Raw genomic sequence first — 51,455 nt, forward strand, 5'->3', positions numbered from 1 at the left:
GCCAGCGCCGAGGCGGATTCGGGCATCACCTTCGCCAGGGCGCCCTCCGCTGTCTATCTCGCCTACAACACCCGCTCCGACGCTGAAGTCGACGAGGTGCTGGCGATGGCTGAGAAAGCCGGCGGCCGTATCGTCAAGCCGGCCGGCCGCGCCTTCTGGGGCGGCTGGTACGGTTATTTCGCCGATGCCGACGGGCATGTCTGGGAAGTGGCGCACAATCCGGCCTTTCCGATCGCCGAAGACGGCACGATTTCGCTGCCTGATTGATGGCCTACCGCAAACAGCTGACACGGCTCAAGGCGCCCTATCTCAAGCGTATCCTGCTCGATCCGGAGCGGGTGTCCGACTGGGAAAAATATCCCTGGAACCTGCCGCTCTTTCGCGGCCACGAATTCCAACTCGAATTCACCACCCCCATCACCATCATCGTCGGCGAGAACGGCACCGGCAAATCCACGCTTCTCGAGGCGATCGGCGCTTTGGCCGGCTACGACGAGGCCGGCGGCGGCAAGGGCTATCGCCCGGTCGACCACTCCAGCGCCATCGACAAGAGCGGCGCCGCATTGGCCAACACATTCCGTGGCCACTGGCTGCCAAAGGTTACCGCCGGCTGGTTCTTTCGCGCCGAATCCTTCTATTCCGTGGCACGTTACCTCGACCAGGCGGCACTGGAAGACCCGTTCAAGCCGCCGCCGCCGGATTTCCTCTCCTGGTCGCACGGCGAGGGGTTCATCCGCTTTTTCGAGGAGCGCTGCCGCAGGCAAGGCATCTACATCCTCGACGAACCGGAGAGCGCGCTTTCGCCATCGCGCCAGATCGAACTGCTCAAGATGCTGCGGCGCATGGACCAGTCCGGCACCGCGCAGGTGATCATGGCGACACACTCGCCGCTGTTGATGGCTTGTCCCGGAGCGCAATTGTTCCGCATCAGCCGGTTCGGGCTCGACCCGACAGATTTCACCGACACCGATCACTTTCGCATGATGCGCGACTTCTGCAGCGACCCCGACATGTTTATGGAGGAAGCGCTGCGGGAAGCCGACGCGTGACGGGGGCGCGCATGGCTGACGACGATCTCAATTGGCGGATGGAAGAGGCATGCCGCGCAGCCTGGCCGGCGGCCTCCGAGACGGTCTTCCATGGCTGGGTTCTGAGGCGCTCGGGTGGCAGGACCCGGCGCGCGAACTCAGCCAATCCTTTGCGGGGCAGGCGGGGAGCGCCTGAAACAGTGCTCGACGCTGCCGAGGCCTTTTATATCGGTCATGGCCAGACGCCTCTCTTCCGCGTGCCTGATATCGCCGACGAACTCGTGGCCGCGCTCGACGGTCGCGGCTACCAGTTGGAGGGCGGAACAATCCATCTCCATGCGGGGATCGACGATTTGGCGGAGGTTCGCGACGAACACGTCTCGGTTTCGCCAATGCCAAGCGAGGACTGGTTCGCTGCGCGGTTCCGCATGGGCGCCTATGACGACACCGACAGCCGCGTCTTTCGCGATATGACTGGGCTGATCATCGGTGAGCGGGCATTCGTATCCTGCGAACACGACAGCGTAATTGCCGCCCTGGCCTATGGCGTCATTCGCGATGGGCTGCTTGTGGTGGAATCGGTTGAAACGGATCGCCGCTTCAGGCAGCAAGGCCTGGGGCGCAAGACCGTTGGCGGCCTGATCGACTGGGCGCGACAGGCAGGTGCCTCGGCGGCATGCCTCCAGGTTGTGGCCGACAACGTGCCGGGCCGCGCGCTCTATGCCTCGCTGGGGTTCAATCGCGAACTCTATCGATATCACTACCGCAGGAAGCCGTATGAACCACGATAGCTACGACAACACCTACATTGCCGGCATCCTCAATTCGGTGAAGACCATCGCCATGGTCGGCGCGTCCGCCAACGACGTGAGGCCAAGCTACTTCGTCCTGAAGTACTTGCTGGCCAAGGGCTTTTTGGTGTTCCCGATCAATCCTGGCCAGGCTGGCAAGGAAATCCTCGGCCGCATGACCTATGCCAGCCTCGCCGATGTTCCCGGGCCGATCGACATGGTCGATATCTTTCGCGCCCCGGCGGCTGTGCCCGGCATCGTCGACGAGGCCTTGCGCCTCGATCCCTTGCCGAAGGTCGTCTGGATGCAGCTTGGCGTGCGCCATGACGAGGCGGCCGCCCGCGCCGAAGCCGCCGGCGTCAAGGTGGTGATGAACCGTTGCCCCAAGATCGAGTACGGCAAGCTGTCCGGCGAGATCGGCTGGACCGGTGTCAATTCCGGGGTGCTGTCGTCAAAGAAGCCGCTGATGCGCCAGGGCTTCCAGAGCTTTGGCGTGCGCCAGAAATAGACGCAAAATTATTCCGGGAAGAAAGGTATTTTCTGGCGCGTTCATCACAAATCGTTTGCCGAAAGGTATTTTCTTCTTTGCATTCACGCGCGGCCTTCGCCAAGAATGCGCGGCCAATTCGAGAAGTTCAAAGGGAGGTTTAAGTGACCCGTACGCCCGGTTTCAACACGCTCGCCGTCCATGCCGGCGCCAAGCCCGATCCGGCCACCGGCGCGCGCGCCACGCCGATATACCAGACGACCTCCTTCGTCTTCGATGACGCCGACCACGCCGCCTCGCTGTTCGGCCTGAAGGCGTTCGGCAACATCTATACCCGCATCATGAACCCGACGCAGGCGGTGCTCGAAGAGCGCGTCGCCGCACTCGAGGGCGGCACGGCTGCCCTTGCGGTCGCGTCCGGTCACGCCGCGCAGGTGATCGTGTTCCACAATCTGATGCAGCCGGGCGACAATTTCGTCGCCGCCAACAAGCTCTATGGCGGTTCGATCAACCAGTTTGGCCACGCCTTCAAGAATTATGGCTGGGAAGTGCGCTGGGCCGACACCAACGACCTCTCGACCTTTGAAAGCCAGATCGACAACAAGACCAAGGCGATCTTCATCGAGAGCCTTGCCAATCCGGGCGGCACCTTCGTCGATATCGAAAAGATCGGCGACATCGCCCGTAAGCACGGCCTGCCGCTGATCGTCGACAACACGCTGGCCTCGCCCTATTTGATCCGGCCGATCGAGCATGGCGCCGACATCGTCGTCCACTCGCTGACCAAGTTCATCGGTGGCCATGGCAATTCCATCGGCGGCGTCATTGTCGACGGCGGCACCTTCGACTGGTCGAAGTCGGGCAAGTACCCGATGCTGTCGGAACCGCGCCCCGAATATGGCGGCCTCGTCCTGCATGAGACCTTCGGCAATTTCGCTTTCGCCATAGCCGCGCGCGTGCTCGGCCTGCGCGACCTCGGCCCGGCGATCTCGCCTTTCAACGCCTTTCTCATCCTGACCGGCCTCGAAACCCTGCCGCTGCGCATGCAGCGCCACTGCGACAATGCCGTCACGGTCGCGGGCTGGCTGTCCAACCACCCCAAGGTCGCCTGGGTGAACTATCCCGGCCTGCCCAGCGACAAGAACAATGCGCTGCAGAAGAAATACTCGCCCCTTGGCGCGGGCGCCGTGTTCACCTTCGGCCTCAAGGGCGGTTATGAGGCCGGCGTCAAATTCGTCGAGGCGCTCGAGCTGTTTTCGCATCTGGCCAACGTCGGCGATACCAAGTCGCTCGTCATCCATCCGGCGTCGACCACGCACCGCCAGCTTTCCGACGAGCAGAAGGTCAAGGCCGGCGCCGGCCCGGACACCGTGCGGCTTTCCATCGGCATCGAGGACGTCACCGACATTGTCGCCGACCTCGAACAGGCGCTCGCCAAGGTTTGATCCTTACCCTCCCTTGCGGGGAGGGTCGGCGCGTTAGCGCCGGGGTGGGGGCGAGCCGGCGCGAAGCCGGCTCTTTTAATGGAGGCAAATTCTGTCCGCGCATTACCTGACAATATCAATTGACGGCGTCGAACCAGAATCCGGCGCGCCGGCGCTGGATCGGCTGATCTCGGGCGATCCGAAATTCCGCACCTGGAATGCCGAGGAGCGCGACGACGGCCTCTATGCCGGCATCTGGGAATCGACCCCTGGCAAATGGCGCATCGTCTATGACGAATGGGAGTTCTGCCACATTCTGTCCGGCGTTTCGGTGATCGCGGAAGACGGAGGGCAAGCACGCACCGTCAAGTCCGGCGACAGTTTCGTGCTGAGGCCGGGCTTCAAGGGCTGCTGGGAAGTGCTTGAAACGACCCGCAAGGAGTATGTGATCAAGCTGTGATCACTTCGCCGGAAACTGGCTGAGGCAGGCTTCCGACGCCTTGTCGTGCGCCGTCGGCAGATCGGCGTTCTGCGCTTCGAGATCGGAATCCGGCTGTTGCTGGGTGCTTGCAGCTCAGTGCAGGCGCATAGAGACGCCAATGCGAACGCCGTCGCCGGTCTCCAACAGTCTGATGACGCAGCCCCAGGCCCGCGATCGTCAGAAGCCGACGGCGAGCGTTTCCAGCCCGTGGAAGTGGTAAGTGTCGCGAAAGCGGGGCTGTTCGGCAAGATGCAGTCGCGGATGCCGGTCGAACAAAGTCTTCAGCGACACCTGCAGTTCGAGCCGGGCCAGCGGCGCGCCGATGCAGAAATGAATGCCGGCGCCGAAGGATACGTTCTTCTGGTCCGCACGATCCGGCCGGAAGGCCCGCGGTTCGGCGAAGGCGCGCGGATCATGATTGGCCATGCCGAGCAAAAGCCCGATCGTCTGGCCCGGCTGCACGACGATGCCAGGCGCGATCTCGATCTCCTGATAGGCGTAGCGCGTGAACATGTGCAGCGGCGCGTCGAAGCGCAGGCATTCCTCGACGGTGGCGGCGGTCGCTTCGGGTGAGGTGAAGAAGCGGCCGGGGTCACCGCCTTGCGCCAGGATCGAGCGCACCGCATTGCCGGTCTGGTGCACGGTCGCCTCGTGGCCGGCATTGAGCAGCAGGATCGCCGAGGACACCATCTCGTCCTCCGACAGCCTCTGGCCGTCTTCCTGCGCCGAGATAAGCAGCGACAGCAGATCGTCACCAGGGTTCTTGCGTCGTTCGGTGACGCAGCCGCGCAGGAAATCGGCGAATTCACCCGCCGCGCGATTGGCTGTCTCCTCGGTCTCGCGGCTGCGGCCATGGATGTACATGGCGACCATCTGATGGGACCAGTCGAGCAGTTGCGGTCCCATCTCGACCGGCACGCCAAGCATTTCGGCGATGATGGTGATCGGCAGGGGCGAAGCGAAGGCGGGCAAAAGGTCGACTGGACCAGCCGGATCAAAACGGTCGATCAGCTCGTTGGCGAGTGCCTCGACCCGCGGTCGCAGCCGTTCGACCTGGCGCGAGACAAAGGCCCGGTTGACCAGCGTCCTCAGCCGCGTGTGCACCGGCGGTTCCAGCTCCAGCATCGAATTGGCTTCGACGCCGTCGAATGCCGTGAGATGGCTTCGGTCCTGGCCGACGCCGCGGCTGTCGGGAATGCCGGCCGGGTTCTGGCGGCCGAAACGGCGATCGCGCAGCAGCCGGTTGACATCGTCGAAGCCGCCGAAGCACCAGAAGCCGAACTCTTCCCAGTAGAACGCATTCGATGCGCCGTGCAGGAAGGCATAGGCCTCGTACGGATTCAGGAAGAAAGCCGGCTCGTGCGGGTCGAGCCTCAGCAGGCGTGTGGCTGGATCAAAGGCGGTGTAGGGGAGCGTCAATTTGGTCATGCCAGACCCATAGCGCGGCTTGCCAGCCTCATTCCAGACCGTATGTTGGCGCGCGACAACCCATGAATTGAGCCAGCCGAGGCGGCTGCGGAGGTCTGAGCGGATGAATGTGATTGTCGTCGGTGCGGGTATTGCCGGTCTCTCCACGGCGTGGTCGCTGGTCAAGGCGGGCCACGGCGTGTCGATCGTCGAGCAGGGACCGATCCCCAATCCGCTGGCCGCGTCGGGCGATCATCACCGCATCATCCGTCGCGCCTATCGGGCCGGAACCGGTTACGGCCGGCTGATCACAGAGGCCTATGAAGCCTGGGACGAGATGTGGGCCGATCTCGGCGAAAGTCATCTTGATGCGCGCGGTTTCGTGTGCATTTCCCGCGAGGCCGGTGACGAGGCCGAGGAATACCGCGAGGGCCTCGAGGAAGGGAATTTTCCCTTCGAGCTGTTCGAGCCAGACGCCGCGGTCAGGCGTTGGCCTTTCCTTGAGCCGGGCACATTCCGCTATGCATACTATTCACCGGAAGGCGGCGCGCTCCACTGCCGCAAGATCGCTTCCGGCCTTGCCGCCTGGCTCCGCGCCAACGGCGCCAATGTCTATGAACACAGCAAGGTGACGGAGGTCGATTCCGAGGCCGGCCGCATCGTGCTCGAAAGCGGCGAAACCATGCAGGCCGATCGCATCGTCGCCGCCGCCGGCGCCTGGGTGCTGAGATTGTTTCCCGAACTGGGCGGCGCACTGAAGACGTATCGAACCGCGCTCGCTTATGTCGAACCGCCTGCAGACCTCAAGGCGGCCTGGAAGGCGGCACCCGTCGTCCTCGACGTCGGTGGCGCTGTCGATGGCTACGTGATCCCGCCCTCCGGCGGCGCCGGCATGAAATTCGGCTCAGGTCTGCACCGGGTGCCGACCAGCGATGCGGACTGGAACCGCGATCCGGTGCCGGGCGAGGGCGAGGCGATCCGCAACCTGTTTTCGCCGCCGATCGCCCGCATCGAGGAGTATGAGGTGACCGAGGTCGTCACCTGCGCCTACACTTTCACCGAGGACGAGAGATTTCTCGCCCATGAGAAGGGCAGGTGCCTTGTCGTCTCGGCCTGCTCAGGTCACGGCTACAAGTTCGGGGCGGCGGTCGGTCGGCGCGTTGCGGCTGCGGTCGGCAATGGCGATGTCGCGGGGCTGAAGCAATGGCTGCGGGCGGAGGTGGCTTGAGTGCAAGCCAGGCCGAGACATGCGACGGCTCAGTGATTGAGCTCGTCAGCGGCGGCTATGACTTCGGAAACAATCTCCTGTACGTCATCTGGCGTCGTTCGGTGATTGACGAAACACGCCCGCAACGCGAACTGGCCGTTGATCGAGGCATTTGACAGGTATACCCGGCCGCGCGCAATCACGCGGCGCAGGATCGCTTCATTGTCCTTCAAGCGGTGGCGAAAACAGACCGCGCTCAGCGATACCGGCGCAAGCTGTTCCAGTTCAGGCCTCGTTGCGATTGTCCGAGCCAGCATTTGCGCATGGTGGAGATCGCGCGCAATAGCCTCGCGATAGGCACTGCGTCCGTGATACTGCAGCGACATCCAGAGCTTCAGCGCGCGGAAGCGTCGCGAGAGCTCGATCGACTCCTCAAAGAAGGCAAATGCTTCCGTGGGGTCTTCGCTCAGTATCCTGACGTAATCGTCGCTGTGCGAGAACGTCGTGCGCGCAATGTCTGGATGGCGATTGAGCAGGCAGCCGCAATCGAGTGGTTGATAGAGCCATTTGTGTGCGTCGAGCGACAATGAATCCGCCAAAGACAATCCCTGGAATTTTTCCGGAACCGCCAGGGCCGCCAGTCCCCCATAGGCACCATCGACGTGCATCCACAGGGCCTCTCTTCGGGCGATGTCGGCAATTTCGGGGAGAGGATCGATCGCGCCGGAGACGATGGTACCGACCGTGGCCACGATGGCGATTGGCGTGTTGCCGGCCTCGCCGTCGGCTGCTATTGCCGCCCGGAGGGCGTCCGGGCGCATCCTGAACTTATCGTCGACAGGGATCAGGCGAAGATTTTTTCTGCCTATGCCCAACAGCGCGACGGCCTTTGGGATAGACATGTGCACTTGTTCTGAAGCGTAGATTACGCAGGGTCGTGCGCCTGTTTCGTTGGCTGGCAGCTTCGCTTCTCGCGCCATCGCCAACGCCATGAGGTTGGCCATCGAGCCGCCACCGCACAGGCTGCCGGTAAATCCCGCGCAGCCGACGGCTTCCGCCAACCATCCGACAACGGTGCGTTCGATCGACGTCGCCGCCGGTGCCGACCGCCACGACGTCACATTCTGATTGAGCACCGCGGCCAGCAATTCGCCCAGGGCGCCGATTGGTTCGCCTGAGCCGAGGACGTAACCAAAGAACCTGCCGGTTGCAGGCCGCGCATGCTCAGCAATCGACTTGAAATCCTGGAGGACGTCCCGGCCACGCGCATTCTCCGCCCAAGGCCGCAAGAAGAGTTCAGTCGTATTCTTGCCGCTGGTCGAGGGATACGCCTGACGTTCCTCGAGGGACGCCCAATAGCTTTTGGCCAGATCCACGGCTTCTTCCGCGAGATCCGATAGTTCTTGATTGGAAATTTCCAGGTCGCGCATGTCCTTAGCCCAACGGAGATCCGCTGTGGCGCAGGCTATGCTATCCCCGCTAATCCTGGCAATGCCTGGGAATATGCACGCGCCGCCAGCCCGACGATCCTTCGCGGACCAGCACGCGCCGCGCCACGGTCTGGTAAGACGCGGGAACGTCGATGACGCGCCTTTGCTCCGGCCGCACCAGCACTTCCTCGGCGATCTGGTCGTATTGCGCCGGAATGACGATGCGCCGCGTGCGTTCGGGCTGGATGACCACCGTCTCGGCGACGCGTTCGTAGCGCGCCTTGTGCCAGACCTTGCACAGCACCTTGCGGCCATGGATGACACGCCATTCCCAGGAATAGCCGCCGCCATTGACCTTCACCGTGTGATAGACGGTGCGGGTGACGGCCGGCACGACCTCGTAGGTCACCTGTGCCGGAACGGTCATCACCACACGTTCACGCGTGCCGTAGATGGGTGGGGTGTAGTCGACCTGCTGGCCGGGTGGGCTGACCATCACGTCTTCATAGACAGTGTCGTAGACATCAGGCGTGCGGACCGGTTCGTAGCATTCCACGGCGCGGCCGGCTGCCGCCGTCTGCCAAGTGGTGCCGAGCATGGCCAGCCCGGCAACGGCGAAGGATACGCTTCTCCTGAACATGACACTCCCCCTGTTTGAACCGCAGCCAAAAGTTCAACGTTGAATTGTAGGGTAGGCGGTCCGGGAGAAAAGCGGTTTCGCCGCACTTCGTTAAGTGACGCGGTTAAGAAATTGCTACGCGCCGGCGGCTTGGTTGTGCGGCCATGGTGCGTTTGGGGCCGTCACCGTGACGAATCCTGGGCCGTAAAGCTTGATTCGACTTACCCAGATGGCTAGGACGGGTCGGCCTTGCACAAGGATGAGCCGGCATCCTATCTACGGAACAACGATCCAGAACCGATTCTGCCCGATCTGCCGGCATTCCCGGCGCCGGAATCCCACCGCGAGATAAGAGACATCAGATGAAGAACCCCGTCGAAACCTACATGAACCTCGTTCCGATGGTGGTCGAACAGACCAATCGCGGCGAGCGGGCCTACGACATCTTCTCGCGCCTCCTCAAGGAGCGCATCATTTTCATCACCGGTCCGGTCGAGGACGGCATGGCGACGCTGGTCTGCGCGCAGCTTCTGTTCCTTGAAGCCGAGAATCCGAAGAAGGAAATCAACCTCTACATCAATTCGCCGGGTGGCGTCGTCACCTCGGGCATGGCGATCTACGACACCATGCAGTTCATCAAGCCGGCCGTTTCGACGCTCTGCATCGGCCAGGCGGCCTCGATGGGCTCGCTATTGCTGACCGCCGGCCACAAGGACATGCGCTTCGCCACGCCGAATGCCCGCATCATGGTTCACCAGCCGTCCGGCGGCTTCCAAGGGCAGGCCTCCGACATCGAGCGCCATGCCATGGATATCGTCAAGCTGAAGCGCCGTCTCAACGAGGTCTACGTCAAGCACACCGGCAAGAGCTACGAAGAGATTGAACGCACGCTCGACCGCGACCATTTCATGACCGCCGACGAAGCCAAGGACTTCGGCCTCATCGACAAGGTCATTTCGTCGCGCGAACCGGCCGAAGGTGCTGTGGCATAAGGGCTTGGTGGCAGTTGGATGGCACCATCACGCGCTTTTGGTGCCTCTTGCGGCATTTCGGCCACAATTGGCTGTTCCCTCGACGGTTGGGATTGCCTACGTTAAGGCTATGTTGATTTTCGACGGCTTAGCTTTGTGTGGGGTTGCTGCGAATCATTGCCACGTTTTCTGATTTGTGTTTCGTACGGAATACGTTGCGGGAGCCGGGATACTGGCGGCGGCGGATTCCCGCGATAAATAGAGTGTGCGCCCTTTCAGCCAGACCATCGGCGGGCGGCCATGAAAGGACAGGAAAATGAGCAAGGTCGGCAACAACAGCGGTGACTCGAAGAACACGCTTTATTGCTCGTTTTGCGGCAAAAGCCAGCATGAGGTGCGCAAGCTGATCGCCGGTCCGACGGTCTTCATCTGCGACGAATGCGTCGAGCTCTGCATGGACATCATCCGTGAGGAGAACAAGACCTCGATGGTGAAGTCGCGCGAGGGCGTGCCGACACCGCAGGAGATCCTCAAGGTTCTCGACGACTATGTCATCGGCCAGCCCTACGCCAAGCGCGTGCTGTCGGTGGCGGTCCACAACCACTACAAGCGCCTCGCCCATGCCGGCAAGAACAACGACGTCGAGCTGGCCAAGTCCAACATCCTGCTGATCGGTCCGACCGGTTGCGGCAAGACGCTGCTTGCGCAGACGCTGGCCCGCATCATCGACGTGCCTTTCACCATGGCGGATGCCACGACGCTGACCGAAGCCGGTTATGTCGGCGAGGATGTCGAGAACATCATCCTGAAGCTGCTGCAGTCGGCCGACTACAATGTCGAGCGCGCCCAGCGCGGTATCGTCTACATCGACGAGATCGACAAGATTTCGCGCAAGTCCGACAATCCCTCGATCACCCGCGACGTGTCGGGCGAGGGCGTGCAGCAGGCACTGTTGAAGATCATGGAAGGCACGGTCGCCTCCGTGCCGCCGCAGGGCGGCAGGAAGCATCCGCAGCAGGAATTCCTGCAGGTCGACACCGCCAACATCCTGTTCATCTGCGGCGGTGCCTTCGCCGGGCTGGACAAGATCATCTCGGATCGCGGCCGCAAGACCTCGATCGGCTTCGGCGCCATCGTTGCCTCGCCCGAGGATCGCCGCACCGGCGATGTCTTCCGCCTGGTCGAGCCCGAGGATCTGTTGAAGTTCGGGCTCATTCCGGAGTTCGTCGGCCGCCTGCCGGTTCTGGCGACGCTGGAGGACCTCGACGAGCCTGCGCTGATCCAGATCCTGACCGAGCCGAAGAACGCTCTGGTCAAGCAGTATCAGCGGCTGTTCGAGATGGAGAATGTCGACCTGACCTTCCACGAGAACGCCCTGTCGGCGATCGCCAAGCGCGCCATCGAGCGCAAGACCGGCGCGCGCGGCCTGCGTTCGATCATGGAAGCGATCCTGCTCGATACCATGTTCGAACTGCCCGCGCTGGAAGGCGTGCGCGAAGTGGTGATTTCGGAGGAAGTGGTGACCGGCAGCGCCCGGCCGCTCTATATCTATTCCGAACAGAAGGAAAAGAAGGGCAACGTCAGTGCCTGACATGGCACTTCACCCTATATTTTTATGGAACGGCGCCGTTGCGGCGCCGTTTTGCTGTGAAGGGCACGCGACCTCGGCGATGGAGTGGATTGCGGACGATGTTACATCTTGATCTTTGCCCCGCTTGCATCCACCTAACACCAGAAGGCCGAGGTGCCCGGTTTCTGTGCTGTAAAACTCCCGTCACAAACGGTGGTAGGCGGAACGATCCCCGGTCGTTAATATAAGATTCGCGGTTGGCCTGATGGCGACCGCGACATGAAAGGTTGGACAATGGCCAAAATATCCAAGGCTCCCAGCGACGGCGTCTTCGCAGTCCTCCCACTGCGCGACATCGTGGTGTTCCCGCACATGATCGTTCCGCTCTTTGTCGGGCGCGAAAAGTCGATCAAGGCGCTGGAAGAGGTGATGGGGCAGGAGAAGCAGATCCTGCTTGCCACCCAGATGAATGCCGCCGATGACGATCCCGAGCCCGATGCGATCTTCGACATCGGCACGCTCGCCAATGTGCTGCAATTGCTGAAGCTGCCCGACGGCACCGTCAAGGTTCTGGTCGAGGGCGCCTCGCGTGCGAAAATCGTCTCCTTCACCGACCGTCCCGACTTCCACGAAGCCCGCGCCTCGGCGCTGGTCGAGCCGGAGGAGGAAGAGGTCGAGGTCGAGGCGCTGGCCCGCTCGGTCGTCACCGACTTCGAGAACTACGTCAAGCTGAACAAGAAAATCTCGCCTGAAGTGGTGGGTGCCGCCAGCCAGATCGACGACTATTCCAAGCTCGCCGATACGGTTGCCTCGCATCTCGCCATCAAGATCCCTGAAAAGCAGGAAATGCTGGCCACGCTCTCGGTCAAGGAGCGACTGGAAAAGGCGATGGGCTTCATGGAAGCCGAGATCTCCGTCTTGCAGGTGGAGAAGCGCATCCGCTCGCGCGTCAAGCGCCAGATGGAGAAGACGCAGCGCGAATACTACCTCAACGAGCAGATGAAGGCGATCCAGAAGGAGCTCGGCGAAGGCGAGGACGGCCGCGACGAGGCCGCCGAGATCGAGGCGCGTATCAAGAAGACCAAGCTCTCCAAGGAGGCCCGCGAAAAGGCGGAAGCCGAGTTGAAGAAGCTGAGGACGATGTCGCCGATGTCGGCGGAATCGACCGTCGTGCGCAACTACCTCGATTGGCTGCTGTCGATCCCGTGGGGCAAGAACTCCAAGGTCAAGCAGGATTTGGCCTATGCCCAGAACGTGCTCGATACCGATCACTTCGGCCTGGACAAGGTCAAGGACCGCATCGTCGAGTATCTTGCCGTGCAGAGCCGTCAGAAGAAGCTGAAGGGGCCGATCCTGTGCCTCGTCGGCCCTCCCGGCGTCGGCAAGACCTCGCTCGGCAAGTCGATCGCCAAGGCGACCGGTCGCGAATTCATCCGCATGGCGCTGGGCGGCGTGCGTGACGAAGCCGAGATCCGTGGCCATCGGCGTACCTATATCGGCTCGATGCCCGGCAAGGTCATCCAGTCGATGAAGAAGGCGAAGAAGTCCAACCCCCTCTTCCTGCTCGATGAGATCGACAAGATGGGCCAGGACTTCCGTGGCGATCCGTCGTCGGCGCTGCTCGAGGTGCTCGACCCCGAACAGAACTCGACGTTCATGGACCATTACCTCGAGGTCGAATACGACTTGTCGAGCGTGATGTTCGTGACGACGGCGAACACGCTGAACATCCCCGCGCCCTTGATGGACCGCATGGAGATCATCCGTATCGCCGGCTATACCGAGGACGAGAAGATCGAGATCGCCAAGCGGCATCTGATGCCGAAGGTGATCCGCGATCACGCGCTGCAGCCGAAGGAATTCTCCGTCGGAGAGGATGCGATCCGCGCCATCATCCAGACCTACACCCGCGAAGCGGGCGTCCGGAGCCTGGAGCGCGAGCTGATGAAGCTTGGGCGCAAGGCGGTGACCGAGATCCTGAAGACGAAGAAGAAGACGGTGAACATCACGGCGGCGAACCTCGCCGACTACCTTGGTGTCCAGCGCTACCGCTTCGGTCAGGTCGAGGCTGATGATCAGGTCGGCGTCGTTACCGGGCTTGCCTGGACGGAAGTCGGCGGCGAGCTGCTGACGATCGAAGGCGTCATGATGCCCGGCAAGGGCCGCATGACGGTGACGGGCAACCTGCGCGACGTGATGAAGGAATCGATTTCGGCGGCGGCCTCCTATGTCCGCTCGCGGGCCATCGATTTCGGCATCGAGCCGCCGCTGTTCGACAAGCGCGACATCCACGTGCACTTGCCGGAAGGCGCCACGCCCAAGGACGGTCCGTCCGCCGGTGCTGCCATGGCGACAGCCATTGTGTCGGTACTGACGGGCATTCCGGTCCGGGCCGATGTGGCGATGACTGGCGAGATAACGCTTCGCGGCCGCATCTTGCCGATCGGCGGCCTCAAGGAGAAGTTGCTCGCCGCGCTGCGCGGCGGCATCAAGAAGGTGCTGATCCCGGAAGACAACGCCAAGGATCTGGCGGAGATTCCGGACAACGTGAAGAACGGTATGGAGATCATTCCGGTCTCACGCGTTGGTGAGGTGTTGCGCCACGCGCTGGTGCGTATGCCGGAGCCGATCGAATGGGTCGAACCGGTCAGTCCGCCGGCCTCGACGGACAGTACCGATGATGCTGGAAAGTCGCTCGCACATTAGAAATTTCTAAGGTTGCAGCGCACAAACAGAAAGCCGGGCCTCGCGCCCGGCTTTTTCATGTGAAAAACCCCGGATTTCCGGGCTTTTTCCCACTTTTTCCTGCCTTTTCGACTTGGTTGCGCGAACGCTTCTTTCTAAAGTCCGTTTCCTGCCGGATGAGTCGTTAGTTCCGGTGTTCTCATGGAAGGGAATTTTTATGAACAAGAACGAACTGGTGTCCGCTGTCGCCGACGCCGCGAGCATTTCGAAGGGTGACGCGCAGTCGGCGGTCGATGCGGTGTTTTCCGTCATCACCGGCGAACTGAAGAAGGGCGGCGATGTCCGGCTTGTCGGCTTTGGCAACTTCACCGTGTCAAAGCGTGCGGCCTCGACTGGCCGCAACCCCCAGACCGGCGCTGAAGTGAAGATCCCGGCACGCACCGTGCCGAAGTTTTCGGCCGGCAAAGGCCTCAAGGACGCCGTCAACTAAACGCGTTTTTCTTTTTCAGAGACCAGAAAAGCCGGGCTTGCCTCGGCTTTTCTTTTTTGTGCCTGACGCCGGCGCGAATGGTCCCTGGTTACGCGGTCGGCGCATCGGCTCTCATCAGGCCTTCCTTCTTGAGGTCGGCCCAAAGGGCTGCTGGCAGTTTCGCGTCGAGCAGCGCCCGGTTGCTTTCGACTTCGCTCGGCCGCTGGCCGCCGGGGATCACCGAGACGACCGAGGGATGCAGCAGCGGAAATTGCAGCGCCGCCTCGATCAGCCTGACGCCATGGCGTTTGCAGACCGCCTCGATGCCGGCGACCCGCTCGAGAACGTCCCTCGGCGCTTCGGAGTAGTTGTAGTAGGCGCCGGGTTTCGGTCCCGTCGCCAGGATGCCGGAATTGTAGGGGCCACCGAGAACGATGCCGATGCCGCGTTTCTGGCAGAGCGGCAGGAAGGATGTCAGCGCTTCCTGTTCGAGCAGCGTGTAACGCCCGGCAAGCAGGAACAGGTCGAAATCGCCGCGCTCGGCCAGCGTCTGGGCAACCTGCCATTCGTTGATGCCGCCGCCGAATGCCTTGATGACGCCCTGGTCGCGCAGCGATAGCAGTCCATAATAGCCCGAGCGCATGAATTCCTCGATGCGCTGGTCGGACGCCTCCTTGCTGCCATGGGTGAAGATGTCGACATCATGCACGAACAGTATGTCTATCCGGTCCACGCCAAGCCGCTCAAGCGAGGCCTCGAATGAGCGCATCACGCCGTCATAGCTGTAATCGTACACCTCGCGGCGCGACGGCGTGTCGAAGAACTTGCCGATGCCCGTACGCTGCTCGGGCGGGCAGGCGCGCATCAGGCGGCCGACCTTGCTCGACAGCACATAGTCGTCGCGCTTCTTGCCGCGCAGGAAGGGATTGAGGCGCGTTTCAGACAGGCCGAGCCCATAGAGCGGCGCGGTGTCGTAGTAGCGGCAGCCGGTCGCCCAGGCGGCATCCAGCGTGGCATTGGCATCCTCGTCCGAAACGGTGCGGTAGAGATTGCCGAGCGGCGCCGTGCCGAAGCCGAGTTCGGTGAAGGTGATGCCGCCATTGCCGATGCGGTCGAAATGCCGTGTCTTCATGTCCTGCAGTTTCCCAGGTTGATTTGTCTGACATGACACTATCACGCCTGCGATCAGGCAAAAGCGTCGCACAGCGTTGGACACGCATTTTCGCGGTTGCTAGCATGAACCAAATCAAGCTGTTCGTGAAAAATTTCCGGACGATTTGGAGGGGGGATTTGCCGTGAGCGGGCCGAGCGAGAACCTGTTCAAGACCGCGCTCGATGAGCTCGGCGGCGTGCTGGCACGTATGGATGAAGGCAGCATCGACGCCGCCTGCAAGCTGCTGGCCGATGCAGGGCAAATCGTCGTCTATGGCTGCGGTCGCGAGGCTTTGCAGGTCAAGGGTTTCGCCATGCGGCTCTACCATCTCGGCCTGCCTGTCTCGGTGGTCGGCGACATGACCACGCCGCCGCTGGGTCCAGGCGATGTTTTCCTGTCCAGTTCCGGGCCGGGAGAAACCTCGACAGTGCTGACCTTGATGCAGGTTGCGCGCAACGTCGGCGCGACCAATCTGCTGCTGACCGCCCAGGCCGGCGGCAGTGCCGCGGGACTGGCCGACACCACGCTGCTCATCCCGGCCCAGACCATGGCCGATGACCAGGGCCTACAGAAGACTTCGGTCCTGCCGATGGGCTCGGTGTTCGAAGGAGCCCTGTTCCTGCTGTTCGAGGTGATGGTGCTGAAACTCAAATCCCTGACGGGTGCGTCGCCCGAAGCCATGCGCGCCCGCCACACCAACATGGAATAGACCATGCGTTATGAACTGATGCTGCCGCACCAGATCCGCAAGGCGATCGCGCAGAATTGGCCGGTCGCGCTGCCGCTTGGCGTGCTCGAATACCATGGCGAGCACATGGCCGTCGGCATGGACACGCTGGCCGTCATCAAGACGCTGGAGCTGTTCGAGCAGGAGAGGGACATCGTCATCCTGCCGCCCTTCTACTACGGCGCGGCGAGTTACGCGGTGGCACCGCCGGAAGGCACTGGTTCGGTGCAGGTCGGCGGCAATCAACTGGCCCCATTCGGCGAGGAGCTGTTCTACAGCCTGCTGCGCATCGGCTTCCGCAACATCCACGCCATCGTCCATCACCAGACCGAGAACTTTGCCGCCGGCATGCCGACCGATCTGGCCTTCAAGACCGCCGGCCGTCAGGCGATCTTCCGTTTTCTGGAGAAGCAGCGCGGCGAGGGCTGGTGGGGTTCCGAGACGATGGCCGACTATTATGCCGGACATGCCGAGGGGGAAAACTTCTTCAACTGGGTGCAGGTGCATCCGTTGATGCCGGCCGCCATGAACGGCAAGTACCCGTTCGACCATGCCGGCATTGGCGAGACATCGCTGATGCTGGCGCTATGCCCCGACGCTGTCGATGCCGCCCGCTTCGCCGACAATACCGGCTGGTATACGGCTGGTGCCAAGGACGCATCGGCGGAACTTGGGCAAACAGGCGTTGCCATGATCATGGATCACCTGCGGTCCATTCTGAAGACTTGACCGCGGTGTTTCAGCCCGCCCGCCCGTAAGTCCGACCCTGCCGGGCGATCGGCATGACATCCTTGCCGTAGCGGTCGTGGCCTTGTGGCCAACGCGAATGTTGCGCGCGAACCAGTGAGGCCTATTTCACCGCTCCCGCGGTCATGCCCATGATCAGATAGCGCTCCAGCGCGATGCCGATGACGGCGAGGGGCGCTATGGCCGCGGTGGCAAGAGCTGCCATCGACCACCAGTTGATGCCTTGCGAGCCGGTCTGGCTTGCCACCATGACCGGAATGGTCTTGGCATCGGTCGAAGTCAAAAGGGCGGCGAAGAAATACTCGTTCCAGCATAGCACCATCGCCAGGATGAAGGCGGCGACCATGCCAGGCAGCGCGATCGGCATGACGATGCGGAAAAACGCGCCCCAGATCGACAGGCCATCGACGAGGGCCGCTTCCTCCAGTTCGACCGGGATGGAGTTGAACTGGTCGCGCATGATCCAGATGACGATCGGCAGCACCATCAGCGTGTAGAGCAGGATCAGCCCGACGCGCGTGTCGAGCAGGCCGACTTCCCGGTAGAGCACCAGGAAGGGCAGGGCGAGCACCACGGGCGGCAGGATCAGCTGCGACAGGAAGAAGAAGGAGATGTCCTCGTTCCTGAACCAGGCGAACTTGTAGCGATAGCGCGTAAGGCCGTAGGCGGCCAGGCTGCCGATGACGATGGCGAGGCTCGATGCGCCGACCGAGGTGATGACCGAGTTCATGAAGCGCTTGAAGAACTCATCGCGCACCGTGGAGGTCTGGAAGATCGAATCCGGCGATAGGCCGAGCGATCGCCAGCCTTTCCAGTCCGGCCAGAAGTCGACGAAGGGGATGAGATGGCCTTGCGTGACGTCGACCGCCGATTTGAACGAGGTCGTTATCGTCCAGTAGATCGGGAACAGGCAAATGAAGGCCCAGAAGACAAGCGCCCCGTAGATGAAGACGCGGCTGGTGATGAAGCTCGCCGGAGAGCGGATTTCGGAGACGGTATAGTCGGTGGTCTGAACGCTCATGATCTGGCCACTCAGTTGACGTTGCGCACGAAGCGGTTGGCGAGCTTCAGCAGCCAGGTCACGAACACGACGATGATGACGAGATAGGCCATTGCCAGCATGGTGCCGTAACCGACATTCGAACGGTCGCGGTATTCGCGGTAGATGAAGCTCGATACGGAATCGGTCGCGCCGCCCGGGCCGCCTGATGTTACCGTGATGATGATGTCCGCAAGCTTCAGCTTGAAGATGATGCGCAGGATCACCGCCGTCACCGAAACCGGCAGCATGAGCGGGAAGGTGACCTGCCAGAAGGTCTGCCATGCGGTCGCGCCGTCGACGCGCGCCGCCTCCAGCACCTCGCGCGACATGGCCTGCAGGCCGGCCAGCAGCATGATCATCATGAAGGGAATGAAGGTCCAAGCGTCGAGCAGCATGATTGAGATGCGCGCTGTGATCGGATCGGAGAAGAAGGCGGGATTATCCCAGCCGAGATGGCGCGCCAGCGTCGCCGCCGGCCCGAACCGGTATTCCATCAGCGATTTGCCAATCATCCACGATACCGCGACCGGCGACAGCATCAGCGGCATCAGGAACACGACGCGGAAGAATTTTCGCGCCCTGATCTGTGCGTTGAGCAACAGCGCCAGGCCGAAGGCGATAACATATTCAACCAGCACCGCCAGGACATAGAGCACCATGTTGAACAGTGCATTGCGGTAGTAGGGATCGCCAAGCATCTGCCAGAAATTGGCGAGCCCGTTGAACCTGCGGCCACTGAAGGAGGAAAGGTTCCAGTCGGTGAGCGCGATGTAGAAGCCGAACAGCGTCGGAAAGATCACCATGGCGATGGTGAACAGTAGCGCCGGCAACAGGAACAGCGCGCGCTGCCCGTCCTCGCCGCGCGTCAGCACCTGGCCGATGCCGAGCGCCACGCCCCACAGCACATAGGCATACACGACCGGTCGCCAGGTCTCGAAACCGATCGTGTCGACTTCGCTCTTGTAGAGGATCTGTGCCAGGATCGTTGCCAGGAGGCCGAACGTGGCCAACGCCATCAGCGCCCAGCCAAGGCGTTTGCGGCCTGGCGGGATCAGGTCGGATGGGACGGCGTTTGCCGGCCAATCATTGGTGGGCAAAATCTGGTCAGCCACGCGTCTCGTCCGGTTGCAGAAGGCACTTCGCGACCGGCGTGCCGGTCAAGACAGGGTCCGGCGGCTCTCGTCGCCGGACCCAGGTTCAGGCTCTGATCAGGCCATGCCGAGCGAGGCCTTGTAGAGCTTGATCTGCTTTTCGCGGCCGATCTGGTCGGTCAGCTTTTCCCAGGCCGCGGCAATAGCGTCGGCGCCTTCCTGCGCCTTCATCTTGCCGGCGAAGGTGTTGGCCAGAATGTCCTCGGCGGCGGAATAATACTGGAAGATGCCGGGGATGCGTGGCTCGATCGCCGCGTTCGGATGGTTGTAGCTGTCGCCTTCCGACTTGAGGTACGAGGTGATGAAGGCCTCGTCGTAGCCGGCCGCCACCCATTCCGGAATGTCGAAATGGGAATTGCGGTAGGGCTGGAAGCCGGACGGATACATCGCCGTCCAGATAGACAGGTCCTTGCCGCCGAGATGGGCGGCGGCGGACCATGCCGCTTTCTTCTTTTTCTCGTCGCTGTCGACTCGGGCCATCACGTAGACGCCCCAGCCGAGATAGGCGCAGTTCGGCGAGTAGTTCGGGCCGCTGGCGAGCTTTTCCCATTTGCCGGTCTTGGAGTTGTAGACGTCATCCGAACCCGGCAGGATCGAGAAGCCTGTGACGTCGCCGATCACAGAGGAATCATTGGTCTTGACGTTCGAGCCGACGTCGCCCCACCAGGGGATCATCGAGCCGGTGCCGGCCAGGAACTGCTGGAAGGCGGTGGTGTTCGGATCGGCGTTGATCTGGTCGGCCGGTTCGGAGGGCAGCGCGTCGATCACGTCCTGGATGGCGCGCACCCAGGCCGGATTGTTGACGCGCGGCTTCATCGTGTCGGCGTCGAACAGCCAGGCCTTGTCGTCGGGATGCTTGGCATAGGCGGTGGCGCGGCTGCCGAGGAAGTAAAAGCCGAAACCGCCCCAGGGCTTGGGCGCATCGAGATAGCCGTACACGTCCTGGCCCTTGAATTTCTTGCCCTTGAGGAACTTGGTCACGGCCTGCACTTGCTGCCAGGTCTTCGGCACGCCCCATTCGCCTTCACCGCCGCCGTCCTTCCACTGCTTGGCGAGGTCGGCATCGGCGAACACGTCGGTGCGGTAGTTGAAATTGTGCGTGTCGCCGTCGATGGTCACGCGATACTGCTTGCCATCCCAGGTGCCGACCGGCGGCTTCAGATAATTGACCAGATCGTCGAAATCGATCTGCTTCTTGACCCAGTCGGGCATTTCCGAGGTCAGGCCCTTGCCGCAGACGTCGCCTTCGAAGGGGGCGCCCATCTCAATAATGTCGAAGTCGACGGTGCCGGTGGCGATCGACTGTTGCAGGCGGGCGTTGTAGTCGGCCTGCGCCAGGTCGATCCAGCTGATCTTGGCGCCGGTATAGGCCTCCCATGGTTTCAGAAAGCCGCGGAACAGCACATTGTGCAGGTTCTGGTTGTTGAGGCCCATGAAGGTCAGTTCAACGCCGGCGAATTCGCCTTCCTTGACATTGGCCTTGGTCGCGTCGAGGCAGAGCTCCCCGACCTTCTGGAAATCGGCATCGGTCGGCTGGCCTTTGCCAACGCCGGGAATCTGCAGGATCTTCGAGCGAAGCTCGCTTGCAGCGGAAGCCGGGCGCGTCAGCGCGCCGAGCCCGGCACCGGATGCCGCCGCGATCGCGGCCATGCTGGCCGCGCCCTTCAATACGTCGCGCCTTGTGGCGCCGGCTCGGACCAATTTATCGTAAAGACCTGTTCTCATCGACTATTCCTCCCAGAATATCAGTATGAATGGATGTGGCCACCTGTCGGATGCTGGAGCACGATTGTGCTCCCGGCTGGACAACGAATTAGGCAGGACCCCACCCTGCGTCGATTGAAGTTCCGATTTCGGATCGTTACCGACATTTGGACCAGCACCCGCCACTATTCTCACAACCAAACGCCGTGTCAACGAGAACAGGTTTTTATCTATAAGAGACCGACTTGCCCTGGCAGGTCGTGTTGGTTAGCTTCTGCGCCTACGGCCAGTGGAGCCGATGGGGGAGACATGGCTCAAGTCACGATCAGCAAGGTGGCCAAGGCGTTTGGAACCGTCAAGGTTCTGCACGAAGTTAGCGTCGACATCGCTGACGGACAGTTCGTCGTGCTGGTCGGTCCTTCAGGTTGCGGCAAGTCCACGCTGCTCAGAATGGTGGCCGGGCTGGAGACCGTTTCCGGTGGCACGATCGCCATCGGCGACCGTGTCGTCAATCATTTGCCGCCGGCAAAACGCGACATCGCCATGGTGTTCCAGAACTATGCGCTCTATCCGCACAAAACGGTCGAGCAGAACATGGCCTTTGCCCTCAAGCTGCGGAAAACCGATCCGGCGGTGGTCGCCGAGCGAGTCAAGCGCGCCGCCGACATCCTTGATCTCAATCCCTACCTCAAACGCTATCCCCGGCAGCTCTCGGGCGGCCAGCGCCAACGCGTGGCGATGGGGCGTGCCATCGTGCGCAATCCGCAGGTGTTCCTCTTCGACGAGCCGCTCTCGAACCTCGATGCCAAGCTGCGCGTGCAGATGCGCACCGAGATCAAGGAACTCCACCAGCGGCTGAAAACAACCACCATCTACGTCACCCACGACCAGATCGAGGCGATGACGATGGCCGACAAGATCGTCGTCATGCGCGACGGCCGCATCGAGCAGGTCGGCGCGCCACTGGAGCTGTTCGACCGGCCGGCCAATTTGTTCGTCGCCGGTTTCATCGGCTCACCTTCGATGAACTTGCTCAAGGGTGTTTTGCGCAAGGGCGACAAGCCGGGCGTCGACATATCAGGCACATTGTTCCTGATTGGCGACAATGCCGCGCAGGACGGACAGGCTGTCGTCTATGGCGTGCGCCCCGAGCATATCGAGATCCATCCCGATGGCGTGCCGGCGAAGATTTCGGTGGTCGAGCCGACCGGGTCCGAAACGCTGGTCTTCCTGCGCTTTGGCGACGGCGAGATGGTGGCATTGTTTCGCGAACGCCACGACTTCAAGCCCGGCGATACGCTCAAACTCCGGCCAAGGCTCGACCATATCCACCTGTTCGACGCCGAGACCGGCCAGCGTCTCTGATCTCAGCGTCTCTGATCTCAAACGGACTTCACGAGGACCATCATGCTCAAAGGGATCCATCCGTTGCTCAATGCCGACGTGCTGCAGGCATTGCGGGCGATGGGACATGGCGACGACCTGATAATCGCCGACACCAATTTCCCGTCCGATTCGGTGGCGCGCCAGACGGCGCTCGGACGGCTGTTGCGCATCGATGCCCCGGCGGCGGAAGTGGTGAAGGCGGTGCTGTCGCTCTACCCGCTGGATACGTTCGTCGACGACTCCGCGGCGCGCATGGAGATCGTCGGCAAGCCGGACGAGATTCCGCCCGTGCAGAAGGAAGTGCAAAAGGAAGTCGACGCGGCCGAGGGCAAGTCCTGGCCGATGCTCCCGGTCGAGCGTTACGCATTCTATGAGCGCGCCAAGCGGGCCTATTGTGTCATCCAGACCGGCGAGCGCCGCTTCTACGGCTGCTTCGCCTTCCGCAAGGGCGTCGTGCCGCCGGACGCGGCGTAGCAGCATGGCTTTGGGCAAGCCTGTCGTCATGAAACCTGTCGTCATCCTGGGCGTCTTCGTCGCCGATACCGCCTATCGCGCCGACCGCCAGCCGCGCATGGGCGAAACGATCCTCGGCAGTTCGTTCAAGCTCGGGCCGGGCGGCAAGGGTTCGAACCAGGCGGTGGCCGCCGGCAAGCTCGGTGCCGACACCACCTTCCTGACCCGGCTTGGCGTCGATGCCTTCGCCGACATGGCCAGGCGGACCTGGAGGGATGCCGGCGTGAAAAGCGCCGTCATCGATACGCCGGATAGCTACACCGGCGCCGCCTACATCTTCGTCGAGGAGGGAAGCGGCAACAACGCCATCATCGTCAGCCCTGGTGCGGCCATGCTGATCTCGTCGGCCGATATCGAGGCCAATGCCGACCTGATCGGCGGGGCCGGCGTCTTTGTCACGCAGCTCGAACAGCCGATCGACGCGGCGCTGAGGGCCCTGGAGATCGCGCGCGGGGCAGGGGTGACGACCATCCTCAACCCCGCTCCCGCTGCCAAGCTTCCCGACCGCATCTACACGCTCTGCGACTATCTCACGCCGAACGAGACCGAGACGGAGGAATTGACGGGGCTGAAAGTCTCCTCGGTCGATGACGCCCGGGTCGCCGCCGGCAAGCTGCTCGAAAAGGGCGTCGGCGCCGTCATCGTCACACTCGGTGACAAGGGCGCTCTACTGCACACCAGGGACCGCTCCGAGCATGTCCCCGCCATCAGCGCCGGGCCGGTGGTCGAAACCACGGGAGCCGGAGATGCTTTCAACGGCGGCTTCGCCGCCGCGCTTTCGCGAGGCGTGGAGCCGCTGCAAGCGGTGCGCTTTGCCTGCGCGGTCGCCGGCATTTCGGTGACGCGACCGGGCACGGCGCCGTCGATGCCGACACTGCGCGAGGTCGAGGCGCTGCTGGACCAAAACTAGAATCGGTTTCGCCGATCGGCTGTTGTTGTTGATGCCGGCGGCCGTGCGCGAGAGAAGCGCCGGTCAACACCATCTGCTCGCGCTGCTCATGATGCCAGCCACAACCGCCGCAAGTTCATGATTAAGAAATTGCGTAATTACTAATTTAGTGGCAACTTAAATAAAAGATGCGGGGCACATGGATATCTCGAACCGAAAGGTTGGGGGTGGACGGGGCAATCAAGATGTACTTTCCGCAATTTCTGGTCGGAATGCTTGCAACGACAATCGGCATTTCGATCTGGGTTTACTTCGAGTCCGGGTCGATCTGGGCGTCCCTTGGTTGGGCGGTGCTGACGCTGGTTGTCTTGCAGGTTGGCTACGTCTGCCTGGTCATTCGCTTGGTTTCCAGGCGACCAGAGAAAACCTCGGACGCACGGTCGGCTGTTGACCCCGCAAGCCCCCTCTCATTCTGGCCTTTCCGAAAAGGTTGAGGCAGAATGCCCCATTGGGGTACCGTCCGGACCAGATTCGCTCCCCCGGGGCGCCAATCAGCGGTGACGGGAGCATGGCTGAGCAAGAGAGATGGAAGGAACTGTCGAAAGCAGCCGGCAGTGCGAGCGTTCCCCGGCCAGTAACCTTGACCGGAGATCATATAAGTCTGGTTCCGCTCTGTCGCGAAGATGCCGACGATATCTTCCGGCTAACCCACGCCGGCGAACGCGACGAGATCTGGGCCGATATGAAAGTGGGGCCGTTCGACGGGGTCGAGTCTTTCCGCGCGCATGTCGGCGACCTGCTTGGCGACCAATCGCGCGTATTTCTGACACTAAGAACCGCCGCAGGGCCTGTTGGCTGGCTTTGCCTGATGGAGGCAAGGCCGGCACACAGGGTGATCGAACTCGGCTATATCCTCTTCGCACCGGTTCTACAAAGGACTGTCGCGGCCAGCGAGTCGCTGTTCCTCATCATGCGGCACGTCTTCGACGATCTGGGTTATCGCCGCTTGGAATGGACCTGCACGACGGCCAATGCGAAATCCAGGCGAGCAGCCGATCGGCTGGGTTTCGTCTTCGAGGGCATATTGCGCGAAGGCCTCACCTTGAAAGGGCGCCCATGCGACATCTGCATGTATTCCCTGCTGGCCCGGGATTGGGTGGCTGCCAACGCCGCCTTCTTGATTTGGCTACATCCTGACAATTTTGTCGATGGACGCCAGGTGCAATCCTTGGAGCAGGTCAGGGTGCGGGTATGAAGATCGTGGCGGTCCGATAATGTCCGCGCGGCCTCGAGGCCCGAAGCAAATGAAAGCCATTGTAATCTACGCGCATCCGCCGAGTTCAGAGTAGGCCAATCGGCCACGCTTCGGCAGGTCTTTTTCGCGCTGTGATGAGGTGCCGCCAGCCTCCTGGCGGCGGCCACCCCTTGAAAGGAAGCTTTGGGCTCCCGACTACCGCGGCGGTCGCGTTCGCGGAAATGGAACGATCGTCAGGGGCGCCTTCTGAAATTCCGCGGCTGCGATCTCTTCAATCAGGACATCGAGCTTCGCGCGGACACTCCGGCTCGTTTCGTCGTTTCCTGATAGGCGGTTTTGCGCGCATTCGAGCAGCTCGCGCGCCGCTGCAAAGTCACTTTGCATCGCAACACCCAACTGTCGACCCAACATGGAGTATGGTCGCCCCACTTAGTTGAGAGATTGCTAATGTAAATGTCTGCAATTTAGGGGATGACGCTGGGCATCCTGGAAGGATGGTATGGAGTCCACGCCATCAGCCCAATACTTGTCCGGCACGACGGGAGTTTTTCGAACTGGGGGATAGCCTCTGGACAAGGCTTCAACCCGCCGCCTTCGAACCTTCAGCCCCGGCTCTAACGCAGGACGCCCGGCGGTGGAAAAGCTGAAACTTCTTATGCGCGACAAAGGCCAAGTCCTTGAAAAGACTTGGCGCGAGTGACGGGGCTCGAACCCGCGACCTCCGGCGTGACAGGCCGGCACTCTAACCAACTGAGCTACACCCGCGCATTGACGAGCACGTGTCAGCCGTGTTCGTCGTTGGGGCGGTGGATAAGGGGTTCGCCCCCGGGTGTCAAGCGCACCAAACCATCATAAACACAAACTGGAGAAGGTTTTTTGACAGCCGCCATTCTGTGGACAAATCCGGCGTGCGAACAGGACGTCGGCTGTTCATTTGGCCTTGCGAACCCGGTCCCGACCGCTTAAAGGTCCCGCCGGAGCGGGCGATTAGCTCAGTTGGTAGAGCGCTTCGTTTACACCGAAGATGTCGGCGGTTCGAGTCCGTCATCGCCCACCATCCAACTCGTTGATACTACTATATTTCTTTTCATTTTCCAACCGAATTGCGAAGTTCTCCGCAAGTTCGCCGAACCTCAGACCTCCAGCGACGACGCGAGTCTGCGCAAATATGTGGGGCTGTACCGGGCATAAACACGGTAGGTCATTGCCGTATTCGAGTGCCCAAGGAACTGCGCCACCTCTTCCATCGAATGTCCGTCCTCGACCAGCCACACCGCAGCCGAATGGCGCAGCATGTGGGGCGAGGCATCCGGCCGGCCGATTTTCCCCCCAGCGGTCTTGATGCCCTTCTTGATCGAGAGGACGGACCCGCCAGCCCATTCGATGACGAAGGGTGTCAGGGCACCATCGTTGGCCTCCTTCAGCGCGGCAAGCAGGCTGTCATTGATCGGGACCGTGGCGCGGCGCTTCCGGTGTGTCTTATCGAAGGGATTGGTCAACTGGATCATGCGGCGGGTGAAGTCCACGCGATCCCAGGTCAATTGCAGCGCCGCGCCGACGCGGGCGCCCGTCGCGATCATAAGCTGGATGGCCAGCTTCACATGAGGCGAGTTGGCGGCCTCCATGAGCTTCGCGACCTCGGGCCGGGTCAAATAGCCTTCCTTCGGGTCAGGCTTCACAGGGCGCTCTATGTGCGGCGCATGCGCGATCAACCGCTGCTTCTGAGCCCATACAAGCACCGAGCGGAGATGGCCCAATTCGGTGTGGATCGAACCTTCCTTCTTCCCTGCCTTGCGCCTGGCTTCGGTGTAGGCGCGGCATTCGGCGACCGACACGGCTTCGCCCTCAATCTCCCCGAAGAAAGGTTCCAGAGCCTTCCATGTGTACCCCATGGTGGTGACAACCGATCTACCAGCCTTGTCGAGGCAATAGCTCGCCCACAGGTCTTTAACGGTCGACCCCTTGGGGCGCGTCAGCTCCGCGTATCGAGCCGGGGCGCGGCGGGCCGCCTCCTTCGGGTCATCTGTCCCAAGTCGATAACGGCGGCGGATGTCTCCCTCGTCCCATGTGAGGCAGTATTCGCCGTTGAGCCTTGTGATGCGCCAGTCTGACATTCATAGTCCTCCACGTCGCCCGCCCGGATGCGAAGCAGCTTGCCGCCAAGCCGGAATGACCGCAACTGGCCGGACGATATCAGATTGCGCACATGGCTTTCCGAGCATTCCCAGCGGTCTGCGAGAGTTTTCGGTGTATAAGTCTGGCTCATCTACTCGCCCCCATGCTCTGGCACTGGTTGGGAGGCGGCGCGCCCCAAGAATTCATCACCGGTCTGATCGCCCTTTTCGTGGTTGCATGTCCGGCAGGCGCAGACTACATTTTCCCAGTGGTGCTCACCGCCGCGCGACCGAGGTATTACATGGTCGAGTGTCGCTGCTCTCCTAGAATTTGCTGGCTCCAAGACCATTGGAGCGCTGCAATAGGCGCACAGACCCTCCTGCTTCTTGAAGCGCTTTCGCCGCCAGTCCTGAGACTTCGCTGTCTCTAAGCGCCCGCGAACGGCTGCTGAAGGCTTCCGCATACGCCGGCTCATGCTGTACCTGCCTTGGAGGCGAGAGCGCGGGCGGCTACATCGCGAGCGTACTTGCTCAAGTGGTCGGGGCCGTATCCATCGCGGATCGCCTCCAGCGCCTTCCGCAGACGGGCTATCTCCTCTTGGGAGGAGGCGCGTTCTGACATAAGTGCATCGGCAACCGCGCGATATAGGTTTGAGCACGAGATCGGAGCATCGAGGTATTGGCCGGCGATCCGCGTTGCGATCTGGTCAATGTCGGCGGGAGCGTCAACGAGTTCTGGCGCGCTCATTCTGGCTTGCTCCCGGAGGTTAGGGCGAGACGGCCGTCGATGACCGCGCGGCCAGAACCGCAGCCGCAGCGGCCATTGTGGAGGCGCGTCGAGTTCTCGCAGTCGGTGCAATAGCCGTCAAAGCCGGCAGCTATCGCGCGCCGCGCCTTTTCCCGAAGGTATTCTGCGTCCGCGAAGGCACGGAGCGTGGGTCTATCCACAAAGCCGACACGGTTCCCGCAGATGGTACATTCTCCCCAGCATCCCGTATCGTCAGACTGTGCCGTAAAGGTCTGGCACAAGGACAGCCAGCACAGAGGTTTCCGGAGCGCTTCTGTCAGCCTCATGTCCGCTTTCCTTGCGGGGCGGCGGCGAGAGGCGGAGCAGGCAACTCGCGCCAATGGGTTGCGCCCTGAATTACATTGCGCCAGCCACCGCCGAATATCTGCCAGCCGTCTTCGCTCCAGCTGACGCAGTAGATGCACCTGTTCTCAGGGCACCACACCAACCGCGCATGGCTATCCTTCGGCGCGCTGTCTATCGGTTGCCAGCCCTCTGTAGGGGGAAGGGTGGTGCGGTCGAGGTCGGAGAGCGCGGCGCGGATGCCAGCTAGGACCACCGGCTTTAGCTCGATGCGCTCTTCGGCGTCCAACCTGTCGTTCGGATGGCAGTCGTACGGGTCTGGCAATCGCGTGTACTCGATAAAGTCCAGCGCTAGCCGAAGCACATCCTTTTCGTTGGTCATGCTGCGTCTCCCTCTATGGCTGGGCGCAGCGCACGAATAGCCTTTGCCAGCTTCCGCATCTTGTTTGCATCGCGGCCAAGCGCACCATGCGGGTCACCCGGATAGATGCCGCGCATCTCCTCGACAAGATCGGCATGCCCTTCGGCAACCTTCGCGCAAATCTCGAACGGGTCTTCCACCGTCCCCGTTGGTGCTGGAGTGGCGGAAAGGGCGGCGCGTATGGTGGCGTCAAAATGACTTTGCGCGGCTGCAAAACCATCGGCCTTGCTCTTGGCCATATCGGCGCCAACAGGGTTGCCGCCAAAAGTTACATGGAACGAGCCAAGCCAAGCCTGCGAGGCTGAAACCCGATACTCGCCGATTACTGTGCTGGCTCGCCATCTATCGGCAGCAAGCTCGACCCACTCCAGCGGCCTGATCGCCGCCACCGGCTCTGCGTTCCTGGTAAGGGCGAGACGGCCGGCTGGTGTGATCTCGTATCGGCCATGGACGTGCTTGAAATAGCCACGCTCAACGAGGTTATTCATCAGGCGAACCCAGTTGACCATCCTCGAGCCCGGCGCGCCCAGGTATTCGATGCTGCCGGTCGGGTCCGATGCCGCGATCCGCATTGGGTGTTTGTGTGCTTCTGTCAGCCTCATGTCCGCTTTCCTTGCGGGGCGGCGAGGGCTTCAAAGCGACCGTCATTGAATTCGTAGTCCGCGCGCACCCAATGTTGGCCGTCCGCGCCACGATAGATAACGACAACCTCATTGTCTCGGAGCGTACGCGCACACTGGAGCCGCGCATCTGTAGCGATGACCTGATAGGCAGAGCCGCGCTTCACATGCTTGTGCGTCGGCCGCCAGCCCTCTGTAGGGGGAAGAGTGGTGCGGTCGAGGGCGGAGAGCGCGATAAGCGCGCGGCGAAGTTCGTCTTCAAAAACGCGCGCTCCTTCGTTGACGGCCTCAATACCGCCATTGCCCGTTTGCGCTACGGGTGGAGTGGCGGAAGCGATGGCGGCGATCGCTGTGTCTGTGATTTTCAGGGCCAGCGCATGGTCATGCGTATGAAGCTTGGCGGCTCCCATAATGCACGATCGGATGACAGCCGCCACCGGCTCTGCGTTCCTGGTAAGGGCGGCGAAGAGGGGCGTGAGGCTTTCGGTGTATTCAGACAGCCGCCACATCTCGGCGACTTCCGGGTCCAATGATACTTCTCGCCTCGGAGAAACCTTGTCAGCGATTGGCTTTTCCACGCGCAGCCAAGCTATCGGCGCGCCCTCTGTCGCCTCACCATCTCGAAGGGCGCGGCGGTTCCATGCTTCAACATCCTCGGGTACGTCTAAATTGACGACCGGCATTTTCGAGCCGTAGCAGCCATCCGTTTTGCAGTAAGCGGCGGGGTTTAAGGCGCCCTTCTTGCGGTACAGTTCCCGCCCGCAAAATGGGCATGGGGCGAGCGTCTTCGCATCCTGGGTCATGAACGGGGTCCTTCTGCCTTGGCGATGGCAGCGATGCGGAGCGCCTTAGCCTTGTCCTCAAGCGCCTGCCATTCGGTGTAGTTGAGCCGCACCTCATTGGCCTCGTCAGCGGCTTCCTGTGCTATGAGCGCCGCCAGCATTTCAGGCGCGGCGGCGATCAGGCGGGCGTTGGCCTCGGTCTCGTCAGATCGTGGCGGCCCAAGACTGGTGCTTGTCCCAACATGGCAAATGCGGTCTCGCAAGTTTTTGCCGCCCATGACGAGGAAGGTGCGAGCTTCCCACGGACCTTCGGTATGCTTCGGAGCTTCGTTCACAGCGTGCTCCTGTCTGCTGAGCGGAGGGCGAGGCGAATGCACTCGACGGGGTCGTTGCTCTCAGCCTCTGCAATGGGGTCCTCCTCGCCGGGCTCGAACACTCGGAAGCCATACAGAGGCTCATCTGCTTGAACCCGGCCCTTGCCAAAGACCCAAAATTTGCCGGGGAACAGACCCTCGGCGAGGTTCAATGCATCCGAGGGTAAGCCTGTGCCACCGCCGCCAAACCGCTCAATTGCTGCGTGAGCGATCCGCTCGATTCGCTCAATGAGCGCGCCTTCAATCATCTTTGGAGTTGGCCCAGGCTTACGAGCGAACAAGATTTCCCGGAGGGCTCGTTCCATTTCTGCTTCGGCTACGCTGGTCATGTCGGGCATCCTCTGTTTGGAGGGCGTATGCGGCTGCGGCTTCATATCCTTGTCCTCGATGCGTAGATAAGCTTGGGAGGCAAGCTCTGCCTTGATGGGCGGGGTGGTTTGTCAGGTTTGGCGAAGGGCGCCGATCGGATCTTGCCGGCGGGACGGATGGTGCCGCTGGCCTTGTCGCGGGCGCGGTCAGCCTTGCGGGTGCGCCGGAGATCGTCGGCCGATTTGACGGCATGACAGACCCGGCAAAGCACCTGTGCGTTGGCCAGTACCGGTTCGCCGCCGAGGATATCGGGCAGGATGTGGTCAACCTCGGCTTCGCCACGCTTGAGCGCGGCACTGCATTTCTCGCACTTGCCGGCTGCGCGGGTGATTGCGGCCTGGCGCACCTTGCGGCTGAATTCGCGGCGAGCCATCAACGCTCTCCCGGCTTAGCCGCGGCGACGTGCCGGCCGACTGCCTTGACGCGGCGACGGTTCGCCTTGACGACTTCCCGGCGAAGGATGGCGGTCATCTTCTCGAACTCGCGGCGGGCGTTGATGTCGGAGAGGTGGGCGGTGCGCTTGTTCATGCCGCCTCTCCGAATCTTGGCTCGGTCCAGGCAACGCCATGCCTCGAGCCGTACTCGTCAATGACGGTGATCAGGTCGGCCATCTGGCGCACGGTGAGGCGCGATGAGCGAAAGCCGAGCGGGAATGGCCCGGAGTTGTCCAGCCCCTCGCAGAACTGCACCTGATGGCCGAGCGTGTGCATGAAAGCCGCCTTCCATGTCTCGGGCGTCCATAGGCGGCCTTCCGGCTTGGCGCGGCTGATGTCGGACAGCATGGCCCACATCTTTGCATTCTGGTCGGCATTGCGCGTTGCTTCCCTGACCGTGACCACGGCGCCGGACGGCGCGCGGTCGATCAACTGCTTTGCGAATGACCGCTGAGAATTGCCGTGCAGGATGATGGTTTGGCTCATGCTGGCACCTGTGCTTTGACGATGGCGGCCGCGACGGCGCGGATGGCGTGCTTCTCGGCGCGCTTGCGGTATTCGGCCACGGTTTCTGGCGCCGTCTCGGTATCGTTCTGAACGTGATCTTGAAGCGCGGCGCGATAGACCCGCCACAAATGTTCAAGTGCCTGCTCTTCGATCATCGGGACGCTCCTTCGAAGGTCAGGCCGCGATGGGCAGGCCGAGCATCGCGTTGAGGTCTCCAGTCGGGAGCGCCGGCAGATTGACCGGAACGTTTTCGAACTGGCGGGCGAATGGCTCGATCTCTGGCCACATTTCGACAAGGCGCTTGACAGTCGAGGCGCTGGCTAGCGCCGCCTCGGTTTGCTTCTTGGCAATCCGGTACTGCGCCTCTAGATCGCTTTTGCGGGCGGATAGGTCGTGGTAGCGCTTGGACAGGGAATGCTCGGTCTCGTAGACCTTGACGCAACCGCGCGCGTGACGATGCTGGACGCGGCGTTTGATTGTTTCGGGCCGGTCACTCTTCTTGCGAGCGCCGCTCGCTTCGCCATAGAATAGGCCGTTGAAATTCAGGCTTTCGTAGCCGCGCCCGGCTTCGCCAAACTGCACACCGATGTCGGGTTCCTCTGGAAGCCAGCCGGCGGGCAGTGCGCCCATCTTCTCGCGATCAGCCTTCCGGTAAATGTCGTTGTAAACCGCCTCCGCGAGCGCGGCGCGGTCGGCGGTCAGCGCCTCAACCGTATCCGAAAAACGATGCGTAAGGACGGCGGCAACGATGCGCTCGCGGTTCGATGTGGTCAGTCTGCTCATTTGGGTTCATCCCTTTTGGGTTCGAAGAAATGGCCGGTGGTACTGGAACACTGCCGCCGGCGGGCGCTGGAGGTCAGCCAGCTAAAACGCTCTGGACAAGTTGGTTTTTGAGGATTTCGGAGCGACGATCGTAGTTGCGGATGCTGTCGACCAGGGTGGCGAGCTCGGCGTTGAACGCGTCGATCTCAGCCGACATGTTGGCGATGTAGATATCGTCACGGAACACGCGGACGGTCAGCATCGGAAGCTTCGGCCAATAGCTGACGAAATCCCACCACTCGCGGCCGGAAATCCAGATATTGCCCTGCACTTGTGCCTTGTGCTCTGGCGGCAGCTTGCCACTGATCAGGCGTTCGATCTGGATATCGGGCAGGGCGGTCTTGATCTCCAGCCCGCCCTTGTCCCCGACGAGGCTATCAGGGCTGGCGCCTTTGTTGCCGTCGCGGATGAAGCCGACACGCTTGATCTCGGCATCGTTGATGAAGGCGTATGTCTCGCGCGCCTCGTCTTCCATGGTCTTGCCACGGTCCATGTGACCGTTGGTGAAAGATTCCATCGGCTCGCCGGTGATGATCTCGCCGGCCAACTGTCGCATGTACTTGGAGCGGGTCTTGCCCTCGCCCTTGGCCATGACGGTGGCGAATTTCGAAGCCGTCGGAATGCCAGCGCGGCACGCGAACCAATCGGCCGAGCCCTGTTCGTGGTCGAAAATCTGGGCGCTCACGGCTTGGCCTTCCTCTGCTGGAGGACGCCGACGGCCTTGTCGTAGTGGGCGGCCAGCATATCTGCGACAGCATCGACCTTCGCCCACTCGCAGAATTTCACGATATCCGTGTCGGTCTCATCGATGAGCTTCAACAAGTGATCGCGCTGCTCGGGCGTCACCCGGTCCTCGACCTTTTCGTCGGCTTTCAGACCGTCGTCGTCGTGACTAACCGACAGGCCGAGCGCGATTTTCAGCGTGTAGCGCTGGAGGTATGTTGTGGTCGACGCGATAGCCTGGAGGCTGTTCTTGCCGGCGCCGTTGTCTGCTGGGCCTGAAAGCGGCGTACGCGTGAAATGCCCGTCTACATGCTCCAGAATGCAAGTGATGGTGATGGGGCGATCCGGGCCGTTGTCGCTTTCGTAGCGATAGCTCAGGCCATACTTGGTCAAGACAGGCGTCACCTGCCGTTCGATGCCGGCAAGGTCTTCATGCCGGTAGAAGACGCGTTCCTTGCCCGCCGGGGTGTAGTCGACGGCGCGGCTGCGCATGATCGGGCCAAGTTCAGCCTTCGCCGCTGACACCGCCTTGGTGAATGCCATCTTGGCGTTGCGGGCCTCTTCGCGGTCTCGGAGGTCCATCATCTGCTTGAGAATGTCGGCGGATACGCCCATTTCGAGCGCGCGGCCAACCATCTCCATGGGCGTCATTTCGCGACGTTCAGCGGGGACCGTGACGGCCGAGCCAGTGATCGGCAAGGCGTCATGCTCGACAAGGGCCTGTGAGGCTGGGGCGTTCATGCTGCAATTCCTTCTGGCTGATGCTGCGCTGCTCGGTCTGCTGCTGTGTGCCTGACGATCCGCTCGGCTTCGTCGGCGTCGATGCCAGCAGTGAGCAGGAGTTCATAGTGATGCCAGCGGCGCTCCCAGTCGGACTGGAAGCGGAGGAGGCGGGCGGCTTCGAGGATATCCATCACGCAGCCCGCCGACGTGTGCGCAGATCGACCATCGCGGATTCCACCGCGTCGGAGACGGTCGCGCCGTCGCCCATCGCACAGGTTTCCATATCGGGGTGCACGAAGACCGAGAAAGGATGGTCGCGGTTCGGCCAAACGCTGACCGATATCGAATAGAGACCATGCTTGGCGCAGAGCGCCTTCAACTTCTTTTCCATCAGACTTCATCCTCACAATTGTCGAGAAGGTCTTGCTTGGCTTCGGCCTCGGTCCTGCCCCAGCCGTAGGGGCTGCAATCGGCTCCGAGGTCATCGAAGTAGGCGCACCAGTCAGAGGTGCGGATCGGGATTGGCGGATAGACGAACGAGGTGACGATCAGGCGTTCCATCACGCGGCCCTCTCGAAGGTGCCGGCGACCACCGCGTCGAGATCGGCGAGGAATGCGATGCGCCGTGCGTGCTGCTCGGCGCTGATCCATGTCTTGCGATTGGCGACCCACTGACGCATGGCCCACGCCGCGCCGCCGACGGTGGCATAGACGCCCGAACCGAATTCGGCGCAGACGCGCTTGAAGCCGTCGAGATCGGTATCGCCGCGTTCGCGTTTCATCGCGATCACGTCGCGGAGGAATTCGGGCTTGGTCTTGGCGAGAAGGCCGATGGCGGCGGGGGCGATTTGGCTGTGAGCGTTCATGTCCGTTCCCTCAGTGGGTATGACATGAACTTACCATGTTGGTACTATTGTGCAAGCGAAATAATTACCAAGATGGAATTATTTTTGACAGATGCCGAGGACCGTGCGAATCATAGGCATGAAAAAGCCCGCACAAGGCGGGCCGGGAGATCATGTCATGTTTGTGAAAGGTGGAACGCCAATGGAGGGCGAAACGTGGTCCCTTAATTCCGAGCGCTCGATACCCGAAGATTGCCCTACTGAGGGCGTGACGACGCGAGCCGGTTATCGGTTGGCCGATCGACAACCACAAATCCGGCTGCTTGTTCCGGCGGGGTTGTTCCGTCCAAAATCCCTATGGGCACTATCGTCTGTAGAAGATAGTCGGTGTCCAGGCCGGGCCGAAAATCCAATCCCGTCAGGCGTATTGCTCTGGCTGGCTCTTGCCCTGGTGGGTCAAGCACTTCGACCCATAGCGGCACGAGCCAAAGCGCTCCTTCGTGCTCGATAGTGTCAACGGTATAGATCGAGCCATCATCTGATCCAACGGTTGTGGTTTTCGGTTCCATCGCCCCCAGCCGCACTTCGGTCATAGGCGTTCCTAGCGGCACGGCCACGCATCCATCATGGCGCTGTATGCGATGGTTGCTGGGTCTTCGGTCCAGATTTTTGGGTTTTGCGCCATGTACGCTTTGATGACGGCCACACCGGTATCCATGGAAGTCGATGCCGGAGCGCAAATAATTCGGCGACCTCCCAGCCCGACCAGGTATTGCTGCGAGCCCAAGACCCCATCCACAAGGCCGATCAAATAGACATTGCAGACTGTTGTATCGGCCATGCAGATCTGTCGGATTTCTTGGCCGTCATTTGCGGCATGCACTGGCAATGCCGACGCCCCAAAAATTACGGCAGAAAGCACGGCGCGCGCCAATCTCCTACCCATTGGTGCCGGTCTTCAAGACATAGGCCGCGAAATCGATGATCTGCTGGCGCTTCTCCGGCGGAGCATCGCGAAGCATGTCATCCAGCGTCTGAGATGCACCAGGCGGTCGCGTAATCGGGTCTGATGGGTTCGGACAGCCGATGACGTGGGCGAAGGCTTCCAGATACCCTTTGCCCCAATCGCGCTCGCCGCTCTCGACGCGAGAAACCGTCGCCGGAGTCGTCTCCATGCGATCCGCGAGCTCTTGCTGCGTCCAGCCTTTCCATTCCCGCCACTCGGCGAAATAGGTCCTGACTGGCTTTGCGCCTTTAAGACCAATTCTAGCAACCATACTGCCATGTTACCAACATGGTGCATATGAGTAATTGGCCGTGTTGGTAAATTGCGCTTGCGTGGTTATTACCATGATGGTACAAGTGCCAAATGGAACAGCTTCGAAACTGGCGGAAGTCGGCGGGCCTTACAGCCGAGGATGCGGGCAAGCTCATTGGGGTGAGCAACGTTCAATGGGGCCGGATCGAGAACGGCGCGCGCAACGTCGCGGCCAACAAGGTTCTTGAGGTCGAGCGCATCACCGGCATTTCGCGTGAAATCCTTCGCCCTGACATCTTCGGGGAGCGCGCAGCATGAGCGCCGATGCCGAGTTCAAGCAATTCATCGACCGCATTCTGCGTTGCCGTGAAGCTGAAGACGCCGCGAAGGAAGACACCAAGGAAGTCTATGCCGAGTTGAAATCCGTCGGCTATGACAAGACCGTCGCCGGCGCGCTCGTCAACGAATTGCGCAAGCGGGAGAAAAAACCCGACCAGTTCGCCGAACGGGAAGCGGTCCTCGACCTCTACCGCAATGCCTACCAGCGCGCATCTGGCACGAGAGTTGCTACGCATGCGCATGAAGAACCTCATTCGTCGGGTCTGGACACTCCTCCCCCGGAAACGACGGATAGCCCGGCGCAGCCCCTCTCTGCGCCGGGCCCCCTTTCACCTGACCACGCTGTCCTAGGGGCTGACGACGGCCAGCCCAGCATACCAAGCTCTCAAGATGCCCGCGCAAAAAACGATGAGGTTTCAGCCTCGGTCGTTGGTCAGGACGTGTCATGCAGGGGCGATTCCGAGCAAGCCGTCACCAATCCCAACGAAGACGTGCCCGCCTTTCTGTTGAGGGAACGGCCTCCGCTTCGCCCACTCTGCCAAAACCCGAGCGAATGCGCTGGGTATGGCTCGCACACTTGTCACCGCTGTCTCACCGCGGCGGGCCGGTCTTCGGAGGCCGCGTGACCAGCGTCCCCATGAATTTCTGCCGGCATCTGGCCGGCTCGTCGTTTCGACCGCGCGTCAAGTTCTGCCAGGAGTCGTCGCGCGGCATCTTCGATCGATTCCAGTTCTCGCCAATCCCTTTCGTTGCTGCTGCTCATGAAAGCAACGTAGCAAGGGTTTCATGTCATGAGCGACAAAGTGCGTGTAAAGGGTAACAAGATGTCTGTGATCGATATCAACGATCGGCTGAAGGGAGGCCGCACATGCCCGCGTCTTTGACGATTGAACACAAGAAGGGTCCGCGCGAACATCTGATGTTCAGCGATCACATGACTGAAGCTAAATTTGACACGCCCATCCGGGAGACATTTCTCGGGCAGGCCCATATCGCCGGCACAGGACCAGACGGAACGACTTGCCGCGAGTGCGCACACTGGCACCAGTGGAAGTTCAGTAAAGCCAAGGACGACTATGTGCCTTGCCAGCCAGGTTACAACGGCAAGCGCCATAAGGCGACTCCGCTTGAGCCGAAGAAAGCATACTGCAACCGGCCGATCCTGAACAAGGCGAAGCGCCTCATCCCGCACCACGCGAAGTCCTGTCCAATGGCCGTCAAGAGGCCAGGATGAAGAGGTTCGTCACACTTCCAGCTACAGGTAAACGAATACCGCTCGGCTCCTACGTGCGCGGTGTCAAGGCTGCTATCGCCAATCCGACAATGGAATTTAAGCACGGATTGACAACTTGGTGGCCCGTGACTGGTGAGGATATCCGCCGCCAATTTTACGATGGGCTGACGGAGCGGATTAACGCCGGAATATCCTATAGCCAGCGAGGCGTGAAATGACGCGCCGCTCTCATGCCGACATGGCCCACGAACTCGCCAAGCTTGTCTACGGCAAGATCGACTGGCTGCACCGATTCTCAGCCGGCAAGAGCAAGCGCTCAGATCCAGAGATCGAACTGAAGCGCCGCGAACTTGAAGTGCTTCAGCAGGCCAAGGACGACTATCAGCGCGCGACGGAGAAGGCCGCGTGACGCGCATCGAGCTACCCTTTCCTGTTCCGCTCTCGGCGTGCTTCACCAACGCGCCAGGCAAGGGCCGCGTGCCGACGCCGCGCTACAAGGCATGGCAGACCGAGGCGTTGTGGATGATGAAGGCCCAGCGCGCCCAGCCGGTTGACGGGCGCGTATCAATCTTCATCCGCCTCGTTGCCCCTGACAAGCGCCACAGGGACGCAGGGAACTGCGACAAGGCCGTTGGCGACATTCTCGTCAAGGCCGGCATCATCAAGGACGACAGCAACCGCTATGTGCGCCGCCTGACCTATGAGTGGGCAGAAGAAGGCCCCGGCTGCGTCGTTCTCATCCAGCAGGCCGAGGAGGCGCTCGCAGCATGAGTGTGACCGCAGCCATTCGCAAGATGCTGGCGGCCGGCCTGACGGTCGAGCAAGCGCTTATTGCCTCAGAGGCTTTCGAGAGCGAGACGCCGAAGGACAGCCAAGCCGAGCGCCGCCGCGCGAAGGACCGCGAGCGCAAGCGTCTGCGGAATTCCGCAGATTCTGCGGAAAGTGTGGAATCTGCGGAATCTGCGGAAAACCCTTCCCCTAAAGAAAAGTCTCCCGCACCCTCTAAAGAAATAACCCCTTCCACGGTTTCGGAAGCTACCGCTTCCTCAACCGAGGTGCGCGCGGGCTTCGCCGAATTCTGGATCCTGTTCCCGAACAAGGTCGGCAAACGAGACGCCGAGCGCGAATTCGGTCTGGCGCTCAAGCGGTCTTCCCTGGCCGACATCATGGCCGGGCTGCATCGGTACGTCGCCAAGACCGACGATCGGCCCTGGTGCAACCCGTCGACCTTCCTCCACCAAAACCGCTGGGACGACCAGCCGGCCGCCGCTGTGCCTCGAGGGCAGGGGCCGCCTCGACCGCAGTCCATCGGCGAAATGTTCCGCGAAGACGCAAGACAGCAAGGCATCACCCCTCATGAGCAACCTACCAGCACCCCGGATAGACGTTTGGTCGACAGCGACGGAAGCCGACAAGATGGCGGCTCTGGCATCGCTCGCCGCTTTGCCATCACGGGCAACGAGTTCGGCCGGCTTGGATAAGGCCGCCTATTACCTCGCCCTGGACGGCGTGACGCGCTACGGGCTCGCCGAGGCGGTCAAGAGCATCATGAAGAACGGGCTTGGCCATGCGTTCTTCCCGAGCCCGCCAGAGCTTCGCGGCCAGTGCGACAAGGCCATGGAATACCCGGAGCGCGAGCGCGAGCGCATCCGGCGCCGCGAACTCGAGGCCGAGGCTATGAAGAGCCAGGCCGGCGACTGGCGCGAACCGACGGCCAGCGAAAAGGCCCGCGTCTCGGCCACCTACGCAGAATTCTGCAAGGGATACGAAAAGGCCGCGGCAGAAGAGACGTTCACGCTCGACCCCGAACTGGTCGCGCAGATACCGGACAATCCGAAGGCCGCAATTCATCAGCGTAAGGGAGTTTAAAAATGTCACTTATAGGGTACGCAGGGAAGGACACCGAGGCGTCGAAAGACCCAAGGCACGAATACGCCTACACGCGGTTCATGAACGGCGCGGACACGCTCCAGATCGCCAAGCACTACCATGTGCGGGAAAGCACGGTTCTCCGCTGGATCACCAATTGGCGCTGCTATCTCCGCGGACTGCCGTGCCCCTATGAGGTCCGGTCATGAGTCACAAACTCACAGCCGAGCAGGCCATCATCGTCAAGAAGGCGAAGCAGGAACGAGCGCGCGACCGAGACCGCAAGCTGAATCGGGAAGCGTCGGCACGGCTCAAGGCCGCCGGCCTGACATACCACGCAACCGGCCGGGTCGATCAGGATGACGTAGCCGCGCGCCTCGCCGAAATCCCGCCAGACACCCGCACGCTCACCCAGCGCATATGCGGCGATCCGTTGCCTGGCAGGGACGCGCTTTCACGGAGGGCGGTGCAGTGAGCGATTTTACCAGGCAATACCAAGGACACGCCCATCGCCCCGGCGACGGCATCATGGGCGACTGCTACCCAACAGCAATCGCATGTGTCCTCCAGCGGCACCGAGATACGATTCCCCACTGGCACGAAGATCTAACAGCCCACGAGGTGAACGCTCGATATGCAGAGTGGTTCAAAGAGCAGGGGCTGCGACAGATATATTTCCCAGTTCTCCCGCCGGAGGGCGGGATGTCCACAAACGATAGTGCGAACGAGATGTGGAGCAGGGGCAGCGGCCTGCCAATGATCATGACCGGGCAAGGCCCGCGCGGCGTCAACCACGTCATCGTCGTGTATGGCGAGAACGATTATTGGTGCCCAACACTCGGCGCTTTGGACGAGACGCTTTTTGAGGGGCCGGCATTGCCAAGCGGGTATTATTGGGCGGAATGGATTGTTCGCGAGCCGACAACGGTGCCCGAATGATGCCAGCCCGCCACCGCCCCTCAATGCCCTTCCACACCTTCTCCAGTTTCAACAAGAAGGGCGGCAGGACGCATCCCAAGGTTGCCCGCACCCGCAATCGCGTCCTCGACATGTGGGCGGAAATGGCCAGCTATTCGACAATCGCGGAAGAACTCGACATCGCCATCAGCACGGTTGTCGAGTATATTGCGCGAGCAAAGCGCCTGAAAGACCCGCGCGCCAATCGGCCCTATCGCCATCGCAAAATCCAGATCGCGGAAAAGCGCCGCCGCGACATCAAGCGGCTTCTGGCCGAGAACTATTCACCGCGCGAAATCGCCAAGCAGCTCGGGTGCACCAAGCGCCTGGTGCTGATCAGGATGAAGGAAAGCGCATAGTGGCCGCCGCCCTTAAACAAAGGCAAAAAAAGGCGATGCCGGTCAGCCCCGGCCGCCCCAAGGGCGTGCCCAACAAGACGACGACCGAAATCAAGACGGCGATCATCGAGGCATTCGAGAAGGCTGGCGGCGTGTCCTATCTGGTCAAGCTGGCGCACGATGACCCGCGCACGTTCTGCGCTCTCGTCGGCAAGGTGATACCGCTTCAGGTGACTGGCAATCTCGCAATCGAGCATATCACGAAGGAACAGAGGGACGCCGCAATTGCTGCCGCTGCTCGCGCCGACCGCTGAAGACTGGGCGTTTTCCCGGCTGTTGCCCTATGCTGCGATGCAATGGCCAGGATACCGGGACGCGGCGCACCACCGGCTGATATCGCGGAAGCTGGAGGCGGTTGAGCGCGGAGAGATCACTCGGCTCATGATTTCGATGCCGCCGCGCCACGGCAAGTCGATGCTGGCGAGCGAGTTCTTCCCGGCGTGGTATCTCGGCCGCAACCCGAACCACTACGTCATCGCTGCCACCTATGCGCAGGAACTCGCCGACGATTTCGGCCGCAAGGTGCGCAACCAACTCGCGGATCCGCTGTTCGCATCGATATTCCCTGGCGTCGGCCTGAAATCAGACAGCACATCATCGCGCCGGTTTCACGTGACGCAGCCGCTCGATAGCTTCACGACAGGGCAGGACGGCGCATACTTTGCTGTTGGCGTCGGCGGCCCGCTCACTGGGCGCGGGGCTCATCTGCTTCTGATCGATGACCCTGTGAAGAACCGTGAGGAGGCCGATTCCGAGCTGATCCGCAAGAAAACCAAGGATTGGTACACGTCTACCGCCTACACGCGCCTGATGCCCGGTGGCCGCGTCGTCGTCATTCAGACCCGGTGGCATGAGGATGACCTGTCTGGCTGGCAGTTGGCCGAACACAGCGATGAAGGCTGGGACGTGCTGTCGCTGCCGGCGATCAGCGATGACGGCAAGCCGCTGTGGCCCGAGCAATACGATCTGCCGGCGCTTGAGAATATCAGGCGCAACCTTGGCGCCCGCGACTGGTCCGCGCTCTACCAGCAGCGCCCGGTGCCCGATGAAGGTGACTATTTCCGCAAGGAATGGTTGCATGAGTATGAAAAACACCCGCCGCTCGAAACCATGCGCATCTATGGCGCGTCGGATTATGCAGTTACGGCGGACGGTGGCGACTACACGGTCCATATCGTCATCGGCATCGACCCGAAGGGCAATATCTGGCTGCTCGACCTCTGGCGCAAGCAGGCGGCATCCGATGAGTGGGTCGAGGCTTGGTGCGATCTAGTGAAATACTGGAAGCCAAGCCATTGGGGTGAGGAAGGCGGGCAGATCAATGCTGGCGTCGGCCCGTTCCTTGTCAAGCGCGCTCGGGAGCGGGAGGCGTTCACATGGCGTCGGCAGTTCACATCGCGGCACGACAAGGCGGTGCGCGCGCGCTCGATCCAAGGCCGTATGGCGATGAACGGGCTCATGGTGCCGAAGGGCGCACCATGGTTGGCGGATTTCATCCATGAGCTTCTGACGTTCCCGGCCGGCAAGCATGACGACCAGGTTGACGCGCTCGGGCTGTTCGGCCAGCTGCTCGACTTTGCCGGCAGTGGTCAGGAGGAAAAGAAGAAAGTCACAGTCAACAAGGATGTGTACGAGGCCCGCCCCGACGGCTCTATCCGCAGCGGGCAGACCGTGAAAGAGGCGGTCGAGGCGATGATCAAGCGGCGCCGCGCTGGCCGGTAGGGACTCAGGGCTATTATGCATATTTATCAATGGCATAGGCGCAAAATTGTGCTAATATGTAGCTGAAAGGAACTCGGTCATGCAAAAAGTGAAATGCGGCGGTGGGTATTACGATAGCGAACGCTGTGAATTCGTCAGGTATCCAGATGTCGAGGTTGTGGTTGAGGACGGTTGGCAGCAGCGGGCCATGGAGGCCATGCGCGCGGCCCCGCAGCCGTCTACTCTGCTCATGTCACCAGAGGTGTTCAAGATGTTTAACGAAGAGCTTGCGGAGGCTATGCAGTCATAACGGAACCGAAACGACTTTGACTGAAAATCAAGGCTCTACAAATTTCACCCTCGCCACGGCCACCATGCCCGCATGGCCAAGAAAGATGCGCGGACTGCCGATCAGCAAAAGCAGGGTGAGGCACTTCGCAAGGAGGGCGCCAAATGGCTGGCCCGCGTCGAGGCCGCCGGCAAGCTCGAAAAAGAGTGGATGGATGACGCCGAAAAGGCCGTCAAGGCTTTCACCGGCGAGGTGTCCAGTCAGTCTAGCAGCCGGTCTCTGGGCAACACCTACGATTTCAATATCCTGTTCGCCAATGTCGAGACGATCGTTCCCGCCGTCATCAACAGCCCGCCAGCGCCCGACGTGCGCCGCCGCTTCGGCGATGATGACCCGGCCGCGAAAGATGTGTCCGAGATCATCGAACGGATCATCAAGGTCCAGGTGGACGATGGCCGGCTTCAGGTTGAGCTTGAGGGCCAGGCGCAGGATGCATTCCTTGCCGGGCGTGGTGTTATCAGGCTACGGTTCAAGAGCGATTTCGTAAAGGATGGGGCCGATGATCTCGAAGACGCCGCAGAAGGCGAGACGCCAAGCGCCGCCGAAGACGCTGCCGACGCCAAGCAAGCTTATGGTGGCGGTGATGGCGATGCAGGATTGGCTGTGTCAGGCGACGCCCGAGGAGCTACAGAGGGCATTCTACCCGGAACTGGGCAAGCCCCCGTCGAACGCCTCGCGAACGAACGTATCGAATTCGAAGCCGTAAGCTGGCGCGACTATCGCCACGGCACGGCCAAGCGCTGGTGCGAACGCCCATGGGATGCCTTTCGCTTCTGCGTCCCCCGCGAGGATGAAGACACCGCTTTCGATACCGCCACCATTGGCATGCAGACCTCCGACCAAGAGAAGAAAGCCCGCGGCGAATCCGATAGCGATCTGACCGGCTGGGAAATCTGGTGCAAGGCCGAACGCAAGGTCTATTTCGTTGACGATACGGGCGTCATCCTCAAGACGGTGGATGACCCGCTTGGCCTGACCGATTTCTTCTGCATCGCAACGCCTGTGCAGCCGATCGAACTGACCGGGCGCCTGATGCCGGTGACGCCATTCTCGGTCTACAAGAAGCTCGCCGACGAGCTCGACCTCACCACCAAGCGCATCAACATCATCACCAACAAGATGCGCGTCAAGGGCTGGTATCCCGGTGATGCCGGCGACCTGGCTTCAATGGTCGCGGCCGAAGATGATGACTTCGTGCCGATCGCCAATGCCGAGGTCTGGGCCGCCAATGGTGGGCTTCAGGGTGCCGTCGCCTTCTGGCCGATCGACAAGTACGTGATCGTGCTGAAGGAGCTATACGCCGCCCGCGAGCAGACCAAGCAGGCCATTTACGAAATCACCGGGATTTCCGACATCGTGCGCGGTGCGTCGAAGTCCGATGAAACCCTTGGTGCCCAGCAGATCAAGACGCAATGGGGCTCGCTTCGTATCCAGAAGATGCAGCGCGCCATGGCTCGAGGTGCCCGCGACTTGTTCGTGATGATGTCCGAGATCATCCCCTCGAAATTCTCCGTCGAGACATTGGAGCAGATGACAGGCGTGCAGATCAAGCCGACGCAGCAGGATCTGACGCCCGTGCAGCCACCCCCGATGCCGCAATTGCCGCCCGGCCAGCCGCCGCCGCCCGAACTGGTGCAGGCGCAGAAGGCAGCACAGCAGGCCGAGGCCGAGCGCCAGAAGAAGCTGGCCAAGCTCGCCGGCATCCAGAAGCTTCTGAGCCAGCGTCTTTCGGCCATGTACCGCATCGATGTCGAGAGCGATTCCACCATCAAGGCCGATCTGTCCAGGCAGAAGGCCGAGGCCGGCGAATTCCTCCAGGCGGCAGGCGCATATTGGGCCGCTGTTGGTCCGCTGGTGCAGCAGGGCGAGCTTTCGGGTGAGGTTGCCGTGGAAATCTTCGCGGCCAACTCGCGGCTGTTCAACCTCGGCAAGTCTGTCGAGGACGTGCTTGAAAAGATGGTGGCTGATGCCAAGGACAAGGCCGAAAACCCTCCGCCTCCTCAACCAAGCCCCGAACAACAAAAAGCTGAAGCGGAAGCGAAGGCGCGAGAGGCGGACGCGGCGGCAAAAGTCAATGACGCCAAGCTCAAGCAGGCCCAAGGCGAGCAGGACATGCAGCACAAGCGCGAAATGCACGCGATGGACATGCAGAAGGCCGATCTTGCCCTGAAGACGCAGCGGCAGGCCGCGCATGCCCAGCACAGCCAGACGTTGGCAGAGCTTGGCGTGATTGCCCCGCCGCCCGCCGACACGGTGGACAGCGAGGCCGTGCTGAAGGAAATGGCGCTCCAGCGCGAGCAGTTCGGCCAGTTCATGGCCATGCTCACCAAGGCGCTGACCGCTCCGAAGAAGGTCATCAAGGACCAGCAGGGCCGCCCGATCGGCGTTGAAACGGTGCCGATGCAATGACGATTTCGCTGAAGCACAAATTCACGTCGGCCATTCCCGACGCGGGCGACCCGAGCATTGTCCAGCCATCCAACTGGAACGATGAGCATGCGCTGACCCAGGCCACATCGACCATCCTTGGCCGCGTGACCGCCGGGACGGGCGTGACCGAGGAATTGACCCCGGCACAGACCCGCACGCTGCTGAACGTCGCCGATGGCGCCACGGCGAACAGTTCGGACGCCTTCCTGCTTGCTCGAGCGAACCACACCGGCACGCAGTCCGCGGATACGCTCACCGACGGCACCACGAACAAGGCGTTTCTCGCCACGGAACGCACGAAACTGGCTGGCATCGCGACGGGGGCTGATGTCACCGCCACCGCGCTCAACGCCACGGCCAAGGGCACGCCAGTGGATGCTGATCGCGTCCATGGCAGCGATAGCGCGGCATCGTTTGGTATGGTCTATGCGACATGGACGCAGGTCAAAGCGTTCCTGAAGACCTATTTCGACACGCTTTACCAGCCCTTGCTGGCTTCGCTCACCTCATGGGGCGCCGTGGTGCGGGCGGCTGGCTTCGACACGTTCGCGGCCACGCCGACATCGGCAAACTTGCGCGCACTGCTCTCCGATGAGGTGGGGACAGGCGCGGCGTATTTCGTGGGTGGTGCGCTCGGCACGCCTGCGTCCGGTACGGCAACGAACCTGACCGGCCTTCCTGTCTCTACGGGCATCTCAGGCTTGGGATCTGGCGTTGCTGCATTCCTCGCAACGCCGTCGAGCGCGAATTTCGCGACCGCATTGACGGATGAGACGGGGACTGCCGGTTCGGTCGTGATGTCGGTTTCGCCCGCTCTGACAGGCACACCCACAGCCCCCACAGCCGCCGTGGACACGAACACCACCCAGCTTGCAACCACTGCCATGGTGCTGGCGCAGGCCGCCGCCGCTACACCGCTCGGGAACGCAGCAACCGCAGTTGTCGGAACCTCGACGCGCTTTGCCCGCGCGGATCACGTTCACCCTGGCCGCGAAGTCCTGACCGCCAATCGAACCTATTTCGTGCTGACGACGGGTAGCGACAGCAACACAGGGTTGGTCAACTCGGCTGGCGGTGCATTCCTGACGCCTCAGAAGGCAGCTGACGTGATTTGCGGTTCTCTCGACTTGGCCGGGTTCATCGTCACGATTTCAATTGGTGCAGGAACGTTTACCGGCCCTGTTTTCTCCAAGACATTCATCGGCGGCGATGTGGTCATTACGGGTGCCGGCGCAGCATCAACGACCCTTACGTCGACCGGATCGGCGACGTTGAATACATCGGCGGTCCAGGTGGGCACGATTACGGTCAACTCATTCAAGATCACCGGAACCGGAGGCGCTACCACCGGGATACGGTTGGACGCGATTTCGAAGGTTTCCATTGGCACCGGGATTGAATTCGGATCTTGCACCGGTCGGCATATGCTCCTCGCCGCGCCGGGCGCTTTCATCCAGGCAGGCAGCGCGACTTATACCATCTCCGGCGGCGCGACTGCGCATTATGAGGCCGGTTCGAATTCGTTCATTCGCGCAGATGGCTGTTCGATTACGCTGACCGGCACCCCTGCCTTTTCCAGCGCCTTTGCGGTCGCCAACTATGGCGGTGTGATGCAAGTCGGGTCCACCACCTACACAGGGAGCGCCACAGGGGCTCGCTACACAGCAACGCTTGCCGGCGGCATCAACACGTCGGGCGGCGGCGCGAGTTATTTCCCCGGCAATTCCGCTGGGTCTGCAACATCTCCAGGGTGGTACCTATGAGCGAGCCAGCCGCCTACAACCCGCAGGACTGGTTCTGGATTGTCGCCGACGACGAAAGCCGCTTCTGGTCGAGCGCTGCCGGCGCCTATGTCGAAGCATTGCCGCAGGGCGCTGGCGTGACACGGATCCTCAATGAAGGCGAGTTGACCGACGTGCTGGCGGTCTACGGATTGCCAGGTCCGACTGTGCGAGTGCCTGTAATGGTTTCTGCCCGCCAGTTCAAACTGCAACTTCTGGTATCAGGGCTGCTCAGTCAGGTCGAGACGTTCATTGCCTCGCAGGGGAAGGCTGTGCAGATCGCCTATGACAACAGCGGCTCCTTTGTCCGCACCGAACCGATGATGCAGTCAGGGTTCACGGCGCTCGGCTTCACCGGCCCCCAGATCGACGCTTTCTTCATGGCTGCTGCGAAACTGTAGGGGCGGTCATGGCCTTCACAGCGTTCCAAACGAATGCCTTCCTCAATGCAGGCTTCCAAACCATCTTCCAACAGGTGCCGCAGCCTGGCGACGGGTTCGCCGGCCGAGGCTATTACCGCAAGCCGACCATTTACCTCGACCGCGACGGCAAGCCCGTCGACATTCATGCGCGCAAGCCCGAGCCGGTTGTTGAACCGGAGATCCTGCCCGAACTGACGCCGGCCATGCTTGAAGCGCTGATGGCGCGCATGCAGGTTGCACCGGTGCCGAGGGTCGATCCCATGGCCAGCATCGAGGCCAAGATGGGCAGGATGCTCATCCAGCGCGAGCTTGACGCCATGGCCGACGACGACGCCGCGCTTGTGCTGCTGCTGACGTAAAATCAAGGCTCTACAAATTTCACCCCGGCCGCCGGCATCCTTGTGAAGAACAAAGGATTTCGCCCATGGGCTTGTACGTCGAATCTGGCTCCCCGACCGACGCGGCGGCAATCACGCCCAGCGACACGACCGCCGTCAATTTCGATGCGATCTATGTTGGCGGCGCCGGAAACGTGGCCGTGACCACCTTCAATGGAACCGTCGTCACCTTCACCGCGCCGCCGGTCGGCACCTTCCTGTGGGTCAAGTGCAAGAAGGTCATGGCGACGAACACCACGGCAACGCTCCTAGTGGGGCTGAATTTCTGATGGCTCGCTACCTGTTCAGGGACGGCATTTTCGTGGATCGCCAGACCGGCGCGCCGATGGAGAAGCCGTTCGCGGGCAAGATCACCATGCCGGCCGTGATGTCCGATATTCCAGAATACGCCAGCCCGATCGACGGGAAGATGATCACCTCGCGTTCGCAGCGCCGCGATGACCTCGCGCGCAACAATTGCGTCGATGCCCGTGACCTTCCCGGCCCGACTGGTGGCAAGGCCAAGTTCCGCAATCCGCATTTCTGCGCCAAACGCAAACTCGACGTCAGCGAGGATTTCAAATGAGCATGCTCGAAGCCGCCACCGATCCCGGCCCGTCCGCCGCCGTCGTCAATGACGCCGCGCTGTCCAACGACAATGCCGCGCCATCCAATCCCGACGCGGCTTTGGAAGCAATTTGGAACAAGAATGAGCGCGACAACGGCGCGGAACGTGAGGCCGGGAAGTTCGTCAGCCCCGATCCCGACAAGCGCGCGGAGCCCGTCCGTAGCGGGGACCCGGCGAAAGCCGGTAGGGGAGAGGCGCCCGCCGTCGGTGGTCTGACGCCTGACGCCGGTGCGGTGCCTCTCCCCGACAATTGGAAGGGCATCCAGGGCGCCGATGCCGTCAAGGATGCGTGGGGCAAGACGCCTGCCGAGTTGCGCGCCTTCGTGGCCGCGCGCGAGCAGGAATTGCAGGGCCGCCTGTCCGATCATGGCCGCGAGCTTTCCACCTTCAAGCCGCTTAAGGAAGTGCTGGACAAGAACGGCAAGTATTTCGACCCCAACACCGGCGCCAAGATCGACGGCAAGGTCGTCACCCCGGCGCAGGCCGTGGAATACCTGTTCAACGTGCAGCGGGACATGGAAGCGAATCCGGTCCCGACCATCATGTCGATTATCGACCGCTACGGCATCCGCGACAAGATCGCGGCCACCTTCGGCGCGACCGTCCAGCAGGGCGAGGCAGAATTGCGGCAGGAGATCGCCGGGCTGAAGCAGATGCTTGCATCTGTCGTAAACCCCGCGAGCATCGATGACCGCATAAACCAGAAGCTTCAGGAGCGGACCGACCAGCAGTCGGCCGCCGAAGAGTTGACCCGCTTGTCAGCCGACAAGCCGCTCTACTCGGAAATCCCTGAGGCCGACATGGTAGAGTCCATCCACAAGGCGCGAAGGAAGCTTGGTGAAGCCGCCTCGAAAGAGGCCGTGTTCAATCTGGCTTACGACATGGCCGTCAATGCTGATCCCGACCTCCGGGTCAAGGCCGCCGCTCCGAAAGCAGCCGCGCCAGTCGACGCCGGGAAGAAGGTCCAGGACGCCAAGCGCGCCGCGAGCGTCAACATCCCCTCAACGCAATCCGGCAAAGGCCGCGTCCTCACCGAAGATGAGGAACTTGGCGCGGTCTTCGATCGCAATCAGAAAGGTTAAATCAGATGGCTGGTCCGTCGACCACCTTCACTGAAATGGTGTCCACCACTCTGCGCAACAGCGCAACCGAAGTGGCCGACAACGTTTCGAAGAACAACGCTCTTCTTAACCGGCTGAAGAAGAAGAACAAGATCCGCGACCTTGACGGCGGCACCGAAATTCAGGTGCAGCTCGAATACGCGGAAAACGGCACCTATCAGCGCTATGCCGGCCTCGACACGCTGAATACCAACGGTTCGGACGTTGTGACTTCCGCCAAATACGACTGGTGCCAGGTGGCGCTGCATGTCGTCTCGAGCGGCAAGGAGCTTCGCCAGAACTCCGGCAAGTATGCGATGATCAACCTCGTCAAGACCAAGAAGGCGAACGCGCTGAAGACCGCCGCGAACAACTTCTCCGTCGATCTCTACTCGGATGGCTCGCTGTCCAACCAGATCGGCGGCATGGCGAACATCATCCAGACCAACGGTCAGGGCATCGTCGGCGGCATCGACGCCGGCACCTGGACGTTCTGGCGCAACAAGTTCCGCGAGGCCACCGGCACCAACACGGCGCTGACCCCGAACGCGGCCAATGCTGCAGCCTTCACGGCTGACATGGGCGCTCTCTGGCTCCCGCTCAACCGTGGCGCCGACAAGCCGGACCTGATCATCTTCTCGCAGGACTTCTACGTCCTCTACGAGACCGGCCAGCAGCAGTTGCAGCGCTACATGGACGCCGATCTTGCCCAGTCGGGCTTTATCGGCCTGAAATACAAGACCGCCGACGTGATCTTCGATGACAACACGAATTTCACGACGACGGCCGAGAAGGGCTATTTCATCAACTCCGACTACCTCTATGTCGATCAGCACAAAGAGGCCCAGTGGACGCAGGACGACGACAAGCGCCCTGTGAACCAGGACGCGGTGGTCATCCCCTTCTACTGGATGGGAAACCTTGTTTGCTCGAACCGGTCGCTGCAGGGCGTCCTGTTTGACGCGGCATAAGGAGCGAAGAAGATGACCTCTATCGTTGGAATGGACGTAACCCGCACCTACACCGCAGCCCAGCTGACCGGTGCGGATTCGGGCAAGGCTCCGAAGGTCGGCGACATCTACGAGTCGTTCGACAACAAGACGTTTCGCTTCGTCAAGTACAACCAGGGCGCCGGCGCGATCGCCGCCGTCGCTGGCAACGTCGTCGGCTTCTACGCCCCCGGCGGCACTTCGACCGGCGTCACGAACGAAGTGACCTCGGACGTGTCCGACACGGCGGCCAATGGTGCCGGCGTGCTGGCTGGCGCTCCGGGCAACGGCGAATATGGCTGGATCCAGGTGAAGGGTGTCGCAACCCTGAACACGGCTTTGGTCTCGGGTGCCTCGGGACAGGCTCTTGCCCTGTCCGTGACCACCGACGGCACGCTGAAGGTGGCCGCCGCCGTGACGGAAACGATCTGCGCAAACTGCATCCTGGCTTCGTCCAAGATCGTGATGTGCAACTTCCCGTACTGACCTGACTTGGGCGGGGCTTCGGCCTCGCCCATTCCCTCATCAAAAGGAGCGCCCGAGATGGCCGACGAAACCGACGTGCAGACCGATATCCCTGTCGAGGCCGTTGCGGCGCCGAACGATGCAGCCGGGAATCCCGTGGCCGAAGTGGCCGCACCCGACATCGCCGATGAGCCCGCT

Annotated in this window: 72 protein-coding genes, 2 tRNA genes and 1 pseudogene (2 of these 75 cut by a window edge); 44 read left to right on the forward strand and 31 right to left on the reverse strand. The window is 61.6% G+C overall.

All coding sequences use genetic code 11. The features are described 5' to 3' along the window. The 6 genes from AC07SZ_RS03705 to AC07SZ_RS03730 all read left to right on the forward strand — a co-directional run. Nucleotides 1-267, forward strand: partial view of a VOC family protein gene (locus tag AC07SZ_RS03705; protein ID WP_056562394.1) — the 3' portion only. It extends 156 nt beyond the left edge of the window; the window shows 267 of its 423 coding nt (coding positions 157-423); its start codon lies beyond the left edge, outside the window; the stop codon is at nt 265-267. After that, entirely contained in the window at nt 267-1,049 is a 783-nt protein-coding gene (locus AC07SZ_RS03710; protein WP_056562391.1) for an AAA family ATPase, read from the forward strand. Before AC07SZ_RS03705 ends, AC07SZ_RS03710 begins: the two co-directional genes overlap by 1 nt. Nucleotides 1,050-1,060: 11 nt before the next feature. Continuing rightward, complete coding sequence (locus AC07SZ_RS03715; RefSeq protein ID WP_056562388.1) at nt 1,061-1,819, forward strand: GNAT family N-acetyltransferase; 759 nt, start codon at nt 1,061-1,063, stop codon at nt 1,817-1,819. Next, the gene (locus AC07SZ_RS03720; protein ID WP_056562384.1) at nt 1,806-2,327 is read left to right on the forward strand and encodes a CoA-binding protein; all 522 of its coding nucleotides are present in this window, start codon (nt 1,806-1,808) and stop codon (nt 2,325-2,327) included. Before AC07SZ_RS03715 ends, AC07SZ_RS03720 begins: the two co-directional genes overlap by 14 nt. A gap of 143 nt (nt 2,328-2,470) precedes the next feature. Next, the gene (locus tag AC07SZ_RS03725) at nt 2,471-3,751 is read left to right on the forward strand and encodes an O-acetylhomoserine aminocarboxypropyltransferase (protein ID WP_056562381.1); all 1,281 of its coding nucleotides are present in this window, start codon (nt 2,471-2,473) and stop codon (nt 3,749-3,751) included. 91 nt (nt 3,752-3,842) lie between these two features. After that, nucleotides 3,843-4,190, forward strand: coding sequence for a cupin domain-containing protein (locus tag AC07SZ_RS03730; RefSeq protein ID WP_494913633.1), 348 nt, complete (start codon nt 3,843-3,845; stop codon nt 4,188-4,190). 198 nt (nt 4,191-4,388) lie between these two features. Here the strand turns inward: AC07SZ_RS03730 and AC07SZ_RS03735 are convergent, their stop codons facing one another. Continuing rightward, nucleotides 4,389-5,639: a cytochrome P450 gene (locus AC07SZ_RS03735; protein WP_494913261.1), complete on the reverse strand. Its 1,251-nt coding sequence runs from the start codon at nt 5,637-5,639 to the stop codon at nt 4,389-4,391. A 103-nt stretch (nt 5,640-5,742) separates the two neighbouring features. Here AC07SZ_RS03735 and AC07SZ_RS03740 point away from each other — a divergent pair, with 103 nt between their 5' ends. Then, the gene (locus AC07SZ_RS03740; protein ID WP_494913262.1) at nt 5,743-6,846 is read left to right on the forward strand and encodes an NAD(P)/FAD-dependent oxidoreductase; all 1,104 of its coding nucleotides are present in this window, start codon (nt 5,743-5,745) and stop codon (nt 6,844-6,846) included. Nucleotides 6,847-6,875: 29 nt separating this feature from the next. Here the strand turns inward: AC07SZ_RS03740 and AC07SZ_RS03745 are convergent, their stop codons facing one another. Both AC07SZ_RS03745 and AC07SZ_RS03750 read right to left on the reverse strand, forming a co-directional pair. After that, nucleotides 6,876-8,255 carry a pyridoxal phosphate-dependent decarboxylase family protein gene (locus tag AC07SZ_RS03745; RefSeq protein ID WP_494913264.1) on the reverse strand — a complete coding sequence of 460 codons (1,380 nt, stop codon included), beginning with the start codon at nt 8,253-8,255 and terminating at the stop codon, nt 6,876-6,878. A gap of 49 nt (nt 8,256-8,304) precedes the next feature. Next, nucleotides 8,305-8,895 carry a hypothetical protein gene (locus AC07SZ_RS03750; RefSeq protein ID WP_494913266.1) on the reverse strand — a complete coding sequence of 197 codons (591 nt, stop codon included), beginning with the start codon at nt 8,893-8,895 and terminating at the stop codon, nt 8,305-8,307. A 341-nt stretch (nt 8,896-9,236) separates the two neighbouring features. Between AC07SZ_RS03750 and clpP the strand changes: the two genes are divergently transcribed. The 4 genes from clpP (at nt 9,237) to AC07SZ_RS03770 (ending at nt 14,590) form a co-directional block, all read left to right on the forward strand. Next, nucleotides 9,237-9,866, forward strand: a complete 630-nt coding sequence (gene clpP, locus AC07SZ_RS03755) for an ATP-dependent Clp endopeptidase proteolytic subunit ClpP (RefSeq protein WP_056562366.1) — start codon at nt 9,237-9,239, stop codon at nt 9,864-9,866. Nucleotides 9,867-10,161: 295 nt separating this feature from the next. Next, the gene (clpX, locus tag AC07SZ_RS03760) at nt 10,162-11,436 is read left to right on the forward strand and encodes an ATP-dependent Clp protease ATP-binding subunit ClpX (protein WP_023759839.1); all 1,275 of its coding nucleotides are present in this window, start codon (nt 10,162-10,164) and stop codon (nt 11,434-11,436) included. A gap of 273 nt (nt 11,437-11,709) precedes the next feature. After that, the gene (gene lon, locus AC07SZ_RS03765) at nt 11,710-14,121 is read left to right on the forward strand and encodes an endopeptidase La (RefSeq protein ID WP_494913268.1); all 2,412 of its coding nucleotides are present in this window, start codon (nt 11,710-11,712) and stop codon (nt 14,119-14,121) included. A gap of 196 nt (nt 14,122-14,317) precedes the next feature. Next, entirely contained in the window at nt 14,318-14,590 is a 273-nt protein-coding gene (locus AC07SZ_RS03770; RefSeq protein ID WP_006201846.1) for an HU family DNA-binding protein, read from the forward strand. An 88-nt stretch (nt 14,591-14,678) separates the two neighbouring features. Here AC07SZ_RS03770 and AC07SZ_RS03775 read toward each other — a convergent pair whose 3' ends face one another. Then, nucleotides 14,679-15,701 carry an aldo/keto reductase gene (locus AC07SZ_RS03775; protein WP_056562359.1) on the reverse strand — a complete coding sequence of 341 codons (1,023 nt, stop codon included), beginning with the start codon at nt 15,699-15,701 and terminating at the stop codon, nt 14,679-14,681. A 163-nt stretch (nt 15,702-15,864) separates the two neighbouring features. On the opposite strand from AC07SZ_RS03775, the gene AC07SZ_RS03780 reads away from it, so the two are divergent. Next, the gene (locus tag AC07SZ_RS03780; RefSeq protein WP_056562356.1) at nt 15,865-16,431 is read left to right on the forward strand and encodes an SIS domain-containing protein; all 567 of its coding nucleotides are present in this window, start codon (nt 15,865-15,867) and stop codon (nt 16,429-16,431) included. A gap of 3 nt (nt 16,432-16,434) precedes the next feature. Next, a complete protein-coding gene (locus AC07SZ_RS03785) occupies nt 16,435-17,178 on the forward strand; it encodes a creatininase family protein (RefSeq protein WP_056562353.1) in 744 nt (247 codons plus the stop codon). A gap of 121 nt (nt 17,179-17,299) precedes the next feature. Here the strand turns inward: AC07SZ_RS03785 and AC07SZ_RS03790 are convergent, their stop codons facing one another. The 3 genes from AC07SZ_RS03790 to AC07SZ_RS03800 form a co-directional block, all read right to left on the reverse strand. Beyond that, complete coding sequence (locus AC07SZ_RS03790) at nt 17,300-18,217, reverse strand: carbohydrate ABC transporter permease (protein ID WP_056562348.1); 918 nt, start codon at nt 18,215-18,217, stop codon at nt 17,300-17,302. Between the two features lie 11 nt (nt 18,218-18,228). Beyond that, nucleotides 18,229-19,350 carry a carbohydrate ABC transporter permease gene (locus tag AC07SZ_RS03795; protein ID WP_172373995.1) on the reverse strand — a complete coding sequence of 374 codons (1,122 nt, stop codon included), beginning with the start codon at nt 19,348-19,350 and terminating at the stop codon, nt 18,229-18,231. 96 nt (nt 19,351-19,446) lie between these two features. Next, the gene (locus AC07SZ_RS03800) at nt 19,447-21,114 is read right to left on the reverse strand and encodes an ABC transporter substrate-binding protein (RefSeq protein WP_494913270.1); all 1,668 of its coding nucleotides are present in this window, start codon (nt 21,112-21,114) and stop codon (nt 19,447-19,449) included. A 288-nt stretch (nt 21,115-21,402) separates the two neighbouring features. Here AC07SZ_RS03800 and AC07SZ_RS03805 point away from each other — a divergent pair, with 288 nt between their 5' ends. From AC07SZ_RS03805 to AC07SZ_RS03825, 5 genes are all read left to right on the forward strand, one after another. After that, entirely contained in the window at nt 21,403-22,458 is a 1,056-nt protein-coding gene (locus tag AC07SZ_RS03805; RefSeq protein ID WP_494913271.1) for an ABC transporter ATP-binding protein, read from the forward strand. Between the two features lie 42 nt (nt 22,459-22,500). Then, entirely contained in the window at nt 22,501-22,953 is a 453-nt protein-coding gene (locus AC07SZ_RS03810; RefSeq protein ID WP_172373993.1) for an RbsD/FucU family protein, read from the forward strand. A 4-nt stretch (nt 22,954-22,957) separates the two neighbouring features. Continuing rightward, entirely contained in the window at nt 22,958-23,902 is a 945-nt protein-coding gene (gene rbsK, locus AC07SZ_RS03815) for a ribokinase (protein WP_494913273.1), read from the forward strand. A gap of 251 nt (nt 23,903-24,153) precedes the next feature. Further along, nucleotides 24,154-24,375 carry an exopolysaccharide production repressor protein gene (locus tag AC07SZ_RS03820; RefSeq protein WP_494913634.1) on the forward strand — a complete coding sequence of 74 codons (222 nt, stop codon included), beginning with the start codon at nt 24,154-24,156 and terminating at the stop codon, nt 24,373-24,375. A gap of 14 nt (nt 24,376-24,389) precedes the next feature. Beyond that, on the forward strand, nt 24,390-25,136 hold the full coding sequence (locus tag AC07SZ_RS03825) for a GNAT family N-acetyltransferase (RefSeq protein ID WP_494913275.1): 747 nt from the start codon (nt 24,390-24,392) through the stop codon (nt 25,134-25,136). Between the two features lie 688 nt (nt 25,137-25,824). On the opposite strand, the gene AC07SZ_RS03830 is transcribed toward AC07SZ_RS03825, so the two are convergent. Beyond that, nucleotides 25,825-25,901: transfer RNA gene (locus AC07SZ_RS03830), tRNA-Asp, on the reverse strand. 216 nt (nt 25,902-26,117) lie between these two features. Between AC07SZ_RS03830 and AC07SZ_RS03835 the strand changes: the two genes are divergently transcribed. Continuing rightward, a tRNA-Val gene (locus AC07SZ_RS03835) sits at nt 26,118-26,193 on the forward strand. Nucleotides 26,194-26,269: 76 nt separating this feature from the next. On the opposite strand, the gene AC07SZ_RS03840 is transcribed toward AC07SZ_RS03835, so the two are convergent. The 23 genes and pseudogenes from AC07SZ_RS03840 to AC07SZ_RS03950 all read right to left on the reverse strand — a co-directional run bounded on the left by AC07SZ_RS03840 (nt 26,270) and on the right by AC07SZ_RS03950 (nt 36,237). Next, entirely contained in the window at nt 26,270-27,250 is a 981-nt protein-coding gene (locus AC07SZ_RS03840; protein WP_494913277.1) for a tyrosine-type recombinase/integrase, read from the reverse strand. 14 nt (nt 27,251-27,264) lie between these two features. Next, nucleotides 27,265-27,402 (reverse strand): annotated as a pseudogene (locus AC07SZ_RS03845) (hypothetical protein); the annotation flags it as partial. Further along, nucleotides 27,403-27,726, reverse strand: coding sequence for an HNH endonuclease (locus AC07SZ_RS03850; RefSeq protein WP_494913279.1), 324 nt, complete (start codon nt 27,724-27,726; stop codon nt 27,403-27,405). Then, a complete protein-coding gene (locus AC07SZ_RS03855) occupies nt 27,723-27,998 on the reverse strand; it encodes a hypothetical protein (RefSeq protein WP_494913280.1) in 276 nt (91 codons plus the stop codon). The genes AC07SZ_RS03850 and AC07SZ_RS03855 overlap by 4 nt, the downstream gene beginning before the upstream one ends. A gap of 322 nt (nt 27,999-28,320) precedes the next feature. Then, nucleotides 28,321-28,722 carry a hypothetical protein gene (locus AC07SZ_RS03860; RefSeq protein WP_494913282.1) on the reverse strand — a complete coding sequence of 134 codons (402 nt, stop codon included), beginning with the start codon at nt 28,720-28,722 and terminating at the stop codon, nt 28,321-28,323. Next, nucleotides 28,719-29,363 (reverse strand): hypothetical protein, encoded by a 645-nt coding sequence (locus tag AC07SZ_RS03865; RefSeq protein WP_494913283.1) that lies wholly within the window; start codon nt 29,361-29,363, stop codon nt 28,719-28,721. The genes AC07SZ_RS03860 and AC07SZ_RS03865 overlap by 4 nt, the downstream gene beginning before the upstream one ends. Further along, complete coding sequence (locus AC07SZ_RS03870) at nt 29,360-30,184, reverse strand: hypothetical protein (RefSeq protein ID WP_494913285.1); 825 nt, start codon at nt 30,182-30,184, stop codon at nt 29,360-29,362. The genes AC07SZ_RS03865 and AC07SZ_RS03870 overlap by 4 nt, the downstream gene beginning before the upstream one ends. Then, entirely contained in the window at nt 30,181-30,498 is a 318-nt protein-coding gene (locus tag AC07SZ_RS03875; RefSeq protein WP_494913287.1) for an XkdD/Y8K6 family phage-associated protein, read from the reverse strand. Before AC07SZ_RS03875 ends, AC07SZ_RS03870 begins: the two co-directional genes overlap by 4 nt. After that, on the reverse strand, nt 30,495-30,866 hold the full coding sequence (locus tag AC07SZ_RS03880; RefSeq protein ID WP_494913289.1) for a hypothetical protein: 372 nt from the start codon (nt 30,864-30,866) through the stop codon (nt 30,495-30,497). Before AC07SZ_RS03880 ends, AC07SZ_RS03875 begins: the two co-directional genes overlap by 4 nt. 41 nt (nt 30,867-30,907) lie before the next feature. Next, nucleotides 30,908-31,279, reverse strand: coding sequence for an HNH endonuclease (locus tag AC07SZ_RS03885; protein ID WP_494913291.1), 372 nt, complete (start codon nt 31,277-31,279; stop codon nt 30,908-30,910). Beyond that, nucleotides 31,279-31,434, reverse strand: coding sequence for a hypothetical protein (locus AC07SZ_RS03890; RefSeq protein WP_494913293.1), 156 nt, complete (start codon nt 31,432-31,434; stop codon nt 31,279-31,281). Before AC07SZ_RS03890 ends, AC07SZ_RS03885 begins: the two co-directional genes overlap by 1 nt. Then, complete coding sequence (locus tag AC07SZ_RS03895) at nt 31,431-31,826, reverse strand: recombination protein NinB (protein ID WP_494913294.1); 396 nt, start codon at nt 31,824-31,826, stop codon at nt 31,431-31,433. The genes AC07SZ_RS03890 and AC07SZ_RS03895 overlap by 4 nt, the downstream gene beginning before the upstream one ends. Then, nucleotides 31,823-32,002 carry a hypothetical protein gene (locus AC07SZ_RS03900; protein WP_494913295.1) on the reverse strand — a complete coding sequence of 60 codons (180 nt, stop codon included), beginning with the start codon at nt 32,000-32,002 and terminating at the stop codon, nt 31,823-31,825. Before AC07SZ_RS03900 ends, AC07SZ_RS03895 begins: the two co-directional genes overlap by 4 nt. A 19-nt stretch (nt 32,003-32,021) precedes the next feature. Next, nucleotides 32,022-32,630 (reverse strand): Nmad5 family putative nucleotide modification protein, encoded by a 609-nt coding sequence (locus tag AC07SZ_RS03905; RefSeq protein WP_494913297.1) that lies wholly within the window; start codon nt 32,628-32,630, stop codon nt 32,022-32,024. Nucleotides 32,631-32,703: 73 nt separating this feature from the next. Then, nucleotides 32,704-33,354: a lambda exonuclease family protein gene (locus tag AC07SZ_RS03910; protein ID WP_494913298.1), complete on the reverse strand. Its 651-nt coding sequence runs from the start codon at nt 33,352-33,354 to the stop codon at nt 32,704-32,706. Beyond that, complete coding sequence (locus tag AC07SZ_RS03915) at nt 33,351-34,091, reverse strand: ERF family protein (protein WP_494913300.1); 741 nt, start codon at nt 34,089-34,091, stop codon at nt 33,351-33,353. Before AC07SZ_RS03915 ends, AC07SZ_RS03910 begins: the two co-directional genes overlap by 4 nt. Nucleotides 34,092-34,129: 38 nt before the next feature. Continuing rightward, a complete protein-coding gene (locus AC07SZ_RS03920; protein ID WP_494913301.1) occupies nt 34,130-34,306 on the reverse strand; it encodes a hypothetical protein in 177 nt (58 codons plus the stop codon). Continuing rightward, entirely contained in the window at nt 34,306-34,506 is a 201-nt protein-coding gene (locus AC07SZ_RS03925; RefSeq protein WP_494913302.1) for a hypothetical protein, read from the reverse strand. Before AC07SZ_RS03925 ends, AC07SZ_RS03920 begins: the two co-directional genes overlap by 1 nt. Further along, entirely contained in the window at nt 34,506-34,676 is a 171-nt protein-coding gene (locus AC07SZ_RS03930) for a hypothetical protein (RefSeq protein ID WP_494913303.1), read from the reverse strand. The genes AC07SZ_RS03925 and AC07SZ_RS03930 overlap by 1 nt, the downstream gene beginning before the upstream one ends. Next, a complete protein-coding gene (locus tag AC07SZ_RS03935; protein WP_494913305.1) occupies nt 34,676-34,981 on the reverse strand; it encodes a hypothetical protein in 306 nt (101 codons plus the stop codon). Before AC07SZ_RS03935 ends, AC07SZ_RS03930 begins: the two co-directional genes overlap by 1 nt. 236 nt (nt 34,982-35,217) lie before the next feature. Beyond that, a complete protein-coding gene (locus tag AC07SZ_RS03940) occupies nt 35,218-35,553 on the reverse strand; it encodes a hypothetical protein (protein WP_494913306.1) in 336 nt (111 codons plus the stop codon). A gap of 8 nt (nt 35,554-35,561) precedes the next feature. Further along, the gene (locus AC07SZ_RS03945) at nt 35,562-35,894 is read right to left on the reverse strand and encodes a Rap1a/Tai family immunity protein (RefSeq protein ID WP_494913308.1); all 333 of its coding nucleotides are present in this window, start codon (nt 35,892-35,894) and stop codon (nt 35,562-35,564) included. A gap of 4 nt (nt 35,895-35,898) precedes the next feature. Further along, nucleotides 35,899-36,237, reverse strand: a complete 339-nt coding sequence (locus AC07SZ_RS03950) for a helix-turn-helix domain-containing protein (protein ID WP_494913309.1) — start codon at nt 36,235-36,237, stop codon at nt 35,899-35,901. A 92-nt stretch (nt 36,238-36,329) separates the two neighbouring features. Between AC07SZ_RS03950 and AC07SZ_RS03955 the strand changes: the two genes are divergently transcribed. The 25 genes from AC07SZ_RS03955 to AC07SZ_RS04075 form a co-directional block, all read left to right on the forward strand. Next, nucleotides 36,330-36,536, forward strand: a complete 207-nt coding sequence (locus tag AC07SZ_RS03955; protein ID WP_494913310.1) for a helix-turn-helix domain-containing protein — start codon at nt 36,330-36,332, stop codon at nt 36,534-36,536. Then, nucleotides 36,533-37,183: a DUF2312 domain-containing protein gene (locus AC07SZ_RS03960; protein WP_494913312.1), complete on the forward strand. Its 651-nt coding sequence runs from the start codon at nt 36,533-36,535 to the stop codon at nt 37,181-37,183. Before AC07SZ_RS03955 ends, AC07SZ_RS03960 begins: the two co-directional genes overlap by 4 nt. Before the next feature lie 242 nt (nt 37,184-37,425). Next, nucleotides 37,426-37,791, forward strand: a complete 366-nt coding sequence (locus tag AC07SZ_RS03965; protein WP_494913313.1) for a hypothetical protein — start codon at nt 37,426-37,428, stop codon at nt 37,789-37,791. After that, nucleotides 37,788-38,009: a hypothetical protein gene (locus tag AC07SZ_RS03970; RefSeq protein ID WP_494913314.1), complete on the forward strand. Its 222-nt coding sequence runs from the start codon at nt 37,788-37,790 to the stop codon at nt 38,007-38,009. The genes AC07SZ_RS03965 and AC07SZ_RS03970 overlap by 4 nt, the downstream gene beginning before the upstream one ends. Further along, nucleotides 38,006-38,200, forward strand: coding sequence for a hypothetical protein (locus tag AC07SZ_RS03975; protein WP_494913315.1), 195 nt, complete (start codon nt 38,006-38,008; stop codon nt 38,198-38,200). The genes AC07SZ_RS03970 and AC07SZ_RS03975 overlap by 4 nt, the downstream gene beginning before the upstream one ends. Continuing rightward, complete coding sequence (locus AC07SZ_RS03980) at nt 38,197-38,562, forward strand: RusA family crossover junction endodeoxyribonuclease (protein ID WP_494913316.1); 366 nt, start codon at nt 38,197-38,199, stop codon at nt 38,560-38,562. Before AC07SZ_RS03975 ends, AC07SZ_RS03980 begins: the two co-directional genes overlap by 4 nt. Then, nucleotides 38,559-39,272, forward strand: coding sequence for an LvrA C-terminal domain-related protein (locus AC07SZ_RS03985; RefSeq protein WP_494913317.1), 714 nt, complete (start codon nt 38,559-38,561; stop codon nt 39,270-39,272). The genes AC07SZ_RS03980 and AC07SZ_RS03985 overlap by 4 nt, the downstream gene beginning before the upstream one ends. Continuing rightward, a complete protein-coding gene (locus tag AC07SZ_RS03990) occupies nt 39,265-39,660 on the forward strand; it encodes a hypothetical protein (protein WP_494913318.1) in 396 nt (131 codons plus the stop codon). Before AC07SZ_RS03985 ends, AC07SZ_RS03990 begins: the two co-directional genes overlap by 8 nt. A gap of 2 nt (nt 39,661-39,662) precedes the next feature. Beyond that, the gene (locus AC07SZ_RS03995; protein ID WP_494913319.1) at nt 39,663-39,869 is read left to right on the forward strand and encodes a hypothetical protein; all 207 of its coding nucleotides are present in this window, start codon (nt 39,663-39,665) and stop codon (nt 39,867-39,869) included. Next, nucleotides 39,866-40,135: a hypothetical protein gene (locus AC07SZ_RS04000; protein ID WP_494913321.1), complete on the forward strand. Its 270-nt coding sequence runs from the start codon at nt 39,866-39,868 to the stop codon at nt 40,133-40,135. The genes AC07SZ_RS03995 and AC07SZ_RS04000 overlap by 4 nt, the downstream gene beginning before the upstream one ends. After that, entirely contained in the window at nt 40,132-40,599 is a 468-nt protein-coding gene (locus AC07SZ_RS04005; protein ID WP_494913322.1) for a hypothetical protein, read from the forward strand. The genes AC07SZ_RS04000 and AC07SZ_RS04005 overlap by 4 nt, the downstream gene beginning before the upstream one ends. Further along, the gene (locus AC07SZ_RS04010) at nt 40,599-40,976 is read left to right on the forward strand and encodes a hypothetical protein (protein ID WP_494913324.1); all 378 of its coding nucleotides are present in this window, start codon (nt 40,599-40,601) and stop codon (nt 40,974-40,976) included. The genes AC07SZ_RS04005 and AC07SZ_RS04010 overlap by 1 nt, the downstream gene beginning before the upstream one ends. A gap of 35 nt (nt 40,977-41,011) precedes the next feature. Further along, nucleotides 41,012-41,269: a hypothetical protein gene (locus tag AC07SZ_RS04015; RefSeq protein WP_494913326.1), complete on the forward strand. Its 258-nt coding sequence runs from the start codon at nt 41,012-41,014 to the stop codon at nt 41,267-41,269. Next, nucleotides 41,241-42,737 carry a phage terminase large subunit gene (terL, locus tag AC07SZ_RS04020; protein ID WP_494913328.1) on the forward strand — a complete coding sequence of 499 codons (1,497 nt, stop codon included), beginning with the start codon at nt 41,241-41,243 and terminating at the stop codon, nt 42,735-42,737. Before AC07SZ_RS04015 ends, terL begins: the two co-directional genes overlap by 29 nt. 79 nt (nt 42,738-42,816) lie before the next feature. After that, nucleotides 42,817-43,026 (forward strand): hypothetical protein, encoded by a 210-nt coding sequence (locus AC07SZ_RS04025; protein WP_494913330.1) that lies wholly within the window; start codon nt 42,817-42,819, stop codon nt 43,024-43,026. Between the two features lie 72 nt (nt 43,027-43,098). Then, nucleotides 43,099-45,474: a hypothetical protein gene (locus AC07SZ_RS04030; protein ID WP_494913331.1), complete on the forward strand. Its 2,376-nt coding sequence runs from the start codon at nt 43,099-43,101 to the stop codon at nt 45,472-45,474. Beyond that, the gene (locus AC07SZ_RS04035; protein ID WP_494913333.1) at nt 45,471-47,258 is read left to right on the forward strand and encodes a hypothetical protein; all 1,788 of its coding nucleotides are present in this window, start codon (nt 45,471-45,473) and stop codon (nt 47,256-47,258) included. Before AC07SZ_RS04030 ends, AC07SZ_RS04035 begins: the two co-directional genes overlap by 4 nt. Continuing rightward, on the forward strand, nt 47,255-47,677 hold the full coding sequence (locus AC07SZ_RS04040; protein ID WP_494913335.1) for a hypothetical protein: 423 nt from the start codon (nt 47,255-47,257) through the stop codon (nt 47,675-47,677). The genes AC07SZ_RS04035 and AC07SZ_RS04040 overlap by 4 nt, the downstream gene beginning before the upstream one ends. Nucleotides 47,678-47,685: 8 nt before the next feature. Beyond that, a complete protein-coding gene (locus AC07SZ_RS04045) occupies nt 47,686-48,057 on the forward strand; it encodes a hypothetical protein (RefSeq protein ID WP_494913336.1) in 372 nt (123 codons plus the stop codon). Nucleotides 48,058-48,122: 65 nt separating this feature from the next. After that, nucleotides 48,123-48,365, forward strand: coding sequence for a spike base protein, RCAP_Rcc01079 family (locus AC07SZ_RS04050; RefSeq protein ID WP_494913337.1), 243 nt, complete (start codon nt 48,123-48,125; stop codon nt 48,363-48,365). Then, nucleotides 48,365-48,661, forward strand: a complete 297-nt coding sequence (locus AC07SZ_RS04055) for a hypothetical protein (RefSeq protein WP_494913338.1) — start codon at nt 48,365-48,367, stop codon at nt 48,659-48,661. Before AC07SZ_RS04050 ends, AC07SZ_RS04055 begins: the two co-directional genes overlap by 1 nt. Then, nucleotides 48,658-49,785 carry a hypothetical protein gene (locus tag AC07SZ_RS04060; RefSeq protein WP_494913339.1) on the forward strand — a complete coding sequence of 376 codons (1,128 nt, stop codon included), beginning with the start codon at nt 48,658-48,660 and terminating at the stop codon, nt 49,783-49,785. Before AC07SZ_RS04055 ends, AC07SZ_RS04060 begins: the two co-directional genes overlap by 4 nt. Nucleotides 49,786-49,790: 5 nt before the next feature. Continuing rightward, on the forward strand, nt 49,791-50,774 hold the full coding sequence (locus AC07SZ_RS04065; RefSeq protein ID WP_494913341.1) for a phage major capsid protein: 984 nt from the start codon (nt 49,791-49,793) through the stop codon (nt 50,772-50,774). A gap of 12 nt (nt 50,775-50,786) precedes the next feature. Next, complete coding sequence (locus AC07SZ_RS04070; protein WP_494913342.1) at nt 50,787-51,278, forward strand: hypothetical protein; 492 nt, start codon at nt 50,787-50,789, stop codon at nt 51,276-51,278. A 57-nt stretch (nt 51,279-51,335) separates the two neighbouring features. After that, on the forward strand, nt 51,336-51,455 hold the start of the coding sequence (locus AC07SZ_RS04075) for a hypothetical protein (RefSeq protein ID WP_494913343.1). It continues 210 nt past the right edge of the window; the window shows 120 of its 330 coding nt (coding positions 1-120); it begins with the start codon at nt 51,336-51,338; its stop codon lies off the right edge, out of view.

The organism is Mesorhizobium sp. GW821-FHT07A06 (assembly GCF_059419085.1).

What these genes read in the sequence shown, in the direction of transcription:
- AC07SZ_RS03720 (WP_056562384.1), top strand. Translation starts at nt 1,806, where the DNA reads ATGAACCACGATAGCTACGACAACACCTACATTGCCGGCATCCTCAAT.
- AC07SZ_RS04035 (WP_494913333.1), top strand. Translation starts at nt 45,471, where the DNA reads ATGACGATTTCGCTGAAGCACAAATTCACGTCGGCCATTCCCGACGCG.
- AC07SZ_RS04045 (WP_494913336.1), top strand. Translation starts at nt 47,686, where the DNA reads ATGGCCTTCACAGCGTTCCAAACGAATGCCTTCCTCAATGCAGGCTTC.
- AC07SZ_RS04015 (WP_494913326.1), top strand. Translation starts at nt 41,012, where the DNA reads ATGCCGGTCAGCCCCGGCCGCCCCAAGGGCGTGCCCAACAAGACGACG.
- AC07SZ_RS03710 (WP_056562391.1), top strand. Translation starts at nt 267, where the DNA reads ATGGCCTACCGCAAACAGCTGACACGGCTCAAGGCGCCCTATCTCAAG.
- AC07SZ_RS04055 (WP_494913338.1), top strand. Translation starts at nt 48,365, where the DNA reads ATGGCTCGCTACCTGTTCAGGGACGGCATTTTCGTGGATCGCCAGACC.
- AC07SZ_RS03885 (WP_494913291.1), bottom strand. Translation starts at nt 31,279, where the DNA reads ATGGCTCGCCGCGAATTCAGCCGCAAGGTGCGCCAGGCCGCAATCACC.
- AC07SZ_RS03955 (WP_494913310.1), top strand. Translation starts at nt 36,330, where the DNA reads ATGGAACAGCTTCGAAACTGGCGGAAGTCGGCGGGCCTTACAGCCGAG.
- AC07SZ_RS03790 (WP_056562348.1), bottom strand. Translation starts at nt 18,217, where the DNA reads ATGAGCGTTCAGACCACCGACTATACCGTCTCCGAAATCCGCTCTCCG.
- AC07SZ_RS03965 (WP_494913313.1), top strand. Translation starts at nt 37,426, where the DNA reads ATGCCCGCGTCTTTGACGATTGAACACAAGAAGGGTCCGCGCGAACAT.
- AC07SZ_RS04070 (WP_494913342.1), top strand. Translation starts at nt 50,787, where the DNA reads ATGACCTCTATCGTTGGAATGGACGTAACCCGCACCTACACCGCAGCC.
- clpP (WP_056562366.1), top strand. Translation starts at nt 9,237, where the DNA reads ATGAAGAACCCCGTCGAAACCTACATGAACCTCGTTCCGATGGTGGTC.
- AC07SZ_RS03970 (WP_494913314.1), top strand. Translation starts at nt 37,788, where the DNA reads ATGAAGAGGTTCGTCACACTTCCAGCTACAGGTAAACGAATACCGCTC.
- AC07SZ_RS03900 (WP_494913295.1), bottom strand. Translation starts at nt 32,002, where the DNA reads ATGATCGAAGAGCAGGCACTTGAACATTTGTGGCGGGTCTATCGCGCC.
- AC07SZ_RS03935 (WP_494913305.1), bottom strand. Translation starts at nt 34,981, where the DNA reads ATGAACGCTCACAGCCAAATCGCCCCCGCCGCCATCGGCCTTCTCGCC.
- AC07SZ_RS03745 (WP_494913264.1), bottom strand. Translation starts at nt 8,255, where the DNA reads ATGCGCGACCTGGAAATTTCCAATCAAGAACTATCGGATCTCGCGGAA.
- AC07SZ_RS03750 (WP_494913266.1), bottom strand. Translation starts at nt 8,895, where the DNA reads ATGTTCAGGAGAAGCGTATCCTTCGCCGTTGCCGGGCTGGCCATGCTC.
- AC07SZ_RS03880 (WP_494913289.1), bottom strand. Translation starts at nt 30,866, where the DNA reads ATGACCAGCGTAGCCGAAGCAGAAATGGAACGAGCCCTCCGGGAAATC.
- AC07SZ_RS03740 (WP_494913262.1), top strand. Translation starts at nt 5,743, where the DNA reads ATGAATGTGATTGTCGTCGGTGCGGGTATTGCCGGTCTCTCCACGGCG.
- AC07SZ_RS03775 (WP_056562359.1), bottom strand. Translation starts at nt 15,701, where the DNA reads ATGAAGACACGGCATTTCGACCGCATCGGCAATGGCGGCATCACCTTC.
- AC07SZ_RS04040 (WP_494913335.1), top strand. Translation starts at nt 47,255, where the DNA reads ATGAGCGAGCCAGCCGCCTACAACCCGCAGGACTGGTTCTGGATTGTC.
- AC07SZ_RS03895 (WP_494913294.1), bottom strand. Translation starts at nt 31,826, where the DNA reads ATGAGCCAAACCATCATCCTGCACGGCAATTCTCAGCGGTCATTCGCA.
- AC07SZ_RS04050 (WP_494913337.1), top strand. Translation starts at nt 48,123, where the DNA reads ATGGGCTTGTACGTCGAATCTGGCTCCCCGACCGACGCGGCGGCAATC.
- AC07SZ_RS03800 (WP_494913270.1), bottom strand. Translation starts at nt 21,114, where the DNA reads ATGAGAACAGGTCTTTACGATAAATTGGTCCGAGCCGGCGCCACAAGG.
- AC07SZ_RS03920 (WP_494913301.1), bottom strand. Translation starts at nt 34,306, where the DNA reads ATGGATATCCTCGAAGCCGCCCGCCTCCTCCGCTTCCAGTCCGACTGG.
- AC07SZ_RS03865 (WP_494913283.1), bottom strand. Translation starts at nt 29,363, where the DNA reads ATGAGGCTGACAGAAGCACACAAACACCCAATGCGGATCGCGGCATCG.
- AC07SZ_RS04030 (WP_494913331.1), top strand. Translation starts at nt 43,099, where the DNA reads ATGGCCAAGAAAGATGCGCGGACTGCCGATCAGCAAAAGCAGGGTGAG.
- AC07SZ_RS03890 (WP_494913293.1), bottom strand. Translation starts at nt 31,434, where the DNA reads ATGAACAAGCGCACCGCCCACCTCTCCGACATCAACGCCCGCCGCGAG.
- AC07SZ_RS03985 (WP_494913317.1), top strand. Translation starts at nt 38,559, where the DNA reads ATGAGTGTGACCGCAGCCATTCGCAAGATGCTGGCGGCCGGCCTGACG.
- AC07SZ_RS03785 (WP_056562353.1), top strand. Translation starts at nt 16,435, where the DNA reads ATGCGTTATGAACTGATGCTGCCGCACCAGATCCGCAAGGCGATCGCG.
- AC07SZ_RS03820 (WP_494913634.1), top strand. Translation starts at nt 24,154, where the DNA reads ATGCTTGCAACGACAATCGGCATTTCGATCTGGGTTTACTTCGAGTCC.
- AC07SZ_RS04025 (WP_494913330.1), top strand. Translation starts at nt 42,817, where the DNA reads ATGCAAAAAGTGAAATGCGGCGGTGGGTATTACGATAGCGAACGCTGT.
- AC07SZ_RS03975 (WP_494913315.1), top strand. Translation starts at nt 38,006, where the DNA reads ATGACGCGCCGCTCTCATGCCGACATGGCCCACGAACTCGCCAAGCTT.
- rbsK (WP_494913273.1), top strand. Translation starts at nt 22,958, where the DNA reads ATGGCTTTGGGCAAGCCTGTCGTCATGAAACCTGTCGTCATCCTGGGC.
- AC07SZ_RS04000 (WP_494913321.1), top strand. Translation starts at nt 39,866, where the DNA reads ATGAGTCACAAACTCACAGCCGAGCAGGCCATCATCGTCAAGAAGGCG.
- AC07SZ_RS03840 (WP_494913277.1), bottom strand. Translation starts at nt 27,250, where the DNA reads ATGTCAGACTGGCGCATCACAAGGCTCAACGGCGAATACTGCCTCACA.
- lon (WP_494913268.1), top strand. Translation starts at nt 11,710, where the DNA reads ATGGCCAAAATATCCAAGGCTCCCAGCGACGGCGTCTTCGCAGTCCTC.
- clpX (WP_023759839.1), top strand. Translation starts at nt 10,162, where the DNA reads ATGAGCAAGGTCGGCAACAACAGCGGTGACTCGAAGAACACGCTTTAT.
- AC07SZ_RS03930 (WP_494913303.1), bottom strand. Translation starts at nt 34,676, where the DNA reads ATGGAACGCCTGATCGTCACCTCGTTCGTCTATCCGCCAATCCCGATC.
- AC07SZ_RS03950 (WP_494913309.1), bottom strand. Translation starts at nt 36,237, where the DNA reads ATGGTTGCTAGAATTGGTCTTAAAGGCGCAAAGCCAGTCAGGACCTAT.
- AC07SZ_RS03810 (WP_172373993.1), top strand. Translation starts at nt 22,501, where the DNA reads ATGCTCAAAGGGATCCATCCGTTGCTCAATGCCGACGTGCTGCAGGCA.
- AC07SZ_RS03735 (WP_494913261.1), bottom strand. Translation starts at nt 5,639, where the DNA reads ATGACCAAATTGACGCTCCCCTACACCGCCTTTGATCCAGCCACACGC.
- AC07SZ_RS03850 (WP_494913279.1), bottom strand. Translation starts at nt 27,726, where the DNA reads ATGAGCCGGCGTATGCGGAAGCCTTCAGCAGCCGTTCGCGGGCGCTTA.
- AC07SZ_RS03715 (WP_056562388.1), top strand. Translation starts at nt 1,061, where the DNA reads ATGGCTGACGACGATCTCAATTGGCGGATGGAAGAGGCATGCCGCGCA.
- AC07SZ_RS04010 (WP_494913324.1), top strand. Translation starts at nt 40,599, where the DNA reads ATGCCAGCCCGCCACCGCCCCTCAATGCCCTTCCACACCTTCTCCAGT.
- AC07SZ_RS04065 (WP_494913341.1), top strand. Translation starts at nt 49,791, where the DNA reads ATGGCTGGTCCGTCGACCACCTTCACTGAAATGGTGTCCACCACTCTG.
- AC07SZ_RS03870 (WP_494913285.1), bottom strand. Translation starts at nt 30,184, where the DNA reads ATGACCCAGGATGCGAAGACGCTCGCCCCATGCCCATTTTGCGGGCGG.
- AC07SZ_RS03855 (WP_494913280.1), bottom strand. Translation starts at nt 27,998, where the DNA reads ATGAGCGCGCCAGAACTCGTTGACGCTCCCGCCGACATTGACCAGATC.
- AC07SZ_RS03805 (WP_494913271.1), top strand. Translation starts at nt 21,403, where the DNA reads ATGGCTCAAGTCACGATCAGCAAGGTGGCCAAGGCGTTTGGAACCGTC.
- AC07SZ_RS03860 (WP_494913282.1), bottom strand. Translation starts at nt 28,722, where the DNA reads ATGACCAACGAAAAGGATGTGCTTCGGCTAGCGCTGGACTTTATCGAG.
- AC07SZ_RS03995 (WP_494913319.1), top strand. Translation starts at nt 39,663, where the DNA reads ATGTCACTTATAGGGTACGCAGGGAAGGACACCGAGGCGTCGAAAGAC.
- AC07SZ_RS04060 (WP_494913339.1), top strand. Translation starts at nt 48,658, where the DNA reads ATGAGCATGCTCGAAGCCGCCACCGATCCCGGCCCGTCCGCCGCCGTC.
- AC07SZ_RS03960 (WP_494913312.1), top strand. Translation starts at nt 36,533, where the DNA reads ATGAGCGCCGATGCCGAGTTCAAGCAATTCATCGACCGCATTCTGCGT.
- AC07SZ_RS03925 (WP_494913302.1), bottom strand. Translation starts at nt 34,506, where the DNA reads ATGGAAAAGAAGTTGAAGGCGCTCTGCGCCAAGCATGGTCTCTATTCG.
- AC07SZ_RS03940 (WP_494913306.1), bottom strand. Translation starts at nt 35,553, where the DNA reads ATGACCGAAGTGCGGCTGGGGGCGATGGAACCGAAAACCACAACCGTT.
- AC07SZ_RS03905 (WP_494913297.1), bottom strand. Translation starts at nt 32,630, where the DNA reads ATGAGCAGACTGACCACATCGAACCGCGAGCGCATCGTTGCCGCCGTC.
- AC07SZ_RS03770 (WP_006201846.1), top strand. Translation starts at nt 14,318, where the DNA reads ATGAACAAGAACGAACTGGTGTCCGCTGTCGCCGACGCCGCGAGCATT.